Annotated in this window: 54 protein-coding genes, 1 tRNA gene and 1 pseudogene (2 of these 56 cut by a window edge); 47 read left to right on the top strand and 9 right to left on the bottom strand. The window is 31.9% G+C overall.

Annotated elements, in window-relative coordinates; genetic code table 11:
- The 4 genes from H3T56_RS00790 to tusA form a co-directional block, all read left to right on the top strand.
- Window positions 1–300 carry the 3' portion of a hypothetical protein gene (locus tag H3T56_RS00790; protein WP_034902436.1) on the top strand. The gene continues 72 nt to the left of window position 1, outside the view, so 300 of the gene's 372 nt are visible here — the last part of the coding sequence; its start codon lies off the left edge, out of view; the stop codon is at window positions 298–300.
- 29 nt (window positions 301–329) lie between these two features.
- On the top strand, window positions 330–1,622 hold the full coding sequence (locus H3T56_RS00785; protein WP_198191779.1) for a secretin N-terminal domain-containing protein: 1,293 nt from the start codon (window positions 330–332) through the stop codon (window positions 1,620–1,622).
- A gap of 115 nt (window positions 1,623–1,737) precedes the next feature.
- The gene (locus H3T56_RS00780; protein WP_065579353.1) at window positions 1,738–2,544 is read left to right on the top strand and encodes a Cof-type HAD-IIB family hydrolase; all 807 of its coding nucleotides are present in this window, start codon (window positions 1,738–1,740) and stop codon (window positions 2,542–2,544) included.
- Between the two features lie 26 nt (window positions 2,545–2,570).
- Complete coding sequence (gene tusA / locus H3T56_RS00775; RefSeq protein WP_034902442.1) at window positions 2,571–2,801, top strand: sulfurtransferase TusA; 231 nt, start codon at window positions 2,571–2,573, stop codon at window positions 2,799–2,801.
- Window positions 2,802–2,840: 39 nt separating this feature from the next.
- On the opposite strand, the gene H3T56_RS00770 is transcribed toward tusA, so the two are convergent.
- Window positions 2,841–3,245 carry a protein YgfX gene (locus H3T56_RS00770; protein ID WP_086320363.1) on the bottom strand — a complete coding sequence of 135 codons (405 nt, stop codon included), beginning with the start codon at window positions 3,243–3,245 and terminating at the stop codon, window positions 2,841–2,843.
- Between the two features lie 437 nt (window positions 3,246–3,682).
- Here H3T56_RS00770 and H3T56_RS00765 point away from each other — a divergent pair, with 437 nt between their 5' ends.
- From H3T56_RS00765 to H3T56_RS00740, 6 genes are all read left to right on the top strand, one after another.
- A complete protein-coding gene (locus H3T56_RS00765) occupies window positions 3,683–6,223 on the top strand; it encodes a PBP1A family penicillin-binding protein (protein WP_199283313.1) in 2,541 nt (846 codons plus the stop codon).
- A 13-nt stretch (window positions 6,224–6,236) separates the two neighbouring features.
- Window positions 6,237–6,800: a 16S rRNA (guanine(966)-N(2))-methyltransferase RsmD gene (rsmD, locus tag H3T56_RS00760; protein ID WP_065579351.1), complete on the top strand. Its 564-nt coding sequence runs from the start codon at window positions 6,237–6,239 to the stop codon at window positions 6,798–6,800.
- Window positions 6,800–7,057, top strand: a complete 258-nt coding sequence (locus H3T56_RS00755) for a DUF1145 domain-containing protein (protein ID WP_034902452.1) — start codon at window positions 6,800–6,802, stop codon at window positions 7,055–7,057. The genes rsmD and H3T56_RS00755 overlap by 1 nt, the downstream gene beginning before the upstream one ends.
- A 71-nt stretch (window positions 7,058–7,128) precedes the next feature.
- Window positions 7,129–7,204 (top strand) — tRNA-Gly (locus H3T56_RS00750).
- Window positions 7,205–7,966: 762 nt separating this feature from the next.
- Complete coding sequence (locus tag H3T56_RS00745; RefSeq protein WP_065651277.1) at window positions 7,967–8,242, top strand: type II toxin-antitoxin system Phd/YefM family antitoxin; 276 nt, start codon at window positions 7,967–7,969, stop codon at window positions 8,240–8,242.
- A gap of 2 nt (window positions 8,243–8,244) precedes the next feature.
- A complete protein-coding gene (locus tag H3T56_RS00740; protein ID WP_086360793.1) occupies window positions 8,245–8,577 on the top strand; it encodes a type II toxin-antitoxin system RelE/ParE family toxin in 333 nt (110 codons plus the stop codon).
- Window positions 8,578–8,910: 333 nt separating this feature from the next.
- Here the strand turns inward: H3T56_RS00740 and H3T56_RS00735 are convergent, their stop codons facing one another.
- A complete protein-coding gene (locus tag H3T56_RS00735; RefSeq protein ID WP_065651275.1) occupies window positions 8,911–9,237 on the bottom strand; it encodes a type II toxin-antitoxin system RelE/ParE family toxin in 327 nt (108 codons plus the stop codon).
- A 32-nt stretch (window positions 9,238–9,269) separates the two neighbouring features.
- Here H3T56_RS00735 and H3T56_RS00730 point away from each other — a divergent pair, with 32 nt between their 5' ends.
- From H3T56_RS00730 to H3T56_RS00715, 4 genes are all read left to right on the top strand, one after another.
- Window positions 9,270–9,479, top strand: coding sequence for an SDR family oxidoreductase (locus H3T56_RS00730; protein ID WP_254422568.1), 210 nt, complete (start codon window positions 9,270–9,272; stop codon window positions 9,477–9,479).
- A 62-nt stretch (window positions 9,480–9,541) separates the two neighbouring features.
- Window positions 9,542–10,123, top strand: coding sequence for a DUF2867 domain-containing protein (locus H3T56_RS00725; RefSeq protein WP_086360791.1), 582 nt, complete (start codon window positions 9,542–9,544; stop codon window positions 10,121–10,123).
- Between the two features lie 152 nt (window positions 10,124–10,275).
- Complete coding sequence (locus H3T56_RS00720) at window positions 10,276–10,557, top strand: YciI family protein (RefSeq protein WP_086360790.1); 282 nt, start codon at window positions 10,276–10,278, stop codon at window positions 10,555–10,557.
- 456 nt (window positions 10,558–11,013) lie between these two features.
- Window positions 11,014–15,972 (top strand): autotransporter outer membrane beta-barrel domain-containing protein, encoded by a 4,959-nt coding sequence (locus H3T56_RS00715; RefSeq protein WP_198191951.1) that lies wholly within the window; start codon window positions 11,014–11,016, stop codon window positions 15,970–15,972.
- 94 nt (window positions 15,973–16,066) lie between these two features.
- Here H3T56_RS00715 and H3T56_RS00710 read toward each other — a convergent pair whose 3' ends face one another.
- Window positions 16,067–16,915: an aldo/keto reductase gene (locus H3T56_RS00710; RefSeq protein ID WP_198191778.1), complete on the bottom strand. Its 849-nt coding sequence runs from the start codon at window positions 16,913–16,915 to the stop codon at window positions 16,067–16,069.
- Between the two features lie 668 nt (window positions 16,916–17,583).
- Here H3T56_RS00710 and H3T56_RS00705 point away from each other — a divergent pair.
- The 13 genes from H3T56_RS00705 to celB all read left to right on the top strand — a co-directional run bounded on the left by H3T56_RS00705 (window position 17,584) and on the right by celB (window position 32,972).
- The gene (locus H3T56_RS00705; protein WP_198191777.1) at window positions 17,584–18,819 is read left to right on the top strand and encodes an NRAMP family divalent metal transporter; all 1,236 of its coding nucleotides are present in this window, start codon (window positions 17,584–17,586) and stop codon (window positions 18,817–18,819) included.
- 8 nt (window positions 18,820–18,827) lie between these two features.
- On the top strand, window positions 18,828–19,610 hold the full coding sequence (locus H3T56_RS00700) for a LamB/YcsF family protein (RefSeq protein WP_198191776.1): 783 nt from the start codon (window positions 18,828–18,830) through the stop codon (window positions 19,608–19,610).
- A gap of 102 nt (window positions 19,611–19,712) precedes the next feature.
- Window positions 19,713–21,320 carry a 5-oxoprolinase/urea amidolyase family protein gene (locus H3T56_RS00695; RefSeq protein ID WP_198191775.1) on the top strand — a complete coding sequence of 536 codons (1,608 nt, stop codon included), beginning with the start codon at window positions 19,713–19,715 and terminating at the stop codon, window positions 21,318–21,320.
- The gene (locus H3T56_RS00690; RefSeq protein ID WP_198191774.1) at window positions 21,313–23,061 is read left to right on the top strand and encodes a biotin carboxylase N-terminal domain-containing protein; all 1,749 of its coding nucleotides are present in this window, start codon (window positions 21,313–21,315) and stop codon (window positions 23,059–23,061) included. Before H3T56_RS00695 ends, H3T56_RS00690 begins: the two co-directional genes overlap by 8 nt.
- Window positions 23,062–23,543: 482 nt before the next feature.
- Window positions 23,544–24,776: a serine/threonine transporter SstT gene (gene sstT, locus H3T56_RS00685; RefSeq protein WP_198191773.1), complete on the top strand. Its 1,233-nt coding sequence runs from the start codon at window positions 23,544–23,546 to the stop codon at window positions 24,774–24,776.
- Window positions 24,777–24,932: 156 nt separating this feature from the next.
- The gene (locus tag H3T56_RS00680; RefSeq protein WP_198191772.1) at window positions 24,933–25,928 is read left to right on the top strand and encodes an MDR family oxidoreductase; all 996 of its coding nucleotides are present in this window, start codon (window positions 24,933–24,935) and stop codon (window positions 25,926–25,928) included.
- A gap of 226 nt (window positions 25,929–26,154) precedes the next feature.
- Window positions 26,155–26,382, top strand: coding sequence for a ChaB family protein (locus tag H3T56_RS00675; RefSeq protein ID WP_034902480.1), 228 nt, complete (start codon window positions 26,155–26,157; stop codon window positions 26,380–26,382).
- 431 nt (window positions 26,383–26,813) lie between these two features.
- Window positions 26,814–28,250, top strand: a complete 1,437-nt coding sequence (locus H3T56_RS00670) for a 6-phospho-beta-glucosidase (RefSeq protein WP_198191771.1) — start codon at window positions 26,814–26,816, stop codon at window positions 28,248–28,250.
- 25 nt (window positions 28,251–28,275) lie between these two features.
- Window positions 28,276–28,593 carry a PTS cellobiose transporter subunit IIB gene (locus tag H3T56_RS00665; RefSeq protein ID WP_065651951.1) on the top strand — a complete coding sequence of 106 codons (318 nt, stop codon included), beginning with the start codon at window positions 28,276–28,278 and terminating at the stop codon, window positions 28,591–28,593.
- Between the two features lie 149 nt (window positions 28,594–28,742).
- Window positions 28,743–30,752 carry a transcription antiterminator gene (locus H3T56_RS00660; RefSeq protein ID WP_198191770.1) on the top strand — a complete coding sequence of 670 codons (2,010 nt, stop codon included), beginning with the start codon at window positions 28,743–28,745 and terminating at the stop codon, window positions 30,750–30,752.
- Window positions 30,753–30,754: 2 nt separating this feature from the next.
- Window positions 30,755–31,096 carry a PTS cellobiose transporter subunit IIA gene (locus H3T56_RS00655; protein WP_065613416.1) on the top strand — a complete coding sequence of 114 codons (342 nt, stop codon included), beginning with the start codon at window positions 30,755–30,757 and terminating at the stop codon, window positions 31,094–31,096.
- Between the two features lie 11 nt (window positions 31,097–31,107).
- Window positions 31,108–31,605, top strand: coding sequence for a hypothetical protein (locus H3T56_RS00650; RefSeq protein ID WP_065613415.1), 498 nt, complete (start codon window positions 31,108–31,110; stop codon window positions 31,603–31,605).
- Window positions 31,606–31,619: 14 nt separating this feature from the next.
- Window positions 31,620–32,972 (top strand): PTS cellobiose transporter subunit IIC, encoded by a 1,353-nt coding sequence (gene celB, locus H3T56_RS00645; RefSeq protein ID WP_086319950.1) that lies wholly within the window; start codon window positions 31,620–31,622, stop codon window positions 32,970–32,972.
- An 85-nt stretch (window positions 32,973–33,057) separates the two neighbouring features.
- On the opposite strand, the gene rplI is transcribed toward celB, so the two are convergent.
- Genes rplI through rpsF form a run of 4 tightly spaced genes read right to left on the bottom strand, consistent with a single transcriptional unit; the run spans window position 33,058 to window position 34,440 of the window.
- On the bottom strand, window positions 33,058–33,507 hold the full coding sequence (gene rplI / locus H3T56_RS00640; RefSeq protein WP_065579335.1) for a 50S ribosomal protein L9: 450 nt from the start codon (window positions 33,505–33,507) through the stop codon (window positions 33,058–33,060).
- 22 nt (window positions 33,508–33,529) lie between these two features.
- Window positions 33,530–33,757: a 30S ribosomal protein S18 gene (gene rpsR / locus H3T56_RS00635; protein WP_025314965.1), complete on the bottom strand. Its 228-nt coding sequence runs from the start codon at window positions 33,755–33,757 to the stop codon at window positions 33,530–33,532.
- A gap of 4 nt (window positions 33,758–33,761) precedes the next feature.
- Window positions 33,762–34,073, bottom strand: a complete 312-nt coding sequence (gene priB / locus H3T56_RS00630) for a primosomal replication protein N (RefSeq protein WP_065579334.1) — start codon at window positions 34,071–34,073, stop codon at window positions 33,762–33,764.
- Complete coding sequence (gene rpsF / locus H3T56_RS00625) at window positions 34,057–34,440, bottom strand: 30S ribosomal protein S6 (protein ID WP_065579333.1); 384 nt, start codon at window positions 34,438–34,440, stop codon at window positions 34,057–34,059. Before rpsF ends, priB begins: the two co-directional genes overlap by 17 nt.
- Window positions 34,441–34,809: 369 nt before the next feature.
- Between rpsF and H3T56_RS00620 the strand changes: the two genes are divergently transcribed.
- The 11 genes and pseudogenes from H3T56_RS00620 (at window position 34,810) to H3T56_RS00570 (ending at window position 45,163) form a co-directional block, all read left to right on the top strand.
- The gene (locus tag H3T56_RS00620) at window positions 34,810–35,157 is read left to right on the top strand and encodes an HIT domain-containing protein (RefSeq protein ID WP_065579332.1); all 348 of its coding nucleotides are present in this window, start codon (window positions 34,810–34,812) and stop codon (window positions 35,155–35,157) included.
- A 5-nt stretch (window positions 35,158–35,162) separates the two neighbouring features.
- A complete protein-coding gene (locus H3T56_RS00615; protein ID WP_086357390.1) occupies window positions 35,163–35,786 on the top strand; it encodes a penicillin-binding protein activator LpoB in 624 nt (207 codons plus the stop codon).
- Window positions 35,786–36,832: a beta-N-acetylhexosaminidase gene (gene nagZ / locus H3T56_RS00610; RefSeq protein ID WP_065579330.1), complete on the top strand. Its 1,047-nt coding sequence runs from the start codon at window positions 35,786–35,788 to the stop codon at window positions 36,830–36,832. The genes H3T56_RS00615 and nagZ overlap by 1 nt, the downstream gene beginning before the upstream one ends.
- Before the next feature lie 352 nt (window positions 36,833–37,184).
- A pseudogene (locus tag H3T56_RS00605) lies at window positions 37,185–38,054 on the top strand (sigma 54-interacting transcriptional regulator); the annotation flags it as partial.
- A gap of 176 nt (window positions 38,055–38,230) precedes the next feature.
- Window positions 38,231–39,454 (top strand): acetyl-CoA carboxylase biotin carboxylase subunit family protein, encoded by a 1,224-nt coding sequence (locus H3T56_RS00600; protein WP_086360882.1) that lies wholly within the window; start codon window positions 38,231–38,233, stop codon window positions 39,452–39,454.
- The gene (locus H3T56_RS00595) at window positions 39,455–40,120 is read left to right on the top strand and encodes an amidohydrolase family protein (RefSeq protein ID WP_086360881.1); all 666 of its coding nucleotides are present in this window, start codon (window positions 39,455–39,457) and stop codon (window positions 40,118–40,120) included.
- Window positions 40,107–41,300, top strand: a complete 1,194-nt coding sequence (locus tag H3T56_RS00590) for a pyridoxal phosphate-dependent aminotransferase (RefSeq protein ID WP_198191768.1) — start codon at window positions 40,107–40,109, stop codon at window positions 41,298–41,300. The genes H3T56_RS00595 and H3T56_RS00590 overlap by 14 nt, the downstream gene beginning before the upstream one ends.
- A gap of 42 nt (window positions 41,301–41,342) precedes the next feature.
- Window positions 41,343–42,614, top strand: coding sequence for a glycosyltransferase (locus H3T56_RS00585; protein ID WP_198191767.1), 1,272 nt, complete (start codon window positions 41,343–41,345; stop codon window positions 42,612–42,614).
- A 101-nt stretch (window positions 42,615–42,715) separates the two neighbouring features.
- On the top strand, window positions 42,716–43,117 hold the full coding sequence (locus tag H3T56_RS00580; protein WP_086360878.1) for an FdtA/QdtA family cupin domain-containing protein: 402 nt from the start codon (window positions 42,716–42,718) through the stop codon (window positions 43,115–43,117).
- Complete coding sequence (locus H3T56_RS00575) at window positions 43,114–44,202, top strand: DegT/DnrJ/EryC1/StrS aminotransferase family protein (RefSeq protein ID WP_086360877.1); 1,089 nt, start codon at window positions 43,114–43,116, stop codon at window positions 44,200–44,202. The genes H3T56_RS00580 and H3T56_RS00575 overlap by 4 nt, the downstream gene beginning before the upstream one ends.
- Window positions 44,189–45,163, top strand: a complete 975-nt coding sequence (locus H3T56_RS00570; RefSeq protein ID WP_198191766.1) for a glycosyltransferase family A protein — start codon at window positions 44,189–44,191, stop codon at window positions 45,161–45,163. The genes H3T56_RS00575 and H3T56_RS00570 overlap by 14 nt, the downstream gene beginning before the upstream one ends.
- A 235-nt stretch (window positions 45,164–45,398) precedes the next feature.
- Here H3T56_RS00570 and H3T56_RS00565 read toward each other — a convergent pair whose 3' ends face one another.
- Window positions 45,399–46,208, bottom strand: coding sequence for a hypothetical protein (locus H3T56_RS00565; protein ID WP_086361314.1), 810 nt, complete (start codon window positions 46,206–46,208; stop codon window positions 45,399–45,401).
- 295 nt (window positions 46,209–46,503) lie between these two features.
- Here H3T56_RS00565 and rfbB point away from each other — a divergent pair, with 295 nt between their 5' ends.
- The 4 genes from rfbB to rfbD are packed head-to-tail and all read left to right on the top strand — an operon-like array spanning window position 46,504 to window position 49,865.
- A complete protein-coding gene (gene rfbB / locus H3T56_RS00560) occupies window positions 46,504–47,568 on the top strand; it encodes a dTDP-glucose 4,6-dehydratase (protein WP_086361227.1) in 1,065 nt (354 codons plus the stop codon).
- 11 nt (window positions 47,569–47,579) lie between these two features.
- Complete coding sequence (rfbA, locus tag H3T56_RS00555) at window positions 47,580–48,446, top strand: glucose-1-phosphate thymidylyltransferase RfbA (protein WP_086361228.1); 867 nt, start codon at window positions 47,580–47,582, stop codon at window positions 48,444–48,446.
- 11 nt (window positions 48,447–48,457) lie between these two features.
- A complete protein-coding gene (gene rfbC / locus H3T56_RS00550; RefSeq protein WP_086361229.1) occupies window positions 48,458–48,991 on the top strand; it encodes a dTDP-4-dehydrorhamnose 3,5-epimerase in 534 nt (177 codons plus the stop codon).
- A gap of 4 nt (window positions 48,992–48,995) precedes the next feature.
- Window positions 48,996–49,865 (top strand): dTDP-4-dehydrorhamnose reductase, encoded by an 870-nt coding sequence (gene rfbD / locus H3T56_RS00545; RefSeq protein WP_198191765.1) that lies wholly within the window; start codon window positions 48,996–48,998, stop codon window positions 49,863–49,865.
- Here the strand turns inward: rfbD and H3T56_RS00540 are convergent.
- Window positions 49,860–50,753: a glycosyltransferase gene (locus H3T56_RS00540; protein ID WP_086361231.1), complete on the bottom strand. Its 894-nt coding sequence runs from the start codon at window positions 50,751–50,753 to the stop codon at window positions 49,860–49,862. The two genes, rfbD and H3T56_RS00540, sit on opposite strands and share 6 nt — an antisense overlap.
- 248 nt (window positions 50,754–51,001) lie before the next feature.
- On the opposite strand from H3T56_RS00540, the gene msbA (H3T56_RS00535) reads away from it, so the two are divergent.
- From msbA (H3T56_RS00535) to H3T56_RS00515, 5 genes are all read left to right on the top strand, one after another.
- On the top strand, window positions 51,002–52,738 hold the full coding sequence (msbA, locus tag H3T56_RS00535) for a lipid A export permease/ATP-binding protein MsbA (protein WP_198191764.1): 1,737 nt from the start codon (window positions 51,002–51,004) through the stop codon (window positions 52,736–52,738).
- A gap of 29 nt (window positions 52,739–52,767) precedes the next feature.
- A complete protein-coding gene (gene msbA / locus H3T56_RS00530; RefSeq protein ID WP_198191763.1) occupies window positions 52,768–54,522 on the top strand; it encodes a lipid A export permease/ATP-binding protein MsbA in 1,755 nt (584 codons plus the stop codon).
- Window positions 54,523–54,578: 56 nt separating this feature from the next.
- Window positions 54,579–55,655 (top strand): glycosyltransferase family 10 domain-containing protein, encoded by a 1,077-nt coding sequence (locus H3T56_RS00525; RefSeq protein ID WP_086357364.1) that lies wholly within the window; start codon window positions 54,579–54,581, stop codon window positions 55,653–55,655.
- A gap of 93 nt (window positions 55,656–55,748) precedes the next feature.
- Entirely contained in the window at window positions 55,749–56,726 is a 978-nt protein-coding gene (locus tag H3T56_RS00520) for a glycosyltransferase family 8 protein (protein ID WP_198191762.1), read from the top strand.
- 43 nt (window positions 56,727–56,769) lie between these two features.
- Window positions 56,770–57,671, top strand: partial view of a glycosyltransferase family 2 protein gene (locus H3T56_RS00515; protein ID WP_065579313.1) — the 5' portion only. Its footprint extends 88 nt past the window's final position; 902 of the gene's 990 nt are visible here — the first part of the coding sequence; it begins with the start codon at window positions 56,770–56,772; its stop codon lies beyond the right edge, outside the window.

The raw sequence follows: 57,671 nt of genomic DNA, 5'->3' as shown, positions 1-57,671 counted from the left end.
TTAACAAGGGATCCTTTTTTACAAACTATTAATTTTAGTTGTCAGGAGCAGACAGATATTCTTAATAAACAGATCCAAGTTTGGCAATATAAAGGTTATATCCATCGCGTAGAGAACCATTACCAACAATTATGGCTTTTTTCTGAAAATAATTGGTTAGCGATTACTGATAATACTATACCGCATATTTTGTTTCCATGGACTATAAGTGCTGTCTTAGACGATAAACTTTTATGGCAAGCAAGTTTACCTAACTATTGCAATCATAATGTGTTATGGACAATGCCGTTGACAAAATAAGTGACTATTCAAGTTTAAGGTTATAATTAATGTTTAAAATTAGTCAAATATTAAAAAAATCAGCAAAAAAATATTTAAATATTATTATTTTAGCTATTCTTTTTTCTATGTCATGTTGGGCAAATCCTAAAACTTTATCAAGTGCTGAATCGGACGATCTAGTTTCTATAAATTTTTATCAAACAGACATTGCCATAATTTTGCAAGCACTTGCTGACAATAAACAAATGAACTTAGTCATGGTCGATGATTTGTCAACCAAACAAACCATTAAACTACAAAATGTTACATGGCAAAAAGCATTAACAGTTGTTTTAAATTCTGCAAATTTACGCGCTGAAATTGACGATAATATCTTATTTATATCAAAAGCTGATGATCCAGAGGAGTTGCTTCAAAAAAAATTACTAGAACAAAAAGAACTGCAGTTAAATGAGCCTCTAACTTTACTAACTATTCCAGTTAATCATGCTGACCTTAGTAATCTAGTTGAAACAATTCAATCACAAGGATTATTATCTGAGCGAGGGAAAGCGATTATCGATAAAAGAACTAACTCAATTATTATTACCGATATGTCTAAACAATTTTCTAACATTAAAAAATTAGTTAAAAGTTTGGATCAGCCAATTCCTCAAGTACATATTTCGGCTCATATTGTCACAATGAATAAGCAAAGTATGGATGAGTTAGGCATAAAGTGGGGATATACGGGGCACTCATCACAAGTATTGAGTAAGTTTGATGTTGACTTTGGTGTCACCAATGCAGCATCTTCGGTTGGCTTCAATTTAGCAAAACTTTCCGGTAGTTTGTTAAATCTTGAACTTTCGGCACTAGAATCAGAAAACCAGTTAGAAATTATAGCAAGTCCGAATTTGTTAACGGCAAATCAAAATATGGCTTCGATAAAACAAGGCACAGAAATCCCTTACGAAGTCTCAAATGGTGGTAATGGATCAACATCCATCGAATTTAAACAAGCTGTATTAGGTTTAGAAGTTACCCCGAAAATTATTGCTAACGATCAAATGATATTAGATTTATATATCACACAAAATACGGCTGGTCGTTCAATAAAGCGACGTGATGGGGGCGAAGCGCTAGCTATTGAAACACAGGAAATTAGAACGCAAGTCAAAATTAAAAGTGGCGAAACTGTTGTATTAGGTGGAATTTTCCAACAAATTAATAATGTTAGTAAAAATAGTGTTCCAGGCATTAGTAATATACCCATTATCGGTAATGCTTTTAAAAACAAAGCAAAAAAACAACAAAAAAGAGAATTAGTTATCTTTATTACGCCGCAATTAGTTGAGTAAATAGTCATGGAGTTGTATCATACTCAATCTTATTTTGTTACTTTGTTTTGAGCATATTAACTCACAGCAAATATAGCCACTAAAATTACAATTTATTATAAAAGTTGAGAATATCATGTTTCATTTTGTCGCTTCTGATTTAGATGGTACTTTGTTAAATACTGAGCATAGCTTATCGCCATTTACTAAAAAAATTCTTCAAGCTTTACGTCAAATGGGCATTCATTTTGCCTTTGCTACTGGTCGACACCATATCGATGTTGGCCAAATGCGCGAAAATATGGAAATCGATGCTTTTATGATAACCGCAAATGGCGCCAGAGTTCATGATAGTCGTGGTAATTTAGTTTTTAGTCGCAGCTTTGAAGCTAATATAGCATGTGAGTTAGCACAAATTTGTCAGGACAGTCCATATATTTATACACATGTTTATCGTGGTGATGATTGGTTAATTAATAAACCAGATGCATATTCGCTTAGTTTTTTCACTGATACACAATTTAAATATCAATTCTTCGACCCGCGTAACTTTGCTGCTGATGATATTGCCAAAATTTATTTTACCACTTCTGATGTTGCACATAACCATCACTTAGTCGAACTAAAACACAAAATTGAACAACAATTTGGTAAAAAAGTTAGTATTGCTTTTTCCACAGCAAACTGTCTTGAAGTAATGGCGGAAAATGTAACTAAAGGTAGTGCATTAAAGTTAGTGGTTGAAAGCTTAGGTTATCAACTTAAAGACAGTATTGCCTTTGGTGATGGTATGAATGATTATGAAATGTTAAAAATGGCAGGGAAGGGCTGTATTATGAAAGATGCGAGCCCTGAACTTAAGTCGTTACTTCCTGAACTTGAAGTAATTGGCTCTAATGCTGATGATGCTGTACCTCACTATTTAGCGAATCTTTTACTTTAATTTGAATAGTTATATTAACCATAAATATGATTGTTGATAAAGATCTTAATACGCTGGGCCTGCGTTGCCCAGAACCCATTATGTTAGTTCGTAAAGCGATTAGAGAATTAGCTGTTGGCCAAATTCTACATGTTATAGCTGATGATTTGGCTACAACTCGTGATATTCCTAGCTTTTGTCGGCATATGGACCATCAATTAGTTAACGCGCAAATTGAATCAGTACCATTTGAATATTGGATTAAAAAATCACATTAATAAATTGATCTGAATAATTCTCCATTAAATTCATTTTCATTACGATAAATCAATTTGTTTTAAATGATAGTGTAATGTGCGCCAATCATTAGGTGTAAGATTATCGATCATTAAAAACAATACTCTTCTTTTGCCATCGCGACATGATTTTAGATTTAAAATTACCACATAACGTAAAAGAAGTGGTTTTCGTATTAAATGCCAACGTTGTTTATGCCAATAAATTTGATGTATATAATCAAATAATGCCAGTTCTCCGTTAATAGTTCTGAAATAATTGACACTACGCCACCATTCAACGATTAAAACTAAAATTAAAATATAGGTATAACAATTTAGTGATGTATCGGCAAACTGAATTAAACTGATGATAATTAAAATTAAATAAAAACAGCAAGAACCTAATAATTGTAAAAAAGATGGAGTAAGGTTTGTGCTCCACATATTGTTACTCTTTAATTAGATGTAAAACAAAATTATTTAATCAATTTATCTGTTTTATTTAAAAATATAAAAATATTGTGAGATAATACGTAAAATCCTTGAATAATTTACTGGCAATACAGTTAAAATCGACAATTTGTTCGCAATTTTGGCACTGTTCTATCATGTATTGATGGTAATTTATTAATCAACGTATTAGTAACGAAATATAAGAATTGCAATTAATTTTAAGTTAAATTTCTCATTTAAATTAAAAGAGTTAATGGTTAAAAATCTGATTCAAATATTATTTGAAATATAGATAATTACTGCTTTTTATTTTGAGTCTTATCGAGTAAGTAGTATACTCGTCGGTTAAAAATGATTTGATATAATAAATATAACAACAGTTTTATTATCTTTTTTTGATCAAAAAATCAATTGGATAGGAATGATTTGTGATAATACTAAAAATATTAAAATTTTGTCTTAAACTTTTTATAGGTTTATTTCTTTGTGGCTTAATTATAGGTATAGCTGGTTATAGCTATTATTCAAGAGATTTACCGGATGTTGCAACATTAAAAGATGTTAGATTACAAACACCTATGCAAGTGCTAAGTAAAGATGGTGAATTGATTGCTGTCTTTGGTGAACGTCGACGAATACCATTAAAATATGATGAAATTCCACCAATTGTCGTAAATGCTGTTATTGCTACCGAAGATGCTCGTTTTCATGAACATTTTGGGATTGACCCAATTGGTATTGTGCGAGCAATGTATGTAGGATTAAAACAAAAAGGCTTTTCACAAGGTGGTAGTACTATTACTCAACAAGTTGCTAAAAACTTTTTCTTAACACCGGAAAAAAGCATATCTCGTAAAGTAAAAGAGATGATTATTGCTATTCGTATGGAGCAAGAATTATCTAAAGACGAGATAATGGCGTTATATCTTAATATGATCAATTTTGGATCGCGAGCATATGGTATTGCTGCCGCATCATTTACCTTTTTTGGTAAAACACCTGATCAGTTAACCGTAGATGAAGCCGCGTTACTTGCTGGCTTACCAAATGCTCCTTCAGCGTTTAATCCGATTTCTCATCCAGATAAGGCGTTAATTAGACGTAACTGGGTCTTGGGACGAATGTTAGACCAATCTTATATTACTCAAGCTGAATATGATGAAGCAATTAAGAAACCTTTAAATGCAAGTTACCATACGCCAAATATTGAATTTTCTGCACCATATGTTGCTGAAATGGCAAGACAATTTATGTACGATAAATTTGGTGAAAATGCCTATACTGACGGTTATAAAGTTTATACAACCATCTCTAAAACTGATCAAGTTGCAGCAACTGAAGCAGTTCAAAAACATATTATTGATTATGATATGCGACATGGCTATCGAGGCCCCGAAAAAGTCTTATGGGAAAATAATGAGCCAGCATTAAACGAAGAGCAAATCCAAGAAGCCTTACACAAATATATTTGCTATAGCGGTATGTGCCCAGCAGTGGTATTAGAATCGAATGATAAGGAAGCAAAAGCTGTATTATCTGATAAAAGTAATATTACTATTGCTTACCAAGATATGAAATGGGCAAGAAAATTTATTAATGATAATCAACAAGGTGCTTTGCCAAGAAAAGTTAATGATACGTTAAAAGCAGGTCAACTAATTTGGGTAAAAAAATCTGGTGATAATTGGGGTTTAGCGCAAATACCAGCTGTTAATGCCGCATTGGTTTCTCTTGATTCGGATAATGGGGCTATTAAGGCAATTGTTGGTGGTTATGATTTCAATTTAAGTAAATTTAATCGTGCAACACAAGCATTACGTCAGTTAGGTTCTAATATAAAACCATTTATTTATACAGCAACTTTAGAACAGGGCTTAACCATGGCAACGCTACTTAATGATGCACCTATTGTGCGGACTACTGGAAGTGTAACATGGCGTCCAAAAAATTCACCTCCTAACTATGCAGGGCCTTTAAGAATGCGAATCGGTTTAGGAATGTCTAAAAACGTGATGATGGTAAGGGCTTTACGTGCTATAGGTATTGACTATGCGGCAACCTATTTAGAACGTTTCGGATTCCCGAAAGAAAATATTTCTCATAATGAATCGTTGGCCTTAGGTTCTGCATCATTTACACCTTTACAAGTTGCTAGGGCATATTCAGTAATCGTGAACGGTGGCTATTTAATTACGCCATATTTAATTGAAAAAATTGAACACGACAATGACAGTGGTGTGATTTATCAACACCAACCATTAATTGCTTGTCATAATTGTAACGATGAGGTTGTTAAATTTGATTCAGTTTCTGTATCGCTAGATAACGTTGAAAATGAATCGAATGAAATAGGTAATGAAGAGCCAGAAGAGGCAAATCTTAAGTCAGAAGATAATCTAATCCTACCTGATATTAATAATGATAACAAAACCGTTGATGTAACACCTAAATATGCGCCACACACGGTTGATAGCGGTATTGCTTATATTATGAAAGATGGATTACGTACCATTGTTTTTGGTGGTTCGGATTGGCAAGGTACAGCATGGCGTGTAAAAGCCTTAGGTCGAAAAGATGTTGGTGGTAAAACTGGTACCACTAACCAATCGAAAGATGTCTGGTTTTCTGGATTTGGTGGCAATATTGTCACATCGGTTTGGATGGGCTTTGATGATCACCGTCGTGCTTTAGGGCGGACTTTCCGTGCCGAAGCTGGTGCAGTTACAGCTAACCCAGTCTGGGTTGATTATATGAAAGTTGCTCTTGAAGATGTGCCAGAAAAACAAGATGTAAAACCAGATAATGTGATTTCAGTGACAATTGATCAACGAACCGGAATGTTACCTGGTTCTGGTGCAAGAACAATGTCTGAATACTTTATTAAAGGAACTGAGCCAACTACATATGGATCACAAGAAGTTGGTACTAGTGTGACGGATTCACAAGGCAATACTCAAGAACTATTCTAAGTAAGGTTATTATATGAATGGTTCAATAAGAATTATTGGTGGTAAATGGCGCGGTAGAAAATTATCAGTTCTTGATAAACAAGGCCTGCGTCCAACCACAGATAGGGTAAAAGAAACTTTGTTTAATTGGTTAATGCCAATTATACAAAATAGCAATTGTTTAGATTGTTTTTCAGGTAGTGGATCATTAGGTTTTGAAGCTGCATCACGTGGAGCTCAATCAGTCACATTATTAGAGAAAGACAAGCAAACAGCTAATCAGTTGAAAAAAAATAAACAACTCATTGCCAGTAATAATATTGATATTTATGCAACCGATACTTTTCAATGGTTAGATAAACCTGCGCAAAAACAATTTGATGTTGTTTTTATCGATCCGCCTTTTCATCAATCATTGATTGAAAAGACAGTACAACTCCTTGAAAATAATCATTGGCTTACTTCATCAGCTTATATTTACATCGAGTCTGAAACAAATCATGATCTAACTAGTTATATCCCATCAAATTGGTATTTACATCGGGAAAAAACCGCCGGCCAAGTTCATAGTTATTTATTTATACGAGAAGAAAAATAATGTTTATACTTTTGGGCAAATCAATCTATTCATTTATATGGTTATTTTTATTATTTAACTTAGTTCATCCATTTCCAAAGCCAGCCAATATTGTTGCTTACGTTGGATTGGCTGCATTTGTTATAACTCATGGCTTACAAGCTTGGTTATTACAATCAACAATGACCAACCAAGAAAAGCAGCAGGATAAATTTAGAGCACTTAGACTTTTTATTTTTGGTGTTTTTGAAACACTTAGCTGGAAGAATAAAAAATAACGGTTAAAAAAGGTTGCCATAGACTAATATTTTTGTATAATGCTCACCACTTCTTTCGAAGCAATCAATACGCGGGAATAGCTCAGTTGGTAGAGCGCAACCTTGCCAAGGTTGAGGTCGCGAGTTCGAACCTCGTTTCCCGCTCCAATTCAAAAAAACTATTCAAATCAATTAGTTGTAATATCGGTTCGAGTTGTATAAATATTTTTCTTTTGTATTTAAAATATTGATATTACTAATAAATATAGCTTACCCCCTCTTTTCATACCCACTCCAACCAAGCATAAGTGGCACCTAATTTAGTACATCAGAAACTGGGTAGTACTTCAGATAAAGACCTGTAATATTATGATTTTATTTATTATATAAAGCTTATCCCATAAGCCCTTGTGAAATTCATGTTTTAGGTTAAAAACTTACTTTATTACAATCGTTTGCAACGTAAGATATCATATGAGTACTGTGTACTTGATTTAGTACCTCGGAAGCCAGGTAGTACATTGGCTTTAAACTTCAGTGTATAATTATTTCATTGAAATAATGAGTCTTTATCTTTATGGAATTAATAAATTTAATGGTCTAATGATTAAAGCCTGAGAAAAAAACTACTCAATTCTTGATGATGTCAAATATTGTTGAAAAGTACAACACGAATCTAAAAATATTCAGGTGCAGGAAAGTAATCCTAAATATAAGCAAATGGACAATCCAGAGGTTGGTTTTGTTGAACCTTCTTTGAAGAGATTTAGCAAGATTGACCACAATTTTATTCGCTGTGGAATGAGCTAGATTATCAATCAACTCATCAAGAAAATATAACTAGATGTTTAGAAAAAATATTTAATTCTTTTTAAAAACCTAATTAGGTATATAATTAAATCATTAAAAAGCATCATTAAAGGGCCTATTATGAATTTAAGCGGACAAGTAAAATCTATTACCTACTTAAAAAACAATACGGGTGAAGTCATGAGCAAATTAGCTGAAGATAGACAGCCGTTAGTTATTACCCAAAACGGTGAAGCTACAGCTGTTTTAGTGGAAGTGAGTGAGTATGATAGGCAAATGAATACGATTGCTATGTTAAAGCGACTTGTTATCTCAAGTCAACAACGACAAAAAGGCCAAAGTCGTTCAGTCGATGAGGTATTTGATGAGATTCTAAGTAAAGATAGCGAAAGTTAATCATGACGGTTAAATATAGAGTTGAAATCGTTGATATTGCCAGTAAAGATATCAACCAGATTTACCAATATATTAAAAAATATGATTGTATTGAAAATGCTAGATATGTATTTAATCAGCTTAGAGAGACTATTAAAAAACTTGAGATACTTCCCCAACGTGGTTCTCATCCTTATGAACTTTATGAGTATGGGATGATAGAGTACAGAGAGATCAACTTTAAGGTCTATCGGATTATTTATTATATTGATGAAACAACAAAGATAGTTTCTGTTGAAATGGTGATAGATAGTCGTAGAAACTTGTATGCACTATTAGACGATCGTTTCAAGTAACTATGTTTAAAACTGTACTAATGCTGACTTGTGGCCATTAGTACTATAACTCCATTTTTAATGGTATTATCCTAAACTTTAACTGTCACGTTTAGTGGATAGAAATCAATTAAATCTTACTAATCTTGTTTGAACGATTAGCAGATATCATCCGTGCCTTCTATATAACGTTTATCGTTTTTAACGAGTTTTATATCCATTATGAGGTACACTGTGTAAGAATGAGTTTGTTAATGTTATCAATATAACATAATTCCATAGAATAAAAAGTCATTGATGGTATAGCAATAACGGCTAATTATTAGCCTTATAACCCCTAATTTGTAATACACCCTACCTTAATAAACGCCGCGTTAATAATGCTTGCATATCACGTCTGTCATCGGAATTTAAAAAGATAACGACCTGTTGGTGGATGATTTTGTAGATAAGCCGGTAGGATTTAAACAAGGTTTGACGATAATCACGATTGCCTAAATCTAGTAACTCTTTAGGAATACAGCATTTTTCATTAAAATGGCTTAAATTCTTAGCAGTTTTTAATAGTTCATCCAATACGTAATTGGCATTTTCAAAGCAGTCATACTCTGCTATATAGTCATAAATGGCAGCTAAGTCAGCCTCTGCATCTTGAGTTAAAGCGACATTATACGCGAGCATTAGCTTTAGAATTATCTTCATCAAATATACAAGTGAATGCCATTGCTAAAGGTGTTATTGATACCCCACTAAATGCAATTCATAATGCACAAGATAGAGAAAATTTAGCTAAAATGTCTCCTATGGGCAAAATTGGCAATCCGCAAAATATCGTTGATGCAGCTGTTTATTTAACGCAAAGTGAATTTGTGACTGGAATGACAATGATAGTAGATGGTGGCGCCTCAACGGGTGTTTGGTAGAGAAATAACTAAAATTAAATAAAACTGCAAGTAATAATTATTTATATGTTATTGATTGATAAATGTATAATCATACTACAAAATTAGCTAATAATTTTATTTACTTGCCAATTGAGTTAGTGATGGATGCTAAGAAAACAAATATTATTAATAAATTAAATAGATTATTAAACCATCAGGTAACTTTAATTGCGGAAGATATTAATTATTTAAGTTACCAAACTACCTCTCTTCCTAAAGATATTTCTGCTTATGACGCTTATAGAATGATGATTCAATCTCAACCGAAATGGCTTAAAATATTGTTTCAGATGAGAGATTTTATAGGCAGAATTGTAGGAATTAGAACAATAAAAGGTTTTGAACAGTTAAGTGAAAATATACCTAATATTGGTGATATAGTGCATTTTTTTAACGTGATGGAGTTAGAAAAAAATAAATTAACTTTAATCATTAGAGATCATCATCTAGATGTTTGTTTACATCTTTGTTTAATTGAAGATAATGATAAACAAAATAAATTATATGTAATTACGTCAGTCAAAAATCATAATTTTATCGGCAAGTTATATATGGCACCAGTGTCTGTACTACATCCATTGATAGTTAATAGATTATTGAAAAATCTTAAAGCTAAAAAATGAATTTACTAGTAAATCCGGATTGATTTTTTGATTGCACAATTAAACATCGTTAATTTTTTATGATTAAAGATCATAATAAGCCAAACTTTTTAGTTCTGAAAAATTTAGCTAAAGATTTACCTAAATAATTTAAAATATATAAGGAATATATAATGATAATTGTAACTTTTAAGTTTAAAAAACCTTTGGAAGAATTGTTAGCTAAATTTGAAGAACATAATAAATTTTTAGATGAGTATTTTGCCAACAATAAGTTTATCGCGTCTGGTCCTTTAGAGAATAAAACAGGTGCGATTATTGTAGTAATGAGTGATTCACTTGAAGAAGTTAAAAATATTATGAAATTAGATCCGTTTTGTATTTATGATCTTGTTGATTTAGAATTTACCTTATTTCAAGCGAATAAAATCTCACCTAACTTATTAAATAATTAAGTTTATATTATCTGAACCGAGCAGATAAAAGGCTGTTGCGTATAATATATTGAATAATTTAGGAAATACTAAAAAAAATCACTCGTATAAAACTCATTTTCTTTTTTAGACACATTAATATATTTTATTCTTTTAATTGCCAATTTACCTACTATGTGGTAAAAATGGCACTCTATTCCCGTCATTTTTCTTTTTGTAAAATTTAAATTATTCATAATATAGTTTTTCTTTTTCTTTTTCTTTTTTAATTATTTACTAATTTAGTCTTATTGTTATTGATAAATAAAGTCTTTTTTTATTTATTCGAAATTTTGCCTCGCTCCACAGTTTTATTGATTTGTTAGCTGTAATAAGCAAATTGCCATGCACTTAATAGCACTACTTAAAAATTCTCTATTAGATTTTTCAAATAAAAATGTTGTTTTACCAATATAGATTTATTTTGGAGAGGAAATAATGAATAAAGTATTTAAGTTAGTTTGGAATGCACAACGTCAGGCCTACATCGTTACATCAGAAAAAGCACAATCTAAAAGTCGATTATTTTTACTTAATTTATTACCAGCTATCAGTTTAATATTAGTCATGACACCAATGAGTTATGCTCAGTGTGATAATTCATTGCTCGTTAATAATTGCACCCGAAAAGTTACTAATGAGATTGTAAATAAAAATTTATCTAATAAACAAATCAATGCTTATATTAACACACTTTTTGGCGCTACTAACTTTAACAATCCAGTAGAAATATTACTATCCAATCATATTGAATCTGATGATGATGGTTATAACTATACTGGCGATAATAGTGTTAGTGACATTACTTTATATCAATCTGCTGGAGATATTATTGGTGGCAAAAATGGTATTAATATTAACCATAATGGTAATGGTTCAACCGGTATTACGATTTCTAGTGATGTCACGGGTAAACAAGGTGATGGAATAAGAACTATAAATAGCACCTCTACTCAAGATCTAAACATTACCGAACTTGTTGGTGCTAATGTTCATGGGCAAGCCAATGGAATTAACGCCGTAAATAATGGACATGGTATAACAATAATTTCAACTGCGGACTCGGTTATCGGTGATGAACTTGATGGTATTTCGGCGGTAAACGATGGTGATACTCAAGGTTTAAAAATAATTCAATCAGCAGGTAATATTCATGGGAAAAAAAATGGTATTAATGCTGATAATAGAGGTAAAGGAAGAACAAATATTACTACCAATGGAGAAGTGGTTGGTGATGAAAATGAAGGTATTAATGCCGTTAATGAACAAAATGCCGGTGATTTACTGATTTCACAAAATGGTGGTTCTATTACTGGTGGACTTAATGGTATCAAAGCTAATAATCAGGGCAATGGTTCTACCTCAATTACGGTTACAGCTAATATTATTGGTCAACAAAATGATGGCATCAATGCCAATAATAGCAGCAATACGCATGATTTATCGGTAACTCAAAATTCAGGGGTTATTAATGGTAAATTAAACGGTATTAATGCTGTTAATAATGGCAATGGATCAACTATTGTCACAACTTCAGGCACAGTTACTGGTAATGAAAAAGATGGGGTAAATATTACTAATCAAGCCAATACTAATAAATTAACCTTTAATCAATTAAAAGGTGAAATTACGGGTAAAGAATACGGCATAAATATAGTTAATAATGGTAATGGTATAACTTCGATTTCAAGCCATGGAGCGATCGAAGGACAACAAAAAGATGGTATACAGGCTACGGGTAGAGCCAACACAACTGATCTAAACGTTAATCAAACCGATGGTAGTATAAAAGGTGCACTTAATGGAATGAATTTGGCTAATCAAGGGACAGGTTCAACTTTAATTACTACTAATGGTGAAATCAGTGGACAACAAAATGATGGCCTTTATGCAATTAATCAAGCTAATACCCACGACATGACGGTTAATCAATCTGCAGGGACTATTTTGGGTCAATCTAATGGTATTAATATTCACAATGGTGGCAATGGATCTTCTATTATTGGTAGCTCAGGTAATATAACCGGAGAAACTAATTATGGTATTGTCGCTGTTAATGAGACTAATACCAAAGATCTTACAATTATCCAATCATCAGGTAATATTAATGGTAAACAAGATGGTATTAATATTGAACATAAAGGGACTGGGTCTACAACGATTTCAACTGCAGGACAAGTATTAGGCTATCAAGGTAATGGTATTTATGCTGTAACTCAAACAAACAGCCAAAATTTAACTGCAAAACAATCATCTGGCCGTATCTATGGTAAAAAAAGTGGTATTAATTTTAATAATAATGGTAATGGCTCTACATATGTTAATACTTTTGGTGATGTCATTGGCGAAGAGAATGAAGGGATCTTAGTCAATAATGACATTCATAGCCAAGATGTCAATGTGATGCAGACATCAGGCCAGATTAAAGGTAATGCTAATGGGATTAATATTACTAATAAAGGTAGAGGTAAAACAACAGTAACTTCATCAGGTGATATTATTGGTGGTCAATATAATGCCATTACATTACTCAATGATCAAAATAGCCAAGATATCACGGTGTCACAATTAGATGGTAATATGCAAGGGGAGTCATACGGCATGTATATCACTAATAATGGCAAAAGTACCACCGCGATCACTACTTCAGGCAATGTAACTGGTGATCAGAATGATGCAATCCGTGTGTTTAACAATAATAGTGCTACGGATTTAAAAATCAATCAATTAAAAGGTAATATTACCGGTAATCAAGATGCTATAAATATAGAAAATAATGGCCAAGGACTAACCAATATTACTACTTCAGATAACGTTATCGGTAAACAACGTGATGGTATAGCAGTGAAAAATGGTACTAACTCTAAAAATCTTACTGTTATCCAATCAGCTGGTGAAATCAATGGTAATCGCTACGGAATATATGCAGTCAATAGTGGTCAAAACTCAACGGTAATTAGTATTGCAGGTAAAGTCATAGGTAAGAATAGTGACGCTATTTTTGCTGTTGCAGAGTCTGCTACTTATAACTTACTTTTTAGTCAAAATAGAGGTAGTGAGATTAATGGCAAGCTAAATAGTGTCAATCTTACCAACAATGGGCAAGGTTCAACGAATATTAAAGTTGCAGGTAAAATCATTAGCCAAACATTAGATGCTATCATTGTAGCTAATGATGCCAATACTAGTAGTCTATCTTTTAAACAAGAAGCGGATAGTAATATTAAAGGAGAGATAAATGGCGTTAATCTCACCAATAAAGGACGCGGGTTAACTAATGTTATAGCTCAAGGTGTTATTAGTGCTAATCAAGGTTCAGGCATATTAGCCGCTAATGGTGATACCGCAACAGATTTATTTGTTAAACAATCCAATGGCATCATCAGTGGTTTTGATAACGGTATTATGGTGACCAATAATGGTACAGGTATGACTGAACTTGATATATCAGGAAAGGTAGTTAGCCAAAATAATATCACGGGTATAGGTATTAATACTTCTGGTAAAGAAGGTCTTAAAACTTATATCAATTTAAATCAGGGCGCTGATGTCTCCTCGGCTAGTGGTATTGCGATTAAAAATGAAACAACTGATTCAATTATTGCCCTTAATAATGGCTCTAAAGTTAGTGGTCAAATTAGATTGGGTACTGGCAATGATACCTTATTTATCAATGAGGGTGCAGATATATCACAATTGACAGTCGTTGATGGGGGGAATAAATTATTTCGCGTAGATGGATCGTCTGATGTTGATAGCCTTAACCTTAATACTCATCTTATTGGTTCATCAACCTCTAATGGTTCGATAGGTGATGTGGCTATTATTGGCTGGGAAAATATTAATCTTAGTAGTATTGCTAGACTAACACTGACAGGCGATTTAAATACTGATAAATTAACTATTAATTCAGGTGCTATGGTGGATCTTAAATCTGGTCTGCACCAATCTAATATTAGTGGTAGTGTTTATAATAGTGGTGTGATTACCCTTGGTAATCAATTTGCAGGTGACCGTTTAACGATTGCCGGTGATTATATTGGGGATGATGGTAAGTTAATTTTTGATACAGTTGTACAAAATAGTGATAGTCCAACTGATCGATTATTTGTACAGGGTAATGTTTCGGGTAATACTTTTATAGAGATTAATAATATTGATGGTTTAGGTGCTGATACTAGTAATACAAATGGTATTGAATTAGTGCATGTTGATGGATCAAGTAGTAATGATGCTTTTAAAATGCGACAAGAGCATATAGATGTGGGTGCATATGAATATTATTTACATAAAGGTGATCTTAACAATCAAAATAATAACTGGTATTTGCGTTCTTACTTGCCAAATAATCCAAATAATCCCACAGACCCAACTCATCAAAGTGATCCACAAGAACCTACAGATCCAACTATAAATCCCTTTCCTGAATCAGGTAAACCGGCCAGAATAAAAACTTATCGTAAAGAAGTATCGATGTTTGGTGCAATAGCTGAACAACTTCGTTTAGCAGATAACCTTATGCAAAGTAATTTACATCAACGTATTGGTAATGCGCCATTGTTGGATTCATCAATAGGGTGGGGAAGAATTATCACTAAACGTATTAATGTAAAACAGAATGGTACAGCAAATGCAAACAGTAAAGGCAACTACTCAGGTTTCCAATTGGGTAGTGATATTTGGCAAAATGACGATTGGCGAATTGGGGGATATTTCGGTTATCTACATGGTAATTTAAGTGTTGATGGCTTTGCTAGTGGTAGATATGGGCGGGTAGGTAGCAATGGTATTAATTCATACTTTATGGCTGCTTATAGCACTTATATGCAAAACGATGGGGGGTATTTAGATATGGTTTTACAAGCTGCTCGTCACCGAGCTGATGTAAATCCAAATAGTAATAAAAATAGCAAACAAAAAGCAAATAGTTTGAATGCATCCATTGAAACGGGCAAACCATTTGGGTTATTCGATAGTAATTGGAAAATCGAACCTCAAGCACAAGTGATTCACCAATGGTTAAACTTAAAAGATAGTCATATCAATGGTAAAACTACAGTAAAACATAGTGATAATAATGCTTTGCTATTGCGTATTGGGGCTAGATTTGAAGGTGACTATAAAGTTGATAATGAATTATGGCGCCCTTATGCACGGTTGAACTTTTTCTATTCACCAAGTGGTGCTGATCATGTAACTTTTGCTAGTAAAAGTGCTGCTACTAAGTTTAGTAATGGTGCTAAATCTTTCAGTTCTGAATTAGCTATTGGTGGTAGTTATGAAGTTAATAATCAAATTAATGCATATAGTGAAATTGGTCACACAATGACTCATGGTGGCGATGCCAGAGTGAAAGCTCCAATTAGTGCTTCTGTTGGCATACGAGCTAAATGGTAAATGTAAAAAAATCACAATTAATTTGTAAAGCCGATATTGTATGTTAAATATCGGCTTTTTTTAGATTTTTCTATATATAGTAAATTTTTTAAAACTAAATATTTGGTCGGCGTTGAGTCAACCACTCTACAATGGCCGGATCGCTATGTGAAAAAAATGCACTGGTTGCAGTATCAATCGCGGTGATATCGATCATATCCTTATATGAAAGTTGAAAATCAAATAGATTAAAATTCTCCATCATACGCTCTTTTCTAACTGATTTAGCCAAACTGACAATTTGCCGTTGAATTAACCAACGTAAAATAATTTGACCTACCGACTTATTATATTTTTGGCCAATTGCGGTTAAAATTGGATGATTGAAGATATCATTCTTTCCTTCAGCAAATGGTGCCCATGCTTCCGGCTGAATAGTCTTACTTTGCATCCAAGGGGCTGCTTGTAATTGTTGATTAAAAGGGTTAATTTCAATTTGATTTACGGCCGGTTTTATTTTATTAAATGCCATTAAATCGGCTAAACGATCCGGACTAAAATTACTAACACCAATTGCTCTGATTTTTCCTTGCTCATAAAGTTCTTCCATCGCATGCCAAGCGCCATGAATATCACCAAAAGGTTGGTGGATTAAATATAAATCAATATAATCTAGTTGTAGTAAATTTAATGATTGTTCAAATTGGATTTTAGCACCTTCATAGCTAGCCCGATTTAACCAAAGTTTGGTAGTAATAAAAAGATCTTTTCGGTCAATTCCACTAACTTTAATCGCATTTCCGACTTGGCGTTCATTTTGATAGGCTGTTGCGGTATCAATCAGACGATAACCAACATCAATTGCATCCAACACCGCTTGCTGACACTGCTTTTCATCAATTTGATAAACACCAAAGCCTAGAATAGGCATTTCAATGCCATTATTTAATTTTGTGCTTTTCATAATGTGCACCTCTAACATTAGAATTAACTGAAAATATTAACGGTTGTCTTTTTGAATGATTATTTATTAATCTCAATATCAAGTAAAGCGGAAATGTTATCTCATCAGTCAACCAATAACCTGTTTTATAGTAGTTTTTCAAGCTATTTACCTTTATGTTTATCTTTAAAAACCCCTTTCCTCAAAATTTTTTTATTATTAAGTAAATTATTATGAGTTATTAAAGTGATTATTATTTCAATAAACTTTAATCATTTGATAAGTGTATAAAATAAGATAGATGGATTATAGGTAGGGAGATAACTGTGTTAGTTGCCCAATTATAGTGCAATGGTGATTCAAATTAATTTACAAATTATTATAAAAATAATTATCTTTGAAAAAAATATAATATTTATTTTTAAATTATTAGTAATTATTATTTAGTTTTTTGCTAACTTCATTAAGTTATAGCATGATTATTAAATGATTTTAATTATCTCTATAGGTTTATTCTTTGCACATTATTAATCATTATAATTTTTTTTAATTAGTTTTTTGTTAAAAAAATAGTAATTATATTTGCTATTGTTTTTTGAAATATGTTAGAAATATTGGCATAGTAATTGCATATATTGATATCAGATTAATCATAATTATAGAGAAGTTTAGTAAAGAGGAACATGCGTATGGAAAATCATAGCAGCAGTACCATTGCTTTTGTAAAAAATAGGCGAGCATCGCTGATTAGTGCAATCTTTTTGATGGCAACTTCGGCAATTGGTCCTGGTTTTATCACTCAAACAGCTACTTTTACCGTGACACTTGGCACTGCTTTTGGTTTTGGTATTTTGGCCTCTATCATTATAGATTTTGTGGTTCAGCAAAATATATGGCGAGTAGTTGCATTAACAAAAATGAACTCATCAGATATCGCTAATAGTACTATACCTTTTAGTGGCTATATATTAGCAATATTAGTTATATTTGGTGGTTTAGTTTTTAATATAGGCAATATAGCTGGAGCCGGTTTAGGTTTAAATGCATTAGTTGGCCTTGATCCTAAGTGGGGAGGAGCAATCAGTGCTCTAATGGCGGTTTATATATTTTCATCACGTAAAGCGAGTAATTTTATTGATCGCCTAATGATTGGTTTAGGTTTATTAATGATCATTTTGACGCTTTTTGTTGTCTTTGCTTCTCATCCACCTGTCGGCGAGGCTTTAAAAGAGACTGTTATACCATCAAAAATTGATTTTGCTTCAATTACAACTATTGTTGGTGGTACTGTCGGTGGTTATATCTCCTATGCTGGTGCTCATCGCTTACTTGATAAAGGTATGGTTGGCGTAGAACATATAGACTATGTATCTGGTGCAGCAACAAAAGGGATCATGGTTGTTGGTTTAATGCGTTATATTTTGTTTTTAGCCATTTTAGGTGTAGTAGCCAGTGGTGTTAAAATCGATATTTCGAGTTATGCCGCTAATCCTGCATCACAAGCATTCCAGGCGGCTTTAGGCGAATTAGGTTTGCGTATTTTTGGTTTGATATTATGGGCAGCTGCCATCACGAGTATTATTGGTGCCGCTTATACCTCGATGACTTTTATTACGCCGTTTAAACGTAATATCAGTGAAAAGCAACGCCAATTTGCGACTATTGTTTTTATTGTTGCCTCATTGGCGATTTATTTAATTATGGGTACCGCTCCGGTATCATTGCTGGTTTTTGCTGGTGGGTTTAATGGTTTAGTATTACCGCTTGGTTTAACTATCTTTGTTTACATAGGATGGAAACGGGCTGATTTAATGTCTGGTTATCATTATCCTCGATGGCTATTGTGGTCAGGACTTTTGGTCTGTGCTATTACATGGTATATGGGAGCAATGTCTGTTTTCACTATTTTTAATTATTTAAAATGAAGGGCATCATGACTACTAATAAGATTATTGATTTAAACAGTGATCTTGGCGAAAGTTTTGGTCAATGGCAAATGGGTAATGATGAAGCAATGCTAAAAGTTGTTAGTAGTGCCAATATTGCCTGTGGTTTTCATGCCGGTTCGCCAGAAGGGATTTTAAAAACATTAAAAGCAGCCAAGTTAAATAATGTAAGTATTGGTGCTCATGTTGGATATCCTGATTTAGTTGGTTTTGGCCGACGAAATATGGATATTAGCTCTGAAGAATTAATTGCTGATGTTATTTATCAGATTGGCGCATTAACTGGCTTAGCAAAATCTATTGATGCTAAAGTTAGTTATGTTAAACCGCATGGTGCTTTATATAACACGATAGCGCATGACAAGCGCCAAGCAATGGTCACGATTGATGCTATTCGACTGATTAATCCTCATCTTGTGTTAGTCGCTTTGGCTGGATCACCATTAATCAGTTGGGCTAAAGAAAGTGGCTTGAAAGTTGTTGCTGAGGCATTTGCTGATAGAGCGTATCATACTGATGGTACATTAGTCTCTCGGAAGGAGGCTGGTGCAGTCTTACATGATCCAGATATTGTTGCCAATCGTATGTTACAACTTGTTAATGAAGGCGGTTTGCTATCAATTGAAGGCGAGTTTGTTGAGATTGATGCTGGATCAATTTGTGTTCATGGTGATAGTATGGGCGCTTTAGCGATGGCGCAAAGAGTTCGCCAACAATTACAAAATAATGGCGTTAAAATTGCTTCATTTACCGATGTTATTAATGAGTAATTTGCAGTAGGTATTGCAACAATATAATTCAATTATTTGCCGTAATTAGCAATTAAAGATTTACTTATAAGCAATCTTTTTTGCGGTGTTTAGAGGTGTATAATGCGTTTTTTACCAGTTAATATTGATGCTCTGCTTGTCGAGTTAGAGACTCTAGAACAAGTGATGGCATTAACTGATGCATTACAATATAAAAAAGATGTATGGAATATAAATGAAATAATACCAGCCGCTCGGACTGTGTTAGTTCGATATAATTCCATTATTATGGATGGAAATAAATTAGCCCAATATATAGCTCAATTAGATGTATCTTCAGGGGAATTAAGATCAGGTGAATTAGTTACCATTCCAGTTAGTTATAATGGTGAGGATTTAGGCTTTGTAGCAGAATATTTAGGCATTAGCGTTGCTGATGTTATTTCTAGACATACAAGTAATGAATATCAGGTTGCTTTTTGTGGATTTGCACCTGGTTTTGCTTATATGGTAGCGAAGGATATTCAGCTTAACGTTCCTCGCCGTCAATCTCCCCGGGTACGTATTCCTGCTGGCTCTGTAGCCCTAGCTGGTGAATTTAGTAGTGTTTATCCACAAGCAAGCCCCGGAGGTTGGCAACTGATTGGTGTTACCAACGTTAAAGTCTGGGATATTTATCGTGACGAGCCGGCACTCTTTAAACCTGGTACACGAGTAAATTTTATTGATGCAAGTAAAACTGTCACTAAATATAGCTTACCACAATCGAAAAAAGTAACCTTGCCGGTTGAACAACAAGAGCAATCGCAAGATATTGAGATATTAGCCACTGGAATTCAAACTTTATTACAAGATAATGGTCGCATAGGACAAGCTGAATTAGGTATTTCAGAATCAGGTGCAATGGATAAAGCAGCTTTGCATAGTGCCAATCGTATACTGGGTAATCCAACTAATGAAGCTGTTTTGGAAATAACTCAAGGTGGTTTTAAAGCTCGTATTAATAGCGCTATGTTAATTGCTGTGACAGGGGCGTCATGTGAGATTAAAGTTACTACAATTAGCGGTGAAAGCTATTTTGCTAATATGTATCAACCGATCCAGTTAGAAGAAGGTGATATTGTTCATTTAGGTAACGTACAGTATGGCGTACGTAGTTATGTTGCTGTGCGTGGCGGTTTGCAAGTTCAGCCGATCTTAGCTAGTTGTTCTTTTGATACTTTGGCGCAAGTCGGTCCGAGACCGCTAAAAGTTGGTCAAACATTGACCATCAAGAATGGTCAAACTTTTAACGCGCTTTCTTTAGAAGAAACTCCCGCTATCTCTTATCCATGTAAAGATGATGTTGTCGAATTGGATATAATGTTTGGCCCTCGTACCGATTGGTTTACACAACAAGCTATACAACAATTAACTTCACAATTGTGGCAAGTGACTCCTGCATCAAATCGTATTGGTTTACGTCTTTTAGGTGAAATTCCTTTAGAGCGTGAAAAACAACAAGAATTACCAAGTGAAGGCACTTGTATGGGGGCAATACAAATTCCTGCTAATGGTCAACCGGTACTATTTTTAAATGATCATCCTCTAACAGGCGGTTATCCGGTTATTGCAGCAGTATGTAATTATCATTTGGATTTGGCTGGTCAAATTCCAGTTAATGCCAAAATAAAATTTAATCCGATTGGAGTTTTTAAAGAATTTGAAGGGAGCCATGTTAATCATGTCTGAAATTAATAAACAAGTTGCACATAAAGTATTGATTGCTAATCGTGGTGAAATTGCCGTTCGGATTATTCGTGCTTGTCGAGATATGAATTTTACATCGATAGCGATTTATGCCGATGTTGATATGGATGCACTGCATGTGCAAATGGCTGATGAAGCTTATGGATTACCAGGTAATACACCGAGTGATACCTATCTAAATATTGATAAGATTATTGCGATTGCGCAAAAATCAGGAGCGACAATGGTTCATCCCGGTTATGGATTTTTGTCTGAGCGAGTTGAATTTGCCAAAGCGGTGCAAGATGCTGGTTTAATTTGGATTGGTCCTAATCCTGAAACAATAGCTATTTTGGGCGATAAAGTAAAAGCGAGACAACTTGCTGTCGAAGTAGGGGCACCACTGGTTACCGGTACAGATAAGCCTGTACAAAATTCCAAAGAAGTTGTTGAATTTGCGCGTAAGCATGGATTACCAATTGCAATTAAAGCCGCATTTGGCGGAGGAGGCCGAGGACTTAAAGTTGCTTGGCAAATGGATGAAGTAGAAGAACTCTATGATTCAGCTGTGCGTGAAGCAACGGTAGCATTTGGTCGTGGTGAATGTTTCTTAGAACAATTTTTACATCATCCTCGACATATTGAAGCACAGGTTATCGCTGATGCACATGGTAATGTTGTTGTAGTTGGTACTCGTGATTGTTCTTTACAGCGTCGTAATCAAAAGTTGATAGAAGAATCACCAGCACCTTTTTTAGATGAAAAAATAGAAAAACAAATAGTTAAAGCATCAATCGATATCTGTGCTAAAGCAAATTATATTGGCGTTGGTACCGTTGAATTTTTACTGAGTCAGGATGGTAAACTGTCTTTTCTAGAAGTAAATACTCGATTACAAGTTGAACATCCAGTGACCGAAGAAACAACAGGAATTGACCTCGTTATTGAACAGTTACGAATAGCGCAAGGATTACCTGTTAGTATTAAACAAATGCCTCAACCGCGAGGGCATGCTATTGAATTTCGCATAAATGCAGAAGATGCTGCTAATGGTTTTTTACCTGTGGCCGGAACGATAACTCATTTTGATATACCGACAGGTCCAGGTGTTCGCTTAGATAGTGGCGTTAATGCAGGATCAGTGATCCCTGCTACATTTGATTCGCTCATGGCTAAACTTATTATTGTTGGTAATAATCGCCAACAGGCTTTGGCAAGAGCTCGTCGTGCATTAGCTGAGTTTACCATTGAAGGAGTTGCTAGTGTGCTACCATTTGATCGAAAAGTGATAGACCATCGTGATTTTTGCCAGCAGTTTAATGTGCATACTCGTTGGATTGAAACGGATTTTAATGCAGAACTTGAACCAGCAAAAAGGCAACTTCCGCAGCAAGAAGATATATTGACCCATACCTTTATTGAAATTGATGGTAAACGTTGTAAGCTTGGTTTGCCTGCGAAACTATTTTCTGGATTATCTATCAGCCAGACCAATAGTGAAGTCCAATCAGTTGTAACCACTAACACAAATCTTGATTTAATTGTTCCAGCTCCAGTGTCTGGCAATTTGTTTAAATGGTTGGTTGGGGATAATCAAAAGGTTGAACAAGGTGATATGATTGCAATTATCGAGGCAATGAAAATGGAAATTCAAGTAATAGCTCATCGAGAAGGTATTTTGAAACATTCTCATACCGAAGGTGCGTATGTTAATGCTGATGATCCTATTGCTGAAATTATTTAGTATTAAAAATAATTTATAAATTAATAATGACAATATGTTTTATTAGATTCTTGCAGTTGGTAAAACATATTGTTTTTTATATTAAGATTATTAGTATTGTCTTTGCGAAACAGTTATATCGGCGATTAATATGTAATTTAAATTTCCTACTGTTTTTGATATTAACCTCCCTAATCTTATTGTTGAGCTCTTAACTTATAAATTAAACGATATAGTAACGAATATTTATCTCTAATTTGAATTAAATATCCATAGCTACTCTCGGTTTATCATTCTCAAAAACCCCTTTCCTCAAAATTTTTTATTGAATGATAATTGTTATTGACGACTCTTTCTAACCCTTATATAGATTCAGGATAATAATTAAACTTAATAATTGAATAAAGTAATATAAAAAATAGTTATCATGATAATTTTTTTATAGTTTTAGTTTTAATTTATGATAAGGTTGCCGTTTTGTATTTTATACATAGGGAAGCACTATGACACATTCAACCAATAAATTGGTTCGTTTTTATTTCAAAGTAGGATTAATACCACAAATTATTTTGGGGTTAATCTTAGGTATTGCTTTAGCGGCAATTTCAAAAGATGTTGCATTAGATATGTCCTTTATTGGATCACTTTTTATTAATGCTTTGAAATCAGTAGCCCCAATCTTGGTACTTATTTTAGTTATTGCTTCAATATCTAATCACCAACATGGTAAACGGGCCAATATGGGAGAACTATTGGCTCTTTATTTTGCAGGGATGATGTTAGCGGCATTATTAGCAACTGTTGCCAGTTTTATTTTTCCTTCTGATATCTCTTTAGGTGATACAGCTAATCAAACTAAGTTAACACCGGCTGGTAGCGTTATTGAAGTATTAAAAACTTTATTTTACAAGATGATCGACAATCCAATTAATGCGCTGGTTAACGCTAACTATATCGGTCTTATTATTTGGGGTGTTGGTATTGGGATTGCATTAAGACATTCAAGTGAAACCACGAAAACAATGATGAATGATCTTTCTGTAGCTATTTCATTTATCGTTAGAATTATTATTCGTTTTGCGCCATTAGGTGTATTTGGTTTAGTCGCTTCAACGCTTGCAGAAACAGGATTTGGTGAATTACTTAAATATGCCCATTTAATTCTTGTGTTGGTATCTTGTATGTTAGTTGTGGCATTGATCATTAATCCTTTATTGGCGTATATGGTCATGCGTAAGAACCCGTATCCATTAGTTTTAACTTCATTAAAAGAGAGTGCTATTCCAGCTTTCTTTACTCGTAGTTCGGCAGCAAATATACCGGTTAATATGGAAATTTGTCGAAAACTAAAAATGGATGAAGATACCTATTCCGTCGCAGTACCACTAGGGGCGGCCATTAATATGTCAGGTGCAGCTATCACTATCACTATTTTAACCTTGGCAACTGTTAATTCATTACATATAGAAGTTGATGTCCTTTCTGCGGTATTGCTTTGTATTGTAACGAGTGTTTGTGCTTGTGGAGCATCGGGTATCGCTGGTGGTTCATTACTGTTGATTCCTGTTGCTTGTAGTATGTTTGGCATACCTAATGAAATTTCAGCAAAAGTTATTGGTATCGGTATTGCAATTGGTGTTATTCAAGATTCAGTTGAAACTGCACTTAATTCATCTAGTGATGTGGTATTTATTGGCGCTGTTTCAGAGAAAGTACAGAGTAATAAAGCAAAATAGAGTTAATTTATTCGTTAGCCAATTTATAATGACTATTAAGCCTGATAGATATCAGGCTTTTTTATGAATTAAAAACACAATCAATAGCTCAATGATTGCATTTACGCTAGTGACTATTTATCATGATTTATATATTAAATACATCAAGGAATTATCATGTCATTCAATGCAATTATGTTAGAAAAGGATGAAGTTAGTGTTTTTTCAAATTCCTTAAAAACAATTACTAAACAGCAGTTATTGCAGCAGCAGGGAGATACTTTAGTCCAAATTCATTATTCAAGCATCAATTATAAAGATGCATTAGCCTTGACAAATACAAGTCCTATAGTTCGACAATGGCCAATGGTGCCGGGTATTGATGGTGTGGGTACCGTCGTTGAGAGCCATAGTGGCCGTTATCAAGCAGGTGACTTAGTTATTTTAAATGGCTGGGGATGTGGAGAAACTCATTGGGGATGTTTAGCTCAATATGCCTATCTAAAATCAGATTGGTTAATCCCTTTACCTAATAACCTTACTACTTATCAATCAATGGCTATGGGTACCGCTGGTTATACCGCTGCACTTTGTGTAAAACGCATTATTGATTTTGGTATTAAACCACAAGATGGCAAAATTTTGGTAACCGGTGCTAGTGGTGGTGTCGGTTCTGTGGCCATTGCCTTATTGTCTAAATTGGGTTTTAACGTTACAGCATCAACAGGTAAAACTTCTGATAAAAAGTATTTATCAAAACTAGGTGCGATTGATATTATTGATAGTCAATCATTAAAAACGCCGAATAAACCGTTACAAAAAGAGTTATGGTCAGCTGCAATAGATGTCGTTGGTTCAAACACATTAGCTAATATTTGTGCTCAAACTCAATATGGTGGCATAGTCGCATGTTGTGGTTTGGCGCAAGGTATGGACTTACCTGCAACCGTGGCACCATTTATTTTACGCGGCGTAACACTATCGGGAGTTGATAGTGTGATGGCAAGTTATGATAAACGGGTTGCAGCTTGGCAATTAATAGCAGAAAACATGGATGAGCAACTGTATACTCATATAGCTAAAACCATTACATTAGATCAATGTTCTGAGATAGCAAATAAGATGATTGCTGGTGAAATTAAAGGACGTTTTGTGGTTGATGTGAATAAGTGATTTCATATTAATTAGCATCACAATATATAGCGGTGTAAAAATACACCGTTATATAAGTGTCAATATTAATTGAGATGAAAATTAATACTATCAATTGCGTGATAATGCTTATATTTCGGGTAAAATAAGGCTAAATTCAATCCAACTTAACTATTTTTCAGTGATGTTCGCAATTACCAATCAAAGTTATCAATAATCTGTGATTAATTTCGAGGGGGAATGTGATATGCCATATCAAACAAGAGAAGATTTACCTGAATCAGTCCGACATGTTTTACCTACCCATGCTCAAGATATTTTTAAAGAAGCTTTTAATAGTGCCATAAAAGAGTATCAAGATCCGAAGAAACGACGCGACAACAGTGATGCTGAACAAGTTGCTTTTCGTGTTGCTTGGTCAGCGGTTGAAAAGGTCTATCATAAGGATGAGCATGGCAAATGGGTAGCTAAATAAAACTTAAAACATTATAGATAGCTTGTTTTATTATTGAATAACGTTATAAATAATAAGTAAGAATAAACGCTAAGCCGACATGGATAGTCGGCTGAATTAATTTCCATTTCCGCATCTGTTAGAGTAGGGGCAACTATGGCGCATGGTTTGTTAGCAACGCGATTATTTGCACAAAAAATGGTTAACACCTGAGTATTATTGTTTAACTGACAGCTATTTAGTTATAAATTAGCTGGCAAATTTTTATTCTCTTAAGTTTAAATTTACAACTCCCTGTTTTATTCCTAATTCTCTTCGTTATCCAAATCTAAGATAAATTTTCCTTATTCTATTTACAATTTTCCTTATCAATACGGAAAAAGTTGGTTAGTAATTATTTATTTTTCCTCTTATACTAAATTTGAATCATCAATAAACATAGGTAATTGATTATGAATAATAAAGGTTTACCAAAAGATTTTCTATGGGGCGGTGCTGTTGCTGCTCACCAATTGGAAGGTGCTTGGCAAGTTGGCGGCAAAGGTATGAGTGTTGCTGATGTGATGACAATCGGATCACCGAAAAGCTATCGCAAAATCACTGAAGGTATTATTCCTGGTGAGTATTATCCTAATCACGAAGCTATCGATTTTTATCATCATTATAAAGATGATATTAAGTTATTTGCTGAAATGGGGTTTAAGTGTTTTCGAACTTCAATTGCTTGGACGCGAATTTTTCCAAAAGGTGATGAGCTTGAACCAAATGAAGAAGGTTTAAAGTTTTACGATGATTTGTTTGATGAATGTTTAAAATATAACATTGAACCTGTAGTCACTCTTTCACATTTCGAATTACCTTATTATTTAGTAACCGAATATGGTGGTTTTCGTAATCGTAAATTAATCGATTTCTTTGTTCGCTTTGCCGAAGTCTGTTTTGATCGTTATAAAAATAAAGTCAAATATTGGATGACCTTTAATGAGATTAATAACCAAGCTAATTTTGACGAAGATTTTGCTCCTTTTACTAATTCTGGTATCTATTATAAAAAAGGTGATAATCGTGAGGAGATCATGTATCAAGCCGCTCATTATGAATTAGTTGCCAGTGCAAAAGCAGTTCAAATTGGTCATGCGATTAACCCTGATTTTCAAATTGGCTGTATGATTGCTTTAGTGCCAATTTATCCTGAAACTTGCAAACCAAGCGACATCCTAATGGCACAAAAAGTTATGGAACGTAAATACTTCTTTACTGATGTTCATGTGCATGGCAAATACCCAAATTACATTAAAAAATATTGGCAACGTAAAAACATCAAGCTAGATATTACTTCGCAAGATTTAGAAGAGTTAACGAAAGGAACCGTAGACTATATTGGCTTTAGTTATTACATGTCCAATGTTGTTAGGCACAATCAAGGCAATGATCATTATGATTATAATGAAAAAACTGATTTAGTCGGCAATCAGTATGTCAAAAAATCTGATTGGGGGTGGCAAATTGACCCAGAGGGCTTACGTTATACCTTAAATTGGCTAACTGACACCTATCAATTACCGCTATTCATTGTAGAAAATGGTTTTGGTGCTTATGACAAAGTTGAGTCTGATGGTAGCGTTCATGATAATTATCGAATTGAATATCTACGAGAACATATCAAACAGATGAAATTAGCGGTTGAAGAAGATGGCGTTAATTTAATGGGATATACCCCTTGGGGCTGTATTGATTTAGTTTCTGCGGGTACCGGTGAAATGGAAAAACGTTACGGTTTTATCTATGTTGATAAAGATAATAAAGGCAATGGTACTTTAAAACGTAGTCGTAAAGATTCTTTTGCTTGGTATAAAAAAGTCATTGAGTCAAATGGTGAAATTTTATAACGATTTAAATTCATTAGGAGAAATTATGAAAAAAGCGTTAATTATTTGTGCAGCAGGTATGTCATCATCACTTATGGCTAAAAAAGTTACTGAATTTTTTGCTAGCCAAAATAAAGCCATTGAACTTGATGCGGTATCAGCAACTGAAGGTAGTAATAAGATTAAAAATAGTGATTTTTCACTGTTCTTAATTAGCCCTCAAACCATGATGATGTTTGATAAATTAAAAACGTTGGGCGATGAAGTAGGAAAACCAGTGGTGAGTATTCCTTTTCAAGCATATATCCCAATACCGTCTGGTATTGAACAATTAGCTAAATTAGTCGAGGATAATATTAACTAATATTCAAGAAAATCTTTGTTCTACCGATCTTAATATGATGCGAATCTTTTATGAAGGCTCGCATCATAAAATGGCTTAAGTTTAATATTGCCATTTTAGTAACTTAACCCTTTGGATAAATTTCATTAATAGTTAAGGTGTAGTAGATAATGATAAAACAAAAACAACGAGAACTAATTAGTTTACTTGTTCGTTCTAAAAATGAATATAAAAGTAGTCAAGAACTAGCTACGCAATTATCGTTATCTGATCGTACCGTACGTACCTACCTTAAAGATTTAAAAACTATAATTGAAAGTAATGGCGGCAATATAATAAGCAAACAAGGTTACGGTTTTCAATTACAAATTGAAGATCGAAATGCATTTAATTTATTTTTAATTGAACACCATTTATTAGATAAAAATGTTGAACAATTTCAATGTCGAGAAGCGAGTGAACGAAAACATTATATTTTGAATTTATTGTTATTAGAGAGTCAAAAAATTGATGTTGAAGCATTATCAGAACAACTATTTATCAGCTCATCTCAATTAAATAAAGATATTGCCGAAATTAAATCTCAATTACTTCCTTATGAACTAACAATTAAAAAAAATCATTCTCTAGTTTTTGTTGATGGTGAAGAAAAAGCTAAACGTCATTTTATAATGAGCTATTTTTTTCATGAGGATTCAATTAATTTTCTACACCATTTGTCCTATTTTAATCAAGCTTGTGAAACCATTAGTTTTGATTCATTAACTATTATTATTTTAGATGAATGTCGTGAGGCAAATATTAAATTATCTGACGTGATGATACAAAATATTGTCTTGCATTTATCATTAAGTATTAAGCGTTTACAATCGGGACTTTCGATTCAGAATCTTGATTTGCCTGTTTCAACAAATTCATCACTTGAATATCAAGTTGCCGAGCGAATCATCGCTCGCATTGAATCGATTATTGGTTTTCATTTTCCTAAAGAAGAACAGATGTACCTTACTCTACATTTGATGAGTAAATCTAATTTAATTCAAGATGATCTGGATGATGATTTAGGTTTGTCATTAACAAATTTGCTATTAAAGATCCAACAAGAAACAGGCTATCCTTTTTTGCATGATGAACAATTAAAAAATGGATTAATCCAACACTTAAAACCAATGTTAGTACGTTTACAACAGAATATTAAATTAGATAATCCATTAATAGATGAAATCAAACACCAATATTGTGAAGTCTTTGGGTTAGTTAAGCGTTATTTCAATCAATTACCCAATTTACAACAATATGAAGTGAATGATGATGAATGGGGATATTTAGCACTGCACTTTTTAGCATCACTTGAAAAACTAAAAAATGAACAGAAAGCCAAAGTGTTAATTATTTGTGCAACGGGTCTTGGTAGTGCTCAATTACTTAAAAATCGAGTAGAAAGTGAATTTGATGAAAGAGTGAAAATTGTGGCAACACGAGGTTATTATGAAATTGATCCAGAAATGTTAAATGACATCGATTTTATTATTTCTTCGGTCGATTTATCGTCAAAAATATTTAAAGTACCGGTATTTCATGTTTCAGTATTTTTTTGTGAAGAAGATGTTCAAGCTATTCGCCGTTATCTTTCCCATAGACAAAAACCTAATTCATTGCCAAAAAATTCATTTGTGACAACATTTGATGATAAACAGCAAAATCATTCGCATTATATTAACCAAATCTTTGATGATATTGCCGCAGATTATTTTTATTTGTGCTCAAACAAACCATCTAAACAAGCTGTTTTGGATCATTTGCTTGATCTCTTGTCTATTAATGAGGCAAAAAGCTTTAAACGTGAAATGCAAAAGCAAATGGAAAAACGGATGGTTATTGGTGAAATACTTTTTAGTCCAACTATCGTGGTTCCTCATCCAGCCATTCCAGTAGGTAAAATAGCTAAAATAGCGATTGCCATTATTCCAGAAGGGCTTTGTTGGGATGAAAACTACCCAGATGTAAAATTCGTTTTTATGATTTCACCGTCAATTTATCAAAATTCTCATTTAGCAATGATGACTAAAGCAATTGTCAATTTAATCGATGATTCGGTCATGCAACAAGCCATGTTAAAAGTTGCAAATTTTAACCAGTTTAAATCACTTTTTATCCAACTTATTGAAAAAGGAGCGTAATAATGAATGACCAAATGAGCTCAGAGGATATTCAAATTACCGCATTTAATATTATTTTACATAGTGGTAATGCCAAAACCAAAATTCATGCTGCTTTCAAAGCAATGAGAAACGCAGAATTTGATACAGCAAATCAGCTCTTAGAAGAAGCCAATGAGGAAATATTAGAAGCACATAAATCGCAAACCGATCTTCTACAATCTTATGCTAATGGTTGTAAAATTGAGATGGAAATTATCATGGTGCATGCTCAAGATCATCTAATGACAACAATGACGTTACGCGAAGTTGCCATTGAGATGTGTTATCTCTATCAAAAAACCTATCAGTTATCAAATCAATAAAGAGGTTAGCGATGAATACTCCACTAGAAAGCCAACTTAAAATGCATAAAAAAGTCAGTTTGACTAATCTTTATTTTAATCGCTTTTTAGCGGTTCGTTATGCGACAGCCTTCTTTCTATTTATTAACCTTTATTGGGCTGTCTTTCTGTTGGGGAGCTTATCAATTGCTATAGTACTACCACTGTTGCTTATCGTGATGGCTACATTAACCAGTTTTGAACAAATTAAGCTTTATCGTAATCATAAAAATCATTTACGTTATGCCAGTTTATTGTACCGAACATTATTAATATCCATTATCGTGTTAATGGTTTTGATTTATACCCCATTGTTTCACTTTTTCTTTCCATTTCTAAAAAATTCACCGGAGGCGGTAAATATTATATTAGGCATTTTGGCAGCAAGTTTAGTTTTTACTATTTTTATACTGATAAAACTAAAAAAAATTGAGCGTAATGAGGATAAACATTTTAAAAGAATCCAAGCTTATCAAGAAATCATCAATTGAATGAGGAAAACAAAATGAATACCGGATTTGTGTTGTTACAAAAGTATCTAATGACTCCGATGGCTAAAATATCGCAGTTTAAGATTGTTCGAGCAGTAATGGCAGCTGGAATGGCGTCAGTGCCTTTTTGTATAGTTGGATCGATGTTTTTGGTGTTTAATACGTTGCCGATGACATTTACTGGCTTAGAAACAGTATTTGAAAATACTGTTTTCAAAGTAAGTGATCTTTATATGATAGCAAATACGGCAACAATGGGGATATTAGCACTCTATTTTAATATTGTTGTCGGTTATGAATTAACTAAAATTGAGGAAGAAGAAACTGGTTTAAAAGTAAATGCACTTAATGGTGCTATGTTATCGGTATTTGCTTTTGTTATGACTTTACCAGAATTGGTAATGCAAAGCGGTGCAATGGTTTTACTTAATGACCAAAGTGAATTAGTTTTTAACGGATTACGTTTAAAACCGTTTGTTTATCGCTTAGGTACATCTGGTATCTTTATTGCCATTGTTATGGCGATTATCGCAACACAGTTGTATTTCCTTTGTGTACGTCGTAATTGGGTGGTCAAAATGCCGGAAACCGTTCCATTAGGCGTATCCCGATCATTCACTGCATTAATTCCAACTTTTGTTATTGCATTCACAATTCTTATTCTAAACGGAATTTTGGTGTATTTTGGTACGGATATATTTGATATTATCGGTGTTCCATTTACCTTTGTAACCAATTTAACTAAAAGTTGGCTTGGTATAATGGTGATTCTATTTTTAATCCATGCGCTTTGGGTTGTTGGTATTCACGGTGCTAGTATAATTGGGGCATTTATTACGCCTATAATGCTTAGTAATATGAATGAAAACGTTGGCGGCGCACATATTCCATTTGCTGGTGAATTCAATAATTCATTAGTAATTTTAGGTGGTTCAGGTTCAACGTTACTTATGACTTTCTTTATTGCTTTTTGTGCTAAATCGAGTCAATTAAAAATTTTGGGTCGAGCTTCAGCTGTCCCGGCAATTTTTAATATCAATGAGCCAATTATTTTCGGTATGCCGATAGTGTATAACCCATATCTTGCCTTACCGTTTTTATTAGCACCAATGGCATGTGGTACTTTAGGTTATTTTGCGATTAGTAGTGGGTTTATGAATCCAATTATTGCATTAATACCATGGCCATCACCAATGGGATTAGGGGCGTTTATTGGTACTGGTGGGGACTATCGGGCTATGTTTGTTGCAATACTTTCAGCAATTTTAGCGTTAGTAATTTACCTACCTTTTGTCAAAATGTACGACAACAAGCTTTATAAAGAAGAACAAGTTAAATCTGAAAGCAAAAGTCAAACAGAGGAATAAATTGCAGGTTGGTGTCGAATCTATTCTTGTTTTGATAAAAAACCCGTTATAAAAACGGGTTTTTTTACTGTTATTTATTTGATGATTATTCAGGAATAATATCAACAATAACTTTTGCAAAAGCTTCGCTGTGTACTTGGAATAACACTTCGTGTTCACCAGTAGTACGCAATACACCATTTGGTAAACGAACTTCGCTTTTTGATACTTGAATACCACGAGCTTTAACTGCATCAGCGATATCACGAGTACCAATTGAACCAAATAAACGACCTTCATCACCTGCTTTAGAAGTAATAGTTACTTTACCTAAAGCATTGATTTCAGCAACGCGTTGTTCAGCTGCTTTTAATGTTTCAGCTAATTTTGCTTCTAATTCAGCACGACGAGCTTCGAAGAATTCAATATTCTTTTTAGTTGCTGGTACTGCTTTACCTTGTGGAATCAAAAAGTTACGAGCGTAACCCGCTTTAACATTAACTTGATCACCTAAGCTGCCTAAATTAGCAACTTTATCGAGTAGAATAATTTGCATTATATGTTCCCTCTGTTGCTAATTACTGATGATTGTCAGTATATGGTAATAATGCCAAGTAACGAGCGCGTTTGATAGCGCGAGCTAGTTGACGTTGATATTTTGCGCTAGTACCAGTAATACGGCTTGGTACGATTTTACCACTTTCTGTGATATAGCTTTTTAATAAAGAAACATCTTTATAATCAATTTCTTTAACGCCTTCTGCTGTAAAACGGCAGAATTTGCGACGACGGAAGTAACGTGCCATTTGGCTATTCTCCTAATAGTTCAATTTGGTCAGCATGTAAAACTATTTGACTGGTTTTATCCCGTTTAGTATGTGTACTAATAAAGCCACTTACCAAAACTTTGCTGCCTTTTTTAATACTGTAACTTAACTCTTGTTGTCCACTGACAATAACGGGCATTATGCACCATGCTTGTCTTGGGAGTCCTGCTTCAATTTGTTCAGAAACATGTTCTAAATAAAACTGACAGTGTGATATCCCACTTGGACTCATTTTTTTAATCGGGGTTTTGGTAACCAATCCCGATAAAACTAAACGATTATTCTTCCGAATCATCGTCCATGTTTGCATCGCTAAAATCTTCTTCAGAACTACGACGTTCATCTTTAGCTTTTAGCATTGGTGATGTTTCAGTTACAGAATGTTTAGTACGCATAATTAAACTGCGAATTACTGCATCATTAAAACGGAAGTTATCTTCAAGCTCATTTACTGCTTCTTGAGTAGCTTCAACATTCATTAACACATAATGTGCTTTATGCAATTTTTCGATAGGATATGCTAATTGACGACGACCCCAATCTTCTAAACGATGGATTTTGCCACCATCAGTGGTTAACGTACCAGTATAACGTTCGATCATACCAGGTACTTGTTCACTTTGATCTGGGTGAACCATAAATACAATTTCGTAATGACGCATTATCGCTCCCTACGGATTAATCAGCTTTCTGTCGGGGCAACCGCAACCCATTGAAAGCAAGGAACATGAAAATTAAGCGGTTGAAATCGACGGCGCATTATATATCAAAATAATTACTTTAACAAATGAATAAATATTAAAAGTGTTATTCGTTTTTTATAATAAAAATAATCTGTTAATCATAACTAAAAATTTTAACTAAAAATCGATTATAAATAGAATAAAAAAACTTTTCGGCAAAGTTTTTACTTGAATAAGTGAATTAGGTGTAAAAATGTAACGATATCTATACATCTTTGTTATTAAAATATGTTATTCTTTATAAAATAAAAGTTTAATGTTAATAGCTATTTTTAAAGGAGTGCTTATATGGCTGAAGAAACCATTTTTAGTAAAATAATTCGCCGTGAAATTCCTGCTGATATTGTTTTTCAAGATGATCAGGTCACTGCCTTTCGGGATATTTCTCCTCAAGCCCCTACGCATATTTTAATTATTCCCAATAAATTGATCCCAACCGTAAATCATATTGCAGAGTCTGATGAAGCTCTGCTTGGTCATATGATGGTTGTTGCGGCTAAAATTGCCAAGCAAGAAGGGATTGATGAAAGTGGTTATCGTTTAATAATGAATTGTAATAAAGATGCAGGACAAGAAGTTTTTCATATTCATATGCATTTATTAGGTGGTAAAAATTTAGGGCGATTAATAGGTTAGCTTATATGAAACAGTTTAAACGTATCATTGGAATGGGCATGCTTGCTTTTAGTTTAGCTGGATGTCAACTTCTTGGTTATAATCAAAAAACTGAAGTTAATCCGCCAGTAGAAATCCCCGATAACACTGGAGTGGTAGATACTCCACCACAGATAGTTAAAACAACTGATTGGAGTGATATATTATCTCCAGTTGTAAATAAAATATTGCAATCTTCATCAGCAATTGAAGGTAATAAAGTGTTGTTAATTAGTGATATCCAAAATCGTAGTGGTGATTATTTAGCAACAAATCAGATTGATACAACGTTACATAATATACTGAATAAGCAAAGCATTTTCTCTGTGGCTGATAGACAATCGATCAGTCAAGCTAAACAAGCGTTAGGTATTTCTGTTGATGATAAACTTGTTTCTCGCAGTAAAATGATCGGTTTGGCTAAGTCAATAAATGCAAGCTATGTGCTTTTTACCACACTTTATAAGTTACCAACCGAAAATGAAGATGCCAACCTTTCTATGGAATTACTTTCAACCCAAACGGGTGAAATTTTACAACGTGTGACAACAAAGGATATCCAATCCAAAAATTCTGCTAATCCTGATCCTTCTCAAGGAGCTGCTGAATAATGGGGCCTTTATTGATTGATGTGCCGAGTACATCATTAACTAATGATGATATGGCGCTTTTAAAAAATCCAATGGTAGCAGGGATTATTTTATTTAGTCGCAATTATCAGTCGCCTGAGCAATTGACTGACTTGATAAAGCAAATTCGTTCGGCGACATCAGAACGTTTATTAATTTCGGTTGATCATGAAGGTGGTCGAGTTCAACGTTTCAAACAAGGTTTTACTCTTATTCCTCCTGCGCAATCTTTTGCTTTGCTTAATGATTTAGAAAAAGCGAAATCATTAGCATTTGACGCTGGTTGGTTACTAGCGATGGAATTGATTGCCTACGACATTGATTTAAGTTATGCGCCTGTACTTGATTTAGGTCATGATTGTTTAGCCATTGGTAGTCGGTCATTTCATCAAGATAGTTATATTGCTTATCAAATTGCATCGTCAATGATTGATGGTATGCATTCCGCAGGCATGAAAACAACTGGTAAACATTTTCCTGGTCATGGTCATGTTATTGCTGATTCTCATAAAGAAACACCAATTGATTATCGTTCGAAAGAACTCATTGAAAATGATATGCAGATTTTTGCTAAATTAATCGCTGAAAAGAAACTTGATGCCATTATGCCTGCTCATGTTATTTATCCTGAATTTAATGATAAACCTGCCAGCGGGTCAGAGTTTTGGCTAAAAACAGTGTTACGTGAAAAGTTACATTTTGATGGTGTTATATTTTCTGATGATTTATCGATGGAAGGTGCTTCTGTTTTGGGTGATCACGCTGAACGAGCTAAAGCAGCGCTTAATGCTGGTTGTGATTTATTATTGGCTTGTAATAATCGAAATGGCACATTAGCTATTTTAGATGCATTAATTCGTTTAAATGAAAAACAGCCATTATTAACTGATAAAGCAAAACTACTATTAACTAATACCAAAGTAAATTATGCCGATTTGATAAAGAGTCATGATTGGCAGAATCGTCATCAAAATTTAATGAAGTTGAATGAAAAGTGGGAGCATTATAATGCAAGCAGCCATCATTAAAATCGACAATAATACACAATTAGTTGCTTATAATGATGCAGCAAAAGCATTATTTTCTAGTAATTTATTAAGCTTAGATCAGCCATTTGATTATCGAAATGCATTTAATTTAGATACAACATTCGATTTATCTGAACATGATGATACGATTATTGTATTGAACTCGCAGTATTTTTTATTGCAAAAAATTAATGAATCATCCCTTATTACCTTTGTTTTGCAACCAGTTGAATATCTAAAAAAACGGTTAGCAAAAATTAATGTTGTTGGACATCATGCTTTTGATATTTTTGCTGTTAAAAGCCAACCAATGCAAAAATTAATTGCTCAAGCTAAAGCTTTTTCAATGCAAAGGGAGCCACTATTGATTACCGGTGAAACTGGCACCGGTAAAGATTTATTGGCTAGTGCATGTCATCAATATAGCCCTAGAGGGGATCAAACCTTTTTAGGTCTTAATTGTGCTGCTATGCCTGATGATGTTGTTGAAAGTGAGCTTTATGGTCATGCCGCAGGGGCTTATCCAGGAGCACTAGAAAGCAAAAAAGGTTTTTTTGAGCAGGCTAATGGTGGTTCTGTATTACTTGATGGCATTGATGAAATGTCATTCCAAATGCAAACCAAATTATTGCGTTTTATTAATGATGGCTTTTTTAGACGAGTCGGCGATGATAACGAAGTTTATGTTGATGTTAGAATCATCTGTGCAACTAAAGTTGATTTAGCTGAATTGGTGGAACAAGGAAAGTTTAGGAAAGATCTTTATTATCGCTTGAATGTGTTGTCCTTAAATTTACCTTCACTACAAGAGCGTCAGGAAGATATTGCACCGCTTACACAAATTTTTATTGATGAATTTGCTAATAAGCAGGGCATTACACCGCCAACAGTTAATCAAGATGTTATTCCTTATTTAGCTCAATATTCATGGCCAGGAAATGTAAGACAGCTTAAAAATGTACTTTATTCAGCATTGGCTCAGTTAACATCTTCACAATTGACAGTAAAAGACATTGTTTTACCAGCAATAACTTCAACTCAGATCTCATTGATTAGCGATATTGACAATAAAACGCTAGATGAAATGACTAAAAACTATGAAAAAGAAGTCCTAAAAAGTCTCTATGTCAAATATCCAAGCTCAAGAAAACTTGCCAAAAGATTAGGGGTATCACATACTGCAATTGCGAATAAGCTTAGGGATTATAGCATAGGGAGGTAAATATTGTGAGCATATTAATAATGGTATGTTTGTTAAGCAATGTTTAATATTAGTTAATAAAAACAAATATGATTTAACTTTCTTTACGCAAAGCATAATGATATATTTACAATATTAACATTTACTATAAGCATTGAGAATATTTCAAGTTTAATTAAATATAACAGGAATTTATTATGATAAACCGGAACATTTTTTTATTGTTAGGTGGAAATAAGTTAAATTATGGTATTTACCAAAAATTTAAAAATAAAAATATGTTGGTTTATGTTGTTGATTGGAATGAAAAACCAGATATTGTTGGCGATAAACATTATCGTTTAGATGTTAAAGATGGTAAAAGTATAGAAAGAGCGCTTGAAAAAGACGGAGTAATTAATGATGTAATTTTTGCTTACTCGTCTATAGACCTAGCAGTGGAAGCGGTTGCATATTTAAATAAATTATTTGGATACAAAACGTTAAATGATCATGGTGTTGCAAATGCTTCATCGAAATCAATGATGACTAAAAAATGGAATGAAGCAGGTCTATTAAATCGATTTTCCAGAGCTTATTCAAGTTATGATTCATCTATTTTGGTACAAAATAAACATGTTTCACTAATATTTAAGCCAGATAATTCTAGTTCTTCAAGAGGAATTACAATATGTCCTAGAGCTGATGATGAGATAAACTTGCATAATGCTTTTATAAAAGCTTCGACTGAAAGTTCGAATGGATTGGTTATAGTTGAAGAATTTGTAATAGGAACCGAATTTACCGTTGAAATGTTAGGAGATAGTAATTCAAATGTTAGTGTTTACGGAATTTCTAAAAAATCACATACTCCATATAATAAGAACAACAAAATTGCAGTTAAATTGCATTATAATTCAATTAGTGATTCTTTACAGAATAAAATTGCTAACTATGCTATACAGTGTTACCAAGCTTTAAATTTCTCATCGTCATTAGGACATTTAGAGATATTATTAAAAGAAGATGGGACATTATCACCGATTGAAATAGGTGCCAGATCAAGTGGTTTCATAGCCTCAGATCTTGTTGATATTGTTTCGGGACGCGATTATTTAATGGATTTATTAGATGTATATAAAGGTGGACTTGTCTTTCATGGACTTCTTCCTCAAACTAATTTTTCATCGATGTATTATTTTTATGATTTTCCAAATAATTTCACAATTAAGAAACAATGTTCACTATTAGACTTTTGCGATAAAAATATTGTGAGCCTTTATTCAGATCATTCCTCTCTAAAATCAGGTGCTTGTTTTAATATTATTGATAATGATAATGCTAGAGTGGGATTTGAAATTTTGAAAGGTGATAAAAGTATATTAACTAAAGACTATATTGATCTACTTGAGAAAAATATGTTAATGGGAATGGGGGGGTAAATGTTTTTTGATAGCCATATACACACTAAAACAAAAGAAAGCGGTGGATTTATCATTGGTCTTGAAGGATCTCCTAAATTTGCAGATACAATGAATAATCAACAAGCATTAACTTATCATTCTCCTCAAAATGGTTATGTATCATACTTTTATGTTACAAAAAATATGTTGCATGAAGTGATTGAACATAAGTTTTTAAAATATCATCCTCGTAGAGAACATTATACGCCTGAGCAAGTTATTCAATCGATATATCTCAATAAACCGCATTGTGTTATGATCGATACTTTAAATGAACCTTATTGGCAACCTTATGATTATTGGCAAATAGCACGTATTTTCCCCGATATTATTTTTATATTTCCTCATTCTGGGGGATATTTAATTAATGACTTTATAAAAATATGTCATTTTCAGAAAAACATATGGATTGATTTCTCTTTAACACATACTGTTTTAGGCGGTTTAGGAAAAGGACTTGCCTATATAAATGATGCAATTTTATATTCATGCAAAAGTGCTTTCGCAGAAAGAGTTTTATTGGGATCTGATGCTCCTTTTTTTAATCAGCAGGATGTTGTGGATTTTTATAGGCGATTTGATTTGATAGATTCATTAAATTTGAATTTTAAAAAGTTGTTGGAGAAGATTAATGAAATTAAATGATAAAGTTGTAGCCATTCCTCCTGCTGCATCAATTTTGATAAATCAAATTGTATATGATAAAAGACAGCTAGGTGAAAAAGTATATACTTATTCTTTAGGTGAGGCTTTTTTTGAAATACCACGATTTGATATAACTGATGAAGAATTTGTATCAGGCTACCATTACTCCAGTAGTTTAGGGCAATTACTTTTACGAAAAAAAATTGCTGAACTTTACCAAAAATATTATGAAGTTGGAGTTGAAGCTGATTCTGAAGTTTTGATTAGTGCTGGCTCGAAAGTTATCATCTATATGTTATTGATGACGATAATCAATCCTGGTGATGAAGTGCTTGTTTCTGAACCGTCATGGTTAAGTTATAAAGAACAAATATCATTGGCAAATGGAGTTTATGTAGGGATACCTTTCACTGAAAATATTAATCAATGGGAAAAATATATTACTGATAAAACAAGAATTATAGTTATAAATAATCCCAACAATCCATCAGGCTATTTATATTCTGAATCTGAATTAAGTTTTTTACTAAATTTAGCTAAAAAATATAATTTAATCATTTTATCTGATGAGGCTTATAGTGATTTTCTTCTAAAAGATGATAAATTTATCTCAATTTTAAATTTAGACAAACACAAAGAGCATTCCATTGTTGTTAATTCCCTCTCTAAAAATATGGGGATGTCTGGTTGGAGAGTTGGTTATGCTATTGCTAATAAAATTATTATTTCTCAATTGTTAAAACTTAACCAACATTTAATTACGTGTGCACCTACATTATTACAAGATTATTTAGCTAAAAATTTTGATTCAATTTTAGAACATACTATACCTCAAGCTCGTCAAATGGCTGAAAAAAGGAAACAAGTACAATTACTTATTAATGAGCACAAACTTAATGTACTACCTGGTATTGGAACTTTTTATTTTATGATTGATGTTTCAAAATTCCCAGGCTCTACAGATGAGTTAGTATTAGAATTATTATTTAATCATAATATAGCTACTGTTTCTGGTAGTGCATATGGAATAAGTACAAGTGATTTTATTCGATTCGGTATAGGAGTTGAAAATCTTAATGATATAAATAAAAGTTTAAGTGTTATTTCCTCATATTTGAGGTTGGATAAATATGATAATAAAGCTTTAAGGAAACAATTAACACAATCTAGTAATAAATAAATTATCTTAAATTTTTCTTTCAAATAAGTTTGGTGAATAATTATGGCAAATATTTTAGTTTGCGCTGATGGTTTTTTTCGGGCAATATCTCCGTTAGCTTTAGAACCACTAATAGAAGGATTTGTTGAATCTCTCGTAAAAAATGGAAATAATGTTTTACTATATATTAAAAAAGATTTCCCAGAAGATAAAAGTTTATCTACCAAATTATTGGAATTTAAAGCAACTAAAGAAGTAAAAACTTTTAACCCTGAAATAATATTTACTTTTAATAATTGTATAAGAAAAAGTTTCCTACAGGTAACAAATTGTCCTGTTTATATAATTGCATCAGATACTCCTGTATATTGGAATAGAGGAAGCCTGATAGAAAAATTTAATTCAAGATATCATTTACTGTATTTTAATGATGATTTTTGTGAGGATGTAAAGAATTTATATAAAATTGGATTTGAGAAGCAGCAGCGAATTCCTTATGTTACCGCGATAAATGCAAACCCAAAATCACCAAAGAAATATGATATTTCTTTTATAGGAAATTTTTATAATGTTTCTCAATTTTTATTTGAGAATATTATCTATGAGCTTCATGTTAGAAAAGATGAAAAAACTTACAATGAATTTTGTGAACTTGTTGACGATATTATAATCTCAAAGAAAAAAACATCTAATATTCAAAGTAAGTGGCAACAGATTAAAGATAAGATAGGTAAAAATATATCCTTGGATTTATTAATTAAAGAAGTCTTTTTAATGAAAACTTCTGATATAAGACAAAGCTACTTGTCTAAAATTTCAGATATGGATTTACATATTTTTACTTGGATCCAAAATTTAAGAATTTCTTCAAATAATTTTAATCTTGCGAAGAGTACTCATATTTTGCCAATCTATGATATAAAGGGTAATGAAAAAATTTATAATTCATCAGTTATATCCTTAACGTTACCTCATGCTCAAGTTGATACGGGATTTTCATGGAGAGTTTGTGATATTCTGGCTTCTAACTCTATGTTACTCTCTAATCCGAGTAAAGATCTTGACAACATGTTCAACGGTATTATCCCTGTGTATAAGGACCCTTCTTCGCTACGGGATTTATGTAAATATTATATAAAGAACTCAAAAGAAAGAACAGAAATTGTATCAGAATGTCAAAGAATAATAGATAAAAATTGCAGATACGATAACTTTTTAGATATTTTATATGATTTTACAAAAATAAATTTTAAAAATTGTCAAAATATTGGTAAATTGATTAACTTTAAAAGTGTAGAAACCAAGCAGAATAAGTATTTTGCAATTAACAAATAAAACAAAATCAATTTGTTTTACTAATTTAAGAATTTTTATAGAGCAGATGTTAAGATTAACATCTTGGTTGATATTTTATATGAAATATAAAAGTGTGAACAATGCATACAATTATTGATTTTAACGTTAAAGGTGATGAACGAGGGAATTTGGTTGCTTTAGAGCAATTTAGTGGTTGCCCTTTTGACATCAAAAGAGTGTATTATATTTGGGGAACCCTTAAAGGAGTCGTTAGAGGAAAACACGCTCATAAAGATTTAGAACAGATTATAATATGTGTATCTGGAAGTTGTGATTTTATTTTAGATGATGGAGTAAGTAGAGAAATAATTCACTTAGATACCCCTAAAAAAGGGTTATATATTAAAAATAAAGTTTGGCGTGAATTCACAAACTTTTCGAAGGATTGCGTCGTGATGGTTTTGGCTAGTGAACGCTATAATCCTGAAGATTATATTAATGATTATGAGGAATTTATAAAAGAAGTGAGGACAAATAAATGATCAAATTTCTCGATTTATATAAAATAAATGAACAGTATCGCTCTGAAATTGATTGTTATTTTAACAAAGTCATGGATAAAGGCTGGTATTTACTTGGTGACGAAAACACTTCTTTTTGTAATGCCTTTGCTAAATATTGTGGTACTAAATATGCTTTAGGTGTTGCTAACGGACTTGATGCCTTAAATTTAATTATTAAAGCATACGGGTTTGGTCCTGGAGATGAAATCATAGTTCCAGCTAATACTTATATAGCTTCTATACTTGCTATCTCAGAAAATGGCTGCAAGCCCATTCTAGTTGAACCAGATATCAATACCTATAATATCAATCCCAATCTTATCGAAAAAGCAATAACACCAAAGACCAAAGCTATTATGGTTGTCCATTTGTATGGTCAAGCAGTAGAAATGGAAACTATATGGCGATTAGCAGAAAAGTACAATTTAAAAATAATAGAAGATTCAGCACAAGCTCATGGTGCAATGTATAAAGGCCGTAGAGTTGGTAATTTAGGTGATGCTAGTGGTTTTTCCTTTTATCCTGGAAAAAATTTAGGTTGTTTAGGTGATGGTGGCGCTATAACTACAAATGATGAAGAGTTATATTTAAAAATCAAAGCAATTGCAAATTATGGTTCTGATAAAAAATACGTCAATATTTACAAAGGGGTAAATTCTAGATTAGATGAATTACAAGCTGCTGTAGTAAATGTAAAATTACCTCATTTAGATGAAGATAATAATAAGCGACGTAAAATAGCCAATTACTATATAAAAAATATAAATAATCCATTAATTGTATTACCGAAATCACCAAAAGAAAATATGCATGTATGGCATCTCTTTGTTATAAGAACTGAAAATAGAGATAAATTACAAAGTTATCTGCAAGCTAATGGAATACAAACTCTTATTCATTATCCTATTCCTGTTCATAAACAGGAAGCATATAAAGAATGGGGAAATCTTAGCTATCCTATTAGTGAAAAAATACATAAAGAGGTTTTATCTTTACCTATTAGTCCAGTAATAACAAGTGATGAAATGATTAAAGTTGTAGAAGTGATAAATGAATATAAGTAAATTACCGTTAGTTTCTGTTGTTATTTCTGCATATAACCATGAAAACTATATACAAGAGACTATTAACTCTATTATCGCACAAACGTATGAAAAAATAGAACTAATCATTATCGATGATGGTTCAATAGATTTAACTTTCGAAAAAATCCTTGAAATGGAAAATTTTTGTAAAGAACGTTTTATTAATATTATATTTAAAAAGCAAAAAAACCAAGGAATTGGTACAACAGCTAATAATCTAATAAATTTATCTCAAGGAAAATATATATACTATATTGCTTCAGATGATTTAGCTAAGCCTACAGCTATATATGAAGAAGTCTCATTTTTAGAGAAACACGATGATTATTCACTAGTTGTTGGTGACAATGAAATCATTGATAAAAATGGAATAATTTGTTATTGGGATAAATCAAGAAATTTGATTTATGAAGAGAGTGCCGCTACCCACAAAACATATGGTGATTTTTTGAAGATTAAAGAATTAGGCAATAATTTTGGGCGATATTTATATTTATACAAAGGTAACCATATTCCTAATGGTTATCTAGTTAGAAAAGAAATATATGAAAAAACAGGTATAAATAATGAAAAAGCACCTTTAGATGATTGGTTTATGAACCTTCAAATAGCCAAGTATGCTAAAATTAAATATTTAGATAAAGTTTTATTTTCCTATAGATGGCACCATACAAATACTAGTAAACAAGGTCAAAAGATGCAATTGTTATATGATTTAACAATACAATATGAAAATGATTTACTCTCAAAAACTGATTTTAAATTAGTTCATAAAGATGCTTTATATTGCTTTTTATTTGGAAAGATTATAAAGAAAGTAAGTATAATAAATAACAAAATTGAATTTCATAAATATAGAAAAAATAATATCAAAATGTGGGTATTACATATTTTGGGATGTGAATTTATCATCAGAAAAAAATTTCTATCAAATGATTAAAAAACATTCTTTTAGTGGTGATATTGAAAAAATTAATAGAGTTATAAATTAAATTTTTAACAATTTTTTTTGTTTATTTCTTATAGAAGAATAGGATTGATTTTTATCCAATCCTCAAGTTGTTATATGATATAGTTTAACAAATTATATCTTATTGAAGTATTTAATAATACAATGAAGATTAAAAAATAAAATAAATAGTATTTTTAATCAATTAATTATTTTTTGGTTATTTTTAAAAATTAGTATTTGTTGGCCTAATATTTTTTTCAATACTCATCCCAGATCTAGGATGCTGTTTTGTTATAACACACTTTATAAGTTTTAAAAAACTTATAAAATTCAAATTATCTTTTTTCTTCATTTTATATGCATAAAATAAGTTGCGTCTAATTTGTTTTTTTGGATTTTGTTTTCGAAACATTCTTAATAACATTTTAGCGTATGCTATTTCAAGCCTTGCTCTTTCACTAAGTTCTCCTAATGAAAGCTCACAGGTCATGTCATGCTGCATTTGACCAATACATATTCCTTTTAAATTAGCCGATTGAGGAGTGTCATGAATTAAATCAAAAAATCTATGGTCAGTATGGTAAAAAGCAAATTTTTCATCAAAAACATAATTATTAATCGAAATTAATGTATTAACCAAATTTTTTGAAATAGCAGTTCCCGAATTTATAGTGCGGATATCACCTAATGTAAATTCACCTAATGGAGTTATTATCTCTTTTTGCTCATAATCTGAAGGAAATTGATGAATACCTTTATTTTTTTGTGGATAAATAGCTGGGCAAATCAAAGCATATTGCGAATTACCATGAATATTTTCAAAAAAAGATGGATCGATTTTAGAATCTTGGTCAAAAATAACAAAAAAATCGTAATTAGTCTTATAAATAAAATTATTATATATTTTGCTTAATGATAAATTACGTATATCTTGATAAATGGATGTTACTATACCTTTGTCTTTGCTTTTAATTAAATAATCATTAATATCTTTTTCTTCAAGTAACGTAGGTCCATTATTCCAAATAATCAAATTCAACTCTATATTGTCTAATTTTGTATCTAGAAGTGATTTTAATGTGATCGAATCAGATAGAGAAGAATTATATAAAACTGTTAAGAGATTTATTCTCATAATTAAAAATTAAAAATTAAAAAAGTTAAATATCATTTTACCATATGCACTACATAATTGTTAATATAAATTCTTAGCTCAAATTACTATATTAAGATTTATATTAAAAATGTAAGGATTATCTATATATAATATTGCTATTTATTTACTTTGTTATTATCATTTTATAATAGTTTTTTAAGAGGGAAGATAAATGAAATTGATTGTAACTGGTGGTGCTGGATTTATTGGCTCTGCTGTTGTTAGATATATTATAGAAAAAACGGAAGATGAAGTATTAGTTATCGATAAATTAACTTATGCTGGAAATTTAGAGTCTTTAGATGAAGTATCTAAAAGTAATCGATTTTATTTTAAGCAAATTGATATTTGTGATAGAAATTCCCTAAGGAGAGCAATAACAGATTTTCAACCTGATATTATCATGCATTTGGCTGCTGAAAGTCATGTTGATCGTTCTATTGATAATCCATCCACATTTATAGAAACTAATGTAATAGGTACTTTTTCTCTTTTAGAAGAGTCTTTAGCATACTGGAAAAATATAGATTCTACCAGAAAGGCAAATTTTCGTTTTCATCATATTTCGACAGATGAAGTTTATGGTGATTTGCATGGAACAACAGATTTATTTACAGAAAAAACTCCTTATTCACCAAGTAGTCCTTATTCTGCATCAAAAGCATCAAGTGATCACCTTGTTCGAGCTTGGTATAGAACTTTTGGATTACCAACGGTGATTACTAATTGTTCTAATAATTATGGACCTTATCATTTTCCAGAAAAGTTAATTCCGTTAATGATTTTAAATGCTTTAGAAGGTAAGCCTTTACCCGTTTATGGCAATGGACAACAAATTAGAGATTGGTTGTATGTTGAAGATCATGCTAAAGCGCTTTATCTCGTTGCAACTCAGGCGAAAATTGGTGAAACATATAATATCGGTGGACATAATGAACGAAAAAATATCGATGTTGTTAATATAATTTGTGAACTACTTGAAGAATTAGTACCAAATAAACCTACTAATGTTAAATCTTATAAAGAGCTTATTATAAATGTAACAGATAGACCAGGTCATGATCAACGATATGCTATAGATGCTTCTAAAATACATTGTGATTTAGGTTGGAAACCACAAGAAACTTTCGAGAGTGGTATGCGAAAAACAGTTGAATGGTATTTAAACAATCGAGCTTGGTGTGATCATATTAAAGATGGTTCATATGCTAGATTTAGACAAGGTATATTAAAATAATAGGTTAAATTATGAAAGGAATAGTACTTGCAGGTGGATCGGGAACTCGTTTATATCCAATTACTCGAGGTATATCAAAACAGTTACTCCCTATATATGATAAACCAATGATTTATTACCCTTTATCAGTACTCATGTTAGCTGGTATACGTGACATTTTAATCATTTCTACCCCTGATGATTTACCTATGTTTAAGCGATTATTAGGTGATGGCTCGCGATTTGGTATCAAACTTAGTTTTGCTGAACAACCTAGACCTGAAGGCTTAGCGCAAGCATTTTTGATAGGTGAAGAATTTATTAATGGTCAAAAATGTAGCTTAATTTTGGGGGATAACTTATTTTTTGGTGAGAGTTTCGGTAAAAAATTAGAAAAAGTTGTATCTCAGAAGACAGGGGCAACAATTTTTGGTTATCAAGTGATTGATCCGGAACGTTTTGGTGTTGTTGATTTTGATAAAAATTTTAAAGCATTATCAATTGAAGAAAAACCAATAAAACCTAAATCCAATTGGGCTGTTACTGGACTTTATTTTTATGATGAAAATGTTGTTGAGATGGCAAAACAAGTCAAACCGTCAAATAGAGGTGAATTGGAAATAACTACGCTTAATCAAATGTATTTAGAAGCAGGATTATTAAATGTTGAGATCCTCGGAAGAGGATTCGCATGGCTTGATACAGGAACTCATGACAGTTTATTAGAAGCATCATCTTTTGTTCAAGTTATTGAAAAACGACAAGGCTTAAAAGTGGCTTGTCTTGAAGAGATTGCATATCGTAATGGTTGGTTAAGTATAGAACAAGTTAAAGAAGAAACTGTACACTTAGGTAAAACAATGTATGGTCAATATTTAGCTAGATTATTAGAACAGTAGTAGGTAAATGAATGCAAGTAACTGAAACAGAAATTCCGGATGTAAAAATTGTTAAACCCAAAGTATTTGGTGATGAAAGAGGTTTTTTTCTTGAAACTTTTGAACAGAAACGTTATCAACAAATGTTAGATATAAATTTTAATTTTGTACAAGATAATCATTCACGTTCTCAGAAAGGTGTTCTAAGAGGTCTACATTTTCAAAAACAAAATCCTCAAGGAAAATTAGTAAGAGTAGTAAGAGGGCAAGTATATGATGTAGTTGTTGATATTCGCAAGGATTCAAAAACTTTTGGTAAATGGGTAAGTATTATTTTGTCAGAGGAAAATAAAACACAACTCTGGATCCCTCCTGGACTTGCTCATGGATTTGTAGTTTTATCTGATATTGCAGATTTTGAATATAAGTGTACAAATTACTATGATCCCAAGTCAGAAGAAAGTTTATTGTGGAATGATCCTACAGTGAATATTGATTGGCCAATTACAAATCCAATATTATCAACTAAAGATAAACAGGGTAAAACATTAATGGAGTTAGTATAGGCATATGAAAGTTTTGTTAACAGGTGCTAATGGTCAATTAGGTAATTGTATAAAAGCTATATGTCCCTTGAATTATGAATTAATTAATACTGATAGACAACAACTTGATATAACTGACATTTTAGCTATTGAAGCTATTATTAATAAATATAAACCTGATGTGATTATAAATTCTGCTGCTTATACAGCAGTTGATAGAGCTGAAGACGAGCCAACGTTAGCTAATCAAATTAATGTTATTGGACCACAAAATTTAGCAATTGTAGCAAAAAAGTATAATATAAAACTCATTCATATTTCTACAGATTATGTTTTTGATGGCAATCAAAATATTCCTTATAATGAAAATGACGTAACTAATCCTATTAATGTTTATGGCAAAACAAAACGCCATGGAGAAATTACTGTTTTAAATAATGATCCATCTTCAATTATTATTAGGACATCTTGGGTTTTTAGCGAATATGGTAATAACTTCGTCAAAACGATGTTAAAATTATCTAAAATAAGAACTGAACTGTCTGTAATTAATGATCAAATAGGTAATCCAACCTATGCTGGCGATATAGCATTAACAATTTTTGATATACTTGAAAAGAATATTCCCGGTGGTATTTATCATTATTGTGGAGATCAGTCTGTCAGTTGGTATGAATTTGCTAAACGTATTTTTGATATTGAACAACAATTAAATTCAACAATTAAAAAATCACCGGTTAATGTTTCACCAATTTTAACCAAAGATTATCCTACAAAGGCATGTAGACCTTTATATTCTGTTCTAGATATGCAGAAAATAAATTTATTAACTGGTATTTCGGGATCAGATTGGAACAAGGCGTTGAGACATGTGATCCCTCGAATAAATTTATAATAACTGTTTTGTTTTCATAGGTATACGAGATCTAGGATGTTTTCGAGTTACTAAACATTTAAATAGATTTAAAAAAATAGTTAAAGAGTATTCTTTTCTGACGAACCTTCTTAGTAAATATAAAAATACATTTATACTATTTTTATTATCATAAAATAATTTATTCAATACTTTTGAATATTCCATTTCAAGTTTTCTTGATGGACTAATTTTGGTTCTATCTTGTAAATTAAAATTTAAAGAATGATTGATTTTCCCAATACATAACCCTTTAAACGTTGTTTTGCTTAATGATTTCAAATCAATAAAAAAACATGTATCTATAGCATATAAAGCGTAATACTCATTAAATATATGCGTTCTCGTACTCTTTAGATAATCTATTAACTTATGTGATAATGTTAATCCAGAAGAAATAGATTCTATTTCACCCATCTTAAAGATATTTTTATCTAATAATTTTTCAGTTTGCGAATAAGTAGGAAAGCAAAGTGAATTTTCTTTTGTTCGCCATCCAGCAGAATAGATAGAAGGAACAATAATATCAAAATTATTGTTTAATAATATATTTTTAAAGAAGTCAGAAGCTAAAACTGAATCTTGATCTAGGATTGAAAAAAAATCGTAATTTTCCTTGTTAATAAAAAAATTATAGATTTTACTCAATGCTATATTGTTTGTGTCTTCATATATTGAAAGCTGAACACCAAGTTTGTTAAATTTAGATTTAAATTCTTCACATTCATTAATATCAAGCTGTTGAGGACCATTATTCCAAATGATTAGATTTAAATTAGTATCTGTTTTTTCAGTGTTTAATAATGATTGTATAGTTTCAGAATTTTTTATTAATGAGTTATATAAGATGACTATCGCGGTAATGTTCATACTTGATCTAATTAATTGTAAAAAATGTTAATATTGTATCTTTTTATTATGAACAAAGATAGAATATTATACATCTAATTATTTAGATAACTCATTCTTTAAACTAGATTAAAATTTTATTTTGCATTCCAATTTATTAAGATTATTCACTTTATAAGTAAAAGGCGGTTGTTATAAAATAATTAAACTAACGAGACGTCCCTCATTTATAGTATAATAAATATTAAATTAGAAATTCACTTTTTATTATGTCTAAGAAATATAATTCTCTGAATACACTTGTACAACTGTGGCCATTCGTTAAACCGTTTAAAAAAGCTTTATTTATTGCAGTACTAGGGCTTTTATTAAATGCGGTTACTGATTCGGCTTTAATATCTTTGACTAAACCTTTACTTGATAATGGTTTAATGGATAAAAATTATTCTTTATTAATTATCATCGCTATATCGATCATTGGGTTAATTGCATTAAGAGGATTATCAAATTACGCTTCTACATATTGTCTCTCTTGGTTATCAGGAAAAGTTATAACTAAATTTAGACAAATGATATTTGATCATCTTGTAAAATGCCCAGTAAGTTTTCATGATAAACAAACTGTTGGTGATCTTGTATCTATCATAACTTATAACACACAAATGTTATCTAAAGCTTCATCTGATGCCTTGATTATATTGGTTCGTGAAATAACTTATGCCATTGGGTTATGTGTTGTTATGTTTTATGGTAATTGGAAATTAGCATTAGTGTTAATTATATTGGTACCATTTATTATTTGGGTTGCGCAATTTATTGCTAAGAAATTTAGGAAAAAATTGATGTCCATGCAAAAAGGGATGGGTGAAATTACCACTGCTGCTGATGAGATGCTGAAAGGGCACAAAGATGTTTTGGTTTTTAATGCTAAAGAATTTGAGAAAACTAATTTTAACAAAATTACCAATATATTTAGATGTGATATGTTAAAAATAGAATTAATATCACGATTATCAACACCGATTGTGCAAATGATTGCAACTTTAGGTTTAGGATTTATATTATTTTTAGTTGCAAGTCAAAGTTTAGATATTACGCCAGGTTCTTTTACTGTCGTTTTTTCTGCTATGATTGCAGTAATGCGACCTTTAAGAGAATTAACCAGTTTACACGTCGAATTACAAAAAGGTGCTGTTGCATGTGAATCTTTATTTGGACTTTTAGGCACTCCACTTGAAGATGATAGCGGTAAAATCGTAGCTAAAAATGTTAAAGGAAATATTGAATTTAAAGATGTAACCTATCAATATCCATCAGGCAATAATCCTATACTTAATGATATTAATTTTAGAATTGAGGCTGGACAAACTATTGCTTTAGTAGGTAGATCGGGAGCTGGTAAGTCAACTATTGCAAGTTTAATTCCTAGATTCTACGATTTAGAAAAAGGTCAAATCCTTATTGATGATATTAATATTAAAGATTACACATTAAAATCGTTACGTAACCAAATAGGATATGTTTCTCAACGAGTGCATTTATTTAATGGAACTATTGCCGATAACATTGTTTATGGTGAGAGAGGGTTGCATAGCAAGGAAGAGATTATTAATGCTGCTAAATTAGCTAATGCTATGGAGTTTATTGATAAGTTAGAAAAAGGCATAGATACCGAAATTGGCGATAATGGTATTTTATTGTCAGGCGGGCAACGTCAGCGTATCGCAATTGCTAGAGTATTATTACGCAATAATCCAATTTTAATTTTGGATGAAGCGACATCTGCACTAGATAATGAATCTGAACGACTTGTACAAGAAGCTATAGAATTATTACAGAAGAACCGAACTTCAATCATTATTGCCCACCGATTGTCCACAATTGAAAAAGCAGATCGTATTTTAGTGATTGATAATGGAAGAATTATTGAAGATGGAAATCATCAGACACTTATTAGACTAGATGGTATTTATGCATTAATGCATAAAATGCAATTTAATTCATAAAATAATTAATTTATTAAATAAATAACAATATGAGTAATAAACATAAAAACCTTGATCAAGATATATCAACTTGGCGAACTTTTTTAAAGCTATGGCCATATATTACACAGCATAAGTTTGTGTTGTTCATATCAATAATGTTGTTAATTGTTAGTGCATTCGCTGATACTTCATTGATTGGTTTATTGCGTCCTTTACTAGATTTGGGTTTTTCTATGAATGACCAAGAGTTTCTATATATGGCGCCTTTATATATATTTGGTTTAGTGTTGATTAGAGGGATGGCTAATTATGGCTATTCAGTCTTATTAGCATTTATTTCCGGTAAAATCATAATGCGTATTCGTCAGCGACTCTTTGCCCATTATGTTGATGCTCCTGTTAGCTTTTTTGATAGGTCATCAACAGGAAGATTATTATCGCAAATTACCTACGATACGGATCAAGTTGCTGCATCTTCTTCTGATGCTTTAATTACCATTATTCGCGAATCAGCGTTTATTTGTGGGTTATTTTATACAATGTTTTACAATAGCTGGCAACTATCATTATCTTTAATCATAGTTACTCCTATTGTAATCGCGTTGATTACTTTTATTTCCGTCAAATTTAGAAAGTTAGCAAAAAGTATGCAAAACTCAATGGGTAATGTCACTATGTCAGTAGAACAAATGTTGAAAGGACATAGAGAGATTATTGTATTTGGCGCTCAAGAAGAAGAATCTAAAAATTTTGAAAAGGTAAATAATAAATTTCGTAGAGATGGTATGAGATTAGTTTCAGTTTCGGCACTATCTACACCAATCATTCAATCAGTTATTTCTTTAGCTATTGCTTTTGTACTACTAACAGCAAGTGATCCAAATTTAAATATTACACCAGGCGAATTTACGGTTGTTTTTTCATCGTTAGTTGCTTTAATGCAACCTATTAAAAATTTAACCAGTGTTAATGCAAACTTCCAAAAAGGGATGGCAGCATGTCAAACATTATTTTTAATTTTTGAACAACCTCGAGAGGTTGATAAGGGTATTATTAATGTAGATCGTGTACAAGGGAATATCTCATTTAAAAATGTTTCTTTCGGTTATGAAACTAGACAAGAGTTAGCTTTAAAGGATATTAGCTTTTCTGTACCTGCTGGAAAAATGGTTGCGTTAGTTGGGCGCTCAGGATCAGGTAAATCAACAATAGCTAGCCTAATAACTCGATTTTATGATGTATCAAAAGGAGAAATTTTAATTGATGATAATGACATTCGTAATTTCACACTATATTGTTTACGCAACCAAATTGGTTTAGTTTCTCAAAATGTTCACCTATTTAATGACACAATAGCTAATAACATAGCTTATGGTCGAATTGGCGAATATTCTCAAGAACAAATTGAAGAAGCTGCTAAAAAAGCCTATGCATATGATTTTATTATGCAATGTGAACATGGGTTTGATACTAAGGTAGGTGAAAGTGGAATATTATTATCAGGAGGGCAAAGGCAAAGAATTGCAATTGCACGTGCACTTTTAAGAGATAATCCAATTTTAATTTTGGATGAAGCTACGTCAGCATTAGACACTGAATCAGAACATGCAATACAAAAGGCTCTGAATGATTTACAGAAAGGAAGAACATCTATTGTTATTGCACATAGATTATCAACTATCGAAAATGCCGATAATATATTAGTTATTGATTCTGGAGAAATTGTTGAAAGTGGGACCCATAAAGAATTGCTCCAAAAAAATGGAATTTATACAAAATTATATCAAGCAAATCAATTATAGTTTATTCAATATAATAATTTAGCTTATTGAGTAAATTAAGGAATATAAGGTGTACAATGAGCATAAGCAGGATTGTTATTGATTGTGTTAGTTTATTTGTAAAAGACAAAAAAAAGAAATATTTTCTAAAGAAAAAATATGGCAGCAATCCTCCTTATATTTTGACGAGAAAAAACGCCAAAGTTTATAAAGATATTTATATTCCAATTTATAAACATAATGTTCAATTATGCCCAGTTGAACCTGAAATTTATAATAAAAAAGGCGAGAGATTAAGAGTTATTTTTTTAAGGGATAACTATAAGCCCAATGCTTCTGCTCAAACAAGTAATTTAATATATTGGGATAAATATAATTTTGAACTGCCTCTACACCTTTATACTCATGGAAGAATGTTGGAAACTATGGGGTCTCCAAGTAGCCGTTTTGGTGCTTTAGTTGAGACAAAAGGTATCAAACCAGATAGTTATGAAATTTTTTCAAAATATCAAGGTTTAGAAAAAGATTTTGATTTAATATTCACTTATGATGAAAAAATACTAAATGATATACCAAATGCTCGATTTGTGCCTTTTTGTGCTGATATAAAACTTTTTGCCAGTGATTTTGTTCTGTTACCCAGCCTAGATGAAATATTCCAACAAGATTTATTTTATGAAAAAAGTAAAAACATATCTATGTTATCATCGAATAAAAAATTATGTGATCTACATTTAAAAAGAATTTTAACGGCAAATAAATTAAAACATAATCCTAATGTAGATACTTTCGGTACATTTGATGGTGGCCAATTTGTTGATCCGTATGAAACTTTACGTGATTACCGTTATTCAATTGTTTTTGAGAATGAAATATCGCCTTATTGTTTTACTGAAAAATTAACTAACTGTTTTGCTACTCAAACTATCCCTATTTATATTGGAGCAAGTAAAATAGGTGAGTTTTTTGATGAGGACGGTATTATAAGAATTAGTGAAAATGAAATTGATAATATAGAAAATATTATCAAACAGTGTAGCGAAGATGATTATATCTCCAGAAAAGATGCAATAATGAAAAATTTTTTAGCAGTTCAAAAATTCAGTAATAATGAGGATTACATGTATAAAACTTATATAAAGAATCAATTTTAATTTGCATATATCAAATTTAAAAATTATTTTTAGCTAATTGAGTATTTTCATTTAAAATAAAACATTAGATTGTTCAATAAGATGGAATTGGTAATGATAGATATATATGGGTGTGTTGAAGACAAAAAAGTTATCACTTTCAATAATAAAGAAGTTGATAACCCATTACATGTTTTGCTTTGTTTTGATGATGATTATGCTTTTCCCGCTGGTGTTAACATGTATTCTATTATTCGTAATAATCCTCATAGAGGATTACATTTTCATTTGTTTATGCAAAATGTAAGTATTGAAAATCAATCTAAAATCGCAGAACTTTCATCAAATCTTGTTTCAATTACTCAATATTCAATTAATAATAAATTTAGAATTCATTCTAATAATACGAAATCTTTTCCTATTTCGGCTTGCTTACGTATTATTGCACCTTTAATTATATCCCAAAATGTAAACAAGTTACTTTATCTTGATAGTGACACAATATGTTTATCCTCGCTAGATGAAATTTTTAATGCAGATATTAATGATAAAATTATTGCGGCCGTAGCAGATGTTGAAAACACTCAAGTTTCTCAGTGTAAAAAATTTCAATTAGAATATGGTAGTTATTTTAATTCAGGAGTGTTGCTATATAATCTTGAAAACTGGAATCAGGCTAATATAACTGAACAGGCACTTAATTTATTAAATGAAGGAATAGAGTATAAATTTCCAGATCAAGATGTATTAAATATTTTATTAAAAGATAAAATTTATTATCTTCCTAAAAAATTTAATAGTTTAACATTATTAACAGTTCAAGGTTTTGAAGATCAACAAAAAGCCGCAATGGGAGCGACTATTATACATTATACTTCGGGGAGTAAACCTTGGTTTAAATTGTATTTAACTCCAATCTATAAAAAATATATAGATAATTCACCATGGAAAAATACAAAACTGCTATTAGCTAACAATCATTCCCCATCTACAACACGACGTTATTCAAAATATTTATCACGACAGCATAAATATTTTCGTTCTTTCTTTTATTATGTGTTATATCTAAAACATAAGTTTTTTAAAGCGTAATTTATTAGTAATATTGTGTAGCTAATTATGATTAAGGTTTAATATGAACAATTCCCCACTTATATCTGTTATTATTCCTGCATACAATACAATAGATGTTATTGAAGAAACGTTGAATTCAGTAGAAGCACAAACCTATCAAAATTACCAAATTGTACTTATTGACGATGGATCTACAGATGGGACAGGAAAATTTATTGATAATTATTGTAAATATAATAAGAAAGCAATAGCTTTTCATCAAGATAATTCTGGTGTGTCAATGACGCGTAATAAAGGCATTAATTATGCAACAGGGGAGTTTATTTGTTTTTTAGATAGTGATGATACTTATGCAACGACTTTTTTAGAGAAAATGTTAAATCGTCAGCAACAAACAAATTCTAATATAGTTTATTGTAGCTTTAATCGTATTAAAAAAAATAATATTGTTGAAGAGATCTTACCTTTTGAAGAAGGGAATATCCTTAAAAGTTTTATTGAGAAAAGCTTCCATTTCTCAGGGATGCTATTTAAGCGTTCTTTTTTGCTCCAGAATAGTATTTATTTTGATGATGATCTTAAAATTTGTGAAGATATTTTTTTTACTATCAAAGCAATAAGTCAAACTGAAGCTTATACAGTTAAAGAACAGTTGTTTAATTATTTTTATAGAAATCAATCAGTTACTAACTCTATTTATAATGCTGAATTATATGAAAATGATATTAAAACATGGTCACGAATTCAGTCTTATTTAAGAGAGAATTATAATAAAGAAGATAAAAAAGATATTATCCAACTAGTTTATTTTATATTAGTTAAATTAAAGATAAGACTTTTAACTGAATATTTAAAAGATTTTAAATATAAAGAAATTCGTGATTATTTAAACAAGGACTATAATCTTAATGATGATTTAATGAGTCTTAATGATAAATTCTTACATAAAAGTGATAGAAAAAA

The organism is Gilliamella sp. W8123, from assembly GCF_016101085.1.
Classification (GTDB): Bacteria; Pseudomonadota; Gammaproteobacteria; order Enterobacterales; family Orbaceae; genus Gilliamella; species Gilliamella apis.
The sequence above is the reverse complement of the archived record's forward strand: the minus strand, read 5'-3'. Positions and strand labels throughout refer to the sequence as shown.

What these genes read in the sequence shown, in the direction of transcription:
- H3T56_RS00785 (WP_198191779.1), top strand. Translation starts at nt 330, where the DNA reads ATGTTTAAAATTAGTCAAATATTAAAAAAATCAGCAAAAAAATATTTA.
- H3T56_RS00780 (WP_065579353.1), top strand. Translation starts at nt 1,738, where the DNA reads ATGTTTCATTTTGTCGCTTCTGATTTAGATGGTACTTTGTTAAATACT.
- tusA (WP_034902442.1), top strand. Translation starts at nt 2,571, where the DNA reads ATGATTGTTGATAAAGATCTTAATACGCTGGGCCTGCGTTGCCCAGAA.
- H3T56_RS00770 (WP_086320363.1), bottom strand. Translation starts at nt 3,245, where the DNA reads ATGTGGAGCACAAACCTTACTCCATCTTTTTTACAATTATTAGGTTCT.
- rsmD (WP_065579351.1), top strand. Translation starts at nt 6,237, where the DNA reads ATGAATGGTTCAATAAGAATTATTGGTGGTAAATGGCGCGGTAGAAAA.
- H3T56_RS00755 (WP_034902452.1), top strand. Translation starts at nt 6,800, where the DNA reads ATGTTTATACTTTTGGGCAAATCAATCTATTCATTTATATGGTTATTT.
- H3T56_RS00745 (WP_065651277.1), top strand. Translation starts at nt 7,967, where the DNA reads ATGAATTTAAGCGGACAAGTAAAATCTATTACCTACTTAAAAAACAAT.
- H3T56_RS00740 (WP_086360793.1), top strand. Translation starts at nt 8,245, where the DNA reads ATGACGGTTAAATATAGAGTTGAAATCGTTGATATTGCCAGTAAAGAT.
- H3T56_RS00735 (WP_065651275.1), bottom strand. Translation starts at nt 9,237, where the DNA reads ATGCTCGCGTATAATGTCGCTTTAACTCAAGATGCAGAGGCTGACTTA.
- H3T56_RS00725 (WP_086360791.1), top strand. Translation starts at nt 9,542, where the DNA reads ATGTATAATCATACTACAAAATTAGCTAATAATTTTATTTACTTGCCA.
- H3T56_RS00720 (WP_086360790.1), top strand. Translation starts at nt 10,276, where the DNA reads ATGATAATTGTAACTTTTAAGTTTAAAAAACCTTTGGAAGAATTGTTA.
- H3T56_RS00715 (WP_198191951.1), top strand. Translation starts at nt 11,014, where the DNA reads ATGAATAAAGTATTTAAGTTAGTTTGGAATGCACAACGTCAGGCCTAC.
- H3T56_RS00710 (WP_198191778.1), bottom strand. Translation starts at nt 16,915, where the DNA reads ATGAAAAGCACAAAATTAAATAATGGCATTGAAATGCCTATTCTAGGC.
- H3T56_RS00705 (WP_198191777.1), top strand. Translation starts at nt 17,584, where the DNA reads ATGGAAAATCATAGCAGCAGTACCATTGCTTTTGTAAAAAATAGGCGA.
- H3T56_RS00700 (WP_198191776.1), top strand. Translation starts at nt 18,828, where the DNA reads ATGACTACTAATAAGATTATTGATTTAAACAGTGATCTTGGCGAAAGT.
- H3T56_RS00695 (WP_198191775.1), top strand. Translation starts at nt 19,713, where the DNA reads ATGCGTTTTTTACCAGTTAATATTGATGCTCTGCTTGTCGAGTTAGAG.
- H3T56_RS00690 (WP_198191774.1), top strand. Translation starts at nt 21,313, where the DNA reads ATGTCTGAAATTAATAAACAAGTTGCACATAAAGTATTGATTGCTAAT.
- sstT (WP_198191773.1), top strand. Translation starts at nt 23,544, where the DNA reads ATGACACATTCAACCAATAAATTGGTTCGTTTTTATTTCAAAGTAGGA.
- H3T56_RS00680 (WP_198191772.1), top strand. Translation starts at nt 24,933, where the DNA reads ATGTCATTCAATGCAATTATGTTAGAAAAGGATGAAGTTAGTGTTTTT.
- H3T56_RS00675 (WP_034902480.1), top strand. Translation starts at nt 26,155, where the DNA reads ATGCCATATCAAACAAGAGAAGATTTACCTGAATCAGTCCGACATGTT.
- H3T56_RS00670 (WP_198191771.1), top strand. Translation starts at nt 26,814, where the DNA reads ATGAATAATAAAGGTTTACCAAAAGATTTTCTATGGGGCGGTGCTGTT.
- H3T56_RS00665 (WP_065651951.1), top strand. Translation starts at nt 28,276, where the DNA reads ATGAAAAAAGCGTTAATTATTTGTGCAGCAGGTATGTCATCATCACTT.
- H3T56_RS00660 (WP_198191770.1), top strand. Translation starts at nt 28,743, where the DNA reads ATGATAAAACAAAAACAACGAGAACTAATTAGTTTACTTGTTCGTTCT.
- H3T56_RS00655 (WP_065613416.1), top strand. Translation starts at nt 30,755, where the DNA reads ATGAATGACCAAATGAGCTCAGAGGATATTCAAATTACCGCATTTAAT.
- H3T56_RS00650 (WP_065613415.1), top strand. Translation starts at nt 31,108, where the DNA reads ATGAATACTCCACTAGAAAGCCAACTTAAAATGCATAAAAAAGTCAGT.
- celB (WP_086319950.1), top strand. Translation starts at nt 31,620, where the DNA reads ATGAATACCGGATTTGTGTTGTTACAAAAGTATCTAATGACTCCGATG.
- rplI (WP_065579335.1), bottom strand. Translation starts at nt 33,507, where the DNA reads ATGCAAATTATTCTACTCGATAAAGTTGCTAATTTAGGCAGCTTAGGT.
- rpsR (WP_025314965.1), bottom strand. Translation starts at nt 33,757, where the DNA reads ATGGCACGTTACTTCCGTCGTCGCAAATTCTGCCGTTTTACAGCAGAA.
- priB (WP_065579334.1), bottom strand. Translation starts at nt 34,073, where the DNA reads ATGATTCGGAAGAATAATCGTTTAGTTTTATCGGGATTGGTTACCAAA.
- rpsF (WP_065579333.1), bottom strand. Translation starts at nt 34,440, where the DNA reads ATGCGTCATTACGAAATTGTATTTATGGTTCACCCAGATCAAAGTGAA.
- H3T56_RS00620 (WP_065579332.1), top strand. Translation starts at nt 34,810, where the DNA reads ATGGCTGAAGAAACCATTTTTAGTAAAATAATTCGCCGTGAAATTCCT.
- H3T56_RS00615 (WP_086357390.1), top strand. Translation starts at nt 35,163, where the DNA reads ATGAAACAGTTTAAACGTATCATTGGAATGGGCATGCTTGCTTTTAGT.
- nagZ (WP_065579330.1), top strand. Translation starts at nt 35,786, where the DNA reads ATGGGGCCTTTATTGATTGATGTGCCGAGTACATCATTAACTAATGAT.
- H3T56_RS00600 (WP_086360882.1), top strand. Translation starts at nt 38,231, where the DNA reads ATGATAAACCGGAACATTTTTTTATTGTTAGGTGGAAATAAGTTAAAT.
- H3T56_RS00595 (WP_086360881.1), top strand. Translation starts at nt 39,455, where the DNA reads ATGTTTTTTGATAGCCATATACACACTAAAACAAAAGAAAGCGGTGGA.
- H3T56_RS00590 (WP_198191768.1), top strand. Translation starts at nt 40,107, where the DNA reads ATGAAATTAAATGATAAAGTTGTAGCCATTCCTCCTGCTGCATCAATT.
- H3T56_RS00585 (WP_198191767.1), top strand. Translation starts at nt 41,343, where the DNA reads ATGGCAAATATTTTAGTTTGCGCTGATGGTTTTTTTCGGGCAATATCT.
- H3T56_RS00580 (WP_086360878.1), top strand. Translation starts at nt 42,716, where the DNA reads ATGCATACAATTATTGATTTTAACGTTAAAGGTGATGAACGAGGGAAT.
- H3T56_RS00575 (WP_086360877.1), top strand. Translation starts at nt 43,114, where the DNA reads ATGATCAAATTTCTCGATTTATATAAAATAAATGAACAGTATCGCTCT.
- H3T56_RS00570 (WP_198191766.1), top strand. Translation starts at nt 44,189, where the DNA reads ATGAATATAAGTAAATTACCGTTAGTTTCTGTTGTTATTTCTGCATAT.
- rfbB (WP_086361227.1), top strand. Translation starts at nt 46,504, where the DNA reads ATGAAATTGATTGTAACTGGTGGTGCTGGATTTATTGGCTCTGCTGTT.
- rfbA (WP_086361228.1), top strand. Translation starts at nt 47,580, where the DNA reads ATGAAAGGAATAGTACTTGCAGGTGGATCGGGAACTCGTTTATATCCA.
- rfbC (WP_086361229.1), top strand. Translation starts at nt 48,458, where the DNA reads ATGCAAGTAACTGAAACAGAAATTCCGGATGTAAAAATTGTTAAACCC.
- rfbD (WP_198191765.1), top strand. Translation starts at nt 48,996, where the DNA reads ATGAAAGTTTTGTTAACAGGTGCTAATGGTCAATTAGGTAATTGTATA.
- H3T56_RS00540 (WP_086361231.1), bottom strand. Translation starts at nt 50,753, where the DNA reads ATGAACATTACCGCGATAGTCATCTTATATAACTCATTAATAAAAAAT.
- msbA (WP_198191764.1), top strand. Translation starts at nt 51,002, where the DNA reads ATGTCTAAGAAATATAATTCTCTGAATACACTTGTACAACTGTGGCCA.
- msbA (WP_198191763.1), top strand. Translation starts at nt 52,768, where the DNA reads ATGAGTAATAAACATAAAAACCTTGATCAAGATATATCAACTTGGCGA.
- H3T56_RS00525 (WP_086357364.1), top strand. Translation starts at nt 54,579, where the DNA reads ATGAGCATAAGCAGGATTGTTATTGATTGTGTTAGTTTATTTGTAAAA.
- H3T56_RS00520 (WP_198191762.1), top strand. Translation starts at nt 55,749, where the DNA reads ATGATAGATATATATGGGTGTGTTGAAGACAAAAAAGTTATCACTTTC.